The sequence below is a fragment of the Tepidimonas ignava genome, from assembly GCF_004342625.1.
In the GTDB taxonomy this organism is placed as follows: Bacteria; Pseudomonadota; Gammaproteobacteria; order Burkholderiales; family Burkholderiaceae_C; genus Tepidimonas; species Tepidimonas ignava.
In genome coordinates this window covers 57294-107070 of record NZ_SMAH01000012.1, presented here as the reverse complement: position 1 = coordinate 107070, position 49777 = coordinate 57294, and the positions used below count along the sequence as shown (strand labels likewise).

At 70.0% G+C, this 49777-nt stretch carries 50 protein-coding genes and 1 pseudogene (1 of these 51 running past the window's edge); 41 read left to right on the top strand and 10 right to left on the bottom strand.

The features are described 5' to 3' along the window. Positions 1-344: 344 nt before the first annotated feature. From EDC36_RS10090 to proB, 11 genes and pseudogenes are all read left to right on the top strand, one after another. Positions 345-4676, top strand: a pseudogene (locus EDC36_RS10090) (excinuclease ABC subunit UvrA); the annotation flags it as partial. A 40-nt stretch (positions 4677-4716) separates the two neighbouring features. Next, entirely contained in the window at positions 4717-5484 is a 768-nt protein-coding gene (gene modA / locus EDC36_RS10085) for a molybdate ABC transporter substrate-binding protein (RefSeq protein ID WP_132963131.1), read from the top strand. A 13-nt stretch (positions 5485-5497) separates the two neighbouring features. Further along, positions 5498-6166 carry a molybdate ABC transporter permease subunit gene (modB, locus tag EDC36_RS10080; RefSeq protein ID WP_132963130.1) on the top strand — a complete coding sequence of 223 codons (669 nt, stop codon included), beginning with the start codon at positions 5498-5500 and terminating at the stop codon, positions 6164-6166. A 5-nt stretch (positions 6167-6171) separates the two neighbouring features. Further along, a complete protein-coding gene (locus tag EDC36_RS10075; protein ID WP_132963129.1) occupies positions 6172-7335 on the top strand; it encodes an ABC transporter ATP-binding protein in 1164 nt (387 codons plus the stop codon). 132 nt (positions 7336-7467) lie between these two features. Then, entirely contained in the window at positions 7468-9009 is a 1542-nt protein-coding gene (locus EDC36_RS10070; RefSeq protein ID WP_132963128.1) for a methyl-accepting chemotaxis protein, read from the top strand. 15 nt (positions 9010-9024) lie between these two features. Beyond that, complete coding sequence (locus EDC36_RS10065) at positions 9025-9375, top strand: hypothetical protein (RefSeq protein ID WP_132963127.1); 351 nt, start codon at positions 9025-9027, stop codon at positions 9373-9375. 112 nt (positions 9376-9487) lie between these two features. Beyond that, positions 9488-10588 (top strand): YeeE/YedE family protein, encoded by a 1101-nt coding sequence (locus EDC36_RS10060; protein ID WP_243646556.1) that lies wholly within the window; start codon positions 9488-9490, stop codon positions 10586-10588. 123 nt (positions 10589-10711) lie between these two features. Further along, complete coding sequence (gene rplU / locus EDC36_RS10055) at positions 10712-11023, top strand: 50S ribosomal protein L21 (protein ID WP_132963125.1); 312 nt, start codon at positions 10712-10714, stop codon at positions 11021-11023. 14 nt (positions 11024-11037) lie between these two features. Next, positions 11038-11298, top strand: coding sequence for a 50S ribosomal protein L27 (rpmA, locus tag EDC36_RS10050; RefSeq protein ID WP_132963124.1), 261 nt, complete (start codon positions 11038-11040; stop codon positions 11296-11298). A gap of 105 nt (positions 11299-11403) precedes the next feature. Beyond that, complete coding sequence (gene cgtA / locus EDC36_RS10045) at positions 11404-12534, top strand: Obg family GTPase CgtA (RefSeq protein WP_132963123.1); 1131 nt, start codon at positions 11404-11406, stop codon at positions 12532-12534. A 9-nt stretch (positions 12535-12543) separates the two neighbouring features. Then, positions 12544-13743, top strand: coding sequence for a glutamate 5-kinase (proB, locus tag EDC36_RS10040; protein ID WP_132963122.1), 1200 nt, complete (start codon positions 12544-12546; stop codon positions 13741-13743). 67 nt (positions 13744-13810) lie between these two features. On the opposite strand, the gene EDC36_RS13395 is transcribed toward proB, so the two are convergent. Both EDC36_RS13395 and EDC36_RS10030 read right to left on the bottom strand, forming a co-directional pair. Next, a complete protein-coding gene (locus EDC36_RS13395; RefSeq protein ID WP_132963121.1) occupies positions 13811-14332 on the bottom strand; it encodes a CNP1-like family protein in 522 nt (173 codons plus the stop codon). Positions 14333-14334: 2 nt separating this feature from the next. Further along, positions 14335-15030: an RNA pyrophosphohydrolase gene (locus tag EDC36_RS10030; RefSeq protein WP_132963120.1), complete on the bottom strand. Its 696-nt coding sequence runs from the start codon at positions 15028-15030 to the stop codon at positions 14335-14337. Between the two features lie 61 nt (positions 15031-15091). Between EDC36_RS10030 and EDC36_RS10025 the strand changes: the two genes are divergently transcribed. Continuing rightward, on the top strand, positions 15092-16837 hold the full coding sequence (locus EDC36_RS10025) for a proline--tRNA ligase (RefSeq protein ID WP_132963119.1): 1746 nt from the start codon (positions 15092-15094) through the stop codon (positions 16835-16837). Positions 16838-16843: 6 nt separating this feature from the next. Then, entirely contained in the window at positions 16844-17488 is a 645-nt protein-coding gene (locus EDC36_RS10020; protein ID WP_165902851.1) for a lytic transglycosylase domain-containing protein, read from the top strand. 51 nt (positions 17489-17539) lie between these two features. Here the strand turns inward: EDC36_RS10020 and EDC36_RS10015 are convergent, their stop codons facing one another. The 5 genes from EDC36_RS10015 to hemA form a co-directional block, all read right to left on the bottom strand. Next, positions 17540-18547 (bottom strand): AAA family ATPase, encoded by a 1008-nt coding sequence (locus EDC36_RS10015; RefSeq protein ID WP_132963118.1) that lies wholly within the window; start codon positions 18545-18547, stop codon positions 17540-17542. 109 nt (positions 18548-18656) lie between these two features. After that, positions 18657-18983 carry a Grx4 family monothiol glutaredoxin gene (gene grxD, locus EDC36_RS10010; RefSeq protein WP_132963117.1) on the bottom strand — a complete coding sequence of 109 codons (327 nt, stop codon included), beginning with the start codon at positions 18981-18983 and terminating at the stop codon, positions 18657-18659. A 78-nt stretch (positions 18984-19061) separates the two neighbouring features. Further along, positions 19062-19940: a peptide chain release factor N(5)-glutamine methyltransferase gene (prmC, locus tag EDC36_RS10005; protein ID WP_132963116.1), complete on the bottom strand. Its 879-nt coding sequence runs from the start codon at positions 19938-19940 to the stop codon at positions 19062-19064. Then, the gene (prfA, locus tag EDC36_RS10000; protein WP_132963115.1) at positions 19937-21046 is read right to left on the bottom strand and encodes a peptide chain release factor 1; all 1110 of its coding nucleotides are present in this window, start codon (positions 21044-21046) and stop codon (positions 19937-19939) included. Before prfA ends, prmC begins: the two co-directional genes overlap by 4 nt. Beyond that, positions 21043-22344 (bottom strand): glutamyl-tRNA reductase, encoded by a 1302-nt coding sequence (gene hemA / locus EDC36_RS09995; RefSeq protein WP_132963114.1) that lies wholly within the window; start codon positions 22342-22344, stop codon positions 21043-21045. Before hemA ends, prfA begins: the two co-directional genes overlap by 4 nt. Before the next feature lie 29 nt (positions 22345-22373). On the opposite strand from hemA, the gene EDC36_RS09990 reads away from it, so the two are divergent. The 23 genes from EDC36_RS09990 to EDC36_RS09880 all read left to right on the top strand — a co-directional run bounded on the left by EDC36_RS09990 (position 22374) and on the right by EDC36_RS09880 (position 44919). Next, positions 22374-22649 (top strand): hypothetical protein, encoded by a 276-nt coding sequence (locus EDC36_RS09990; protein WP_243646554.1) that lies wholly within the window; start codon positions 22374-22376, stop codon positions 22647-22649. Between the two features lie 175 nt (positions 22650-22824). Beyond that, complete coding sequence (locus tag EDC36_RS09985; protein WP_132963113.1) at positions 22825-26724, top strand: DUF3683 domain-containing protein; 3900 nt, start codon at positions 22825-22827, stop codon at positions 26722-26724. Next, on the top strand, positions 26721-27176 hold the full coding sequence (locus tag EDC36_RS09980) for an HIT family protein (RefSeq protein WP_132963112.1): 456 nt from the start codon (positions 26721-26723) through the stop codon (positions 27174-27176). The genes EDC36_RS09985 and EDC36_RS09980 overlap by 4 nt, the downstream gene beginning before the upstream one ends. Beyond that, positions 27173-27580, top strand: coding sequence for a gamma-butyrobetaine hydroxylase family protein (locus tag EDC36_RS09975; RefSeq protein WP_132963111.1), 408 nt, complete (start codon positions 27173-27175; stop codon positions 27578-27580). Before EDC36_RS09980 ends, EDC36_RS09975 begins: the two co-directional genes overlap by 4 nt. Before the next feature lie 37 nt (positions 27581-27617). After that, positions 27618-28349 (top strand): class I SAM-dependent methyltransferase, encoded by a 732-nt coding sequence (locus EDC36_RS09970; protein ID WP_132963110.1) that lies wholly within the window; start codon positions 27618-27620, stop codon positions 28347-28349. 19 nt (positions 28350-28368) lie between these two features. Then, positions 28369-29358 (top strand): Tim44 domain-containing protein, encoded by a 990-nt coding sequence (locus tag EDC36_RS09965; protein WP_243646553.1) that lies wholly within the window; start codon positions 28369-28371, stop codon positions 29356-29358. A gap of 60 nt (positions 29359-29418) precedes the next feature. After that, on the top strand, positions 29419-30045 hold the full coding sequence (locus tag EDC36_RS09960) for an SCP2 sterol-binding domain-containing protein (protein WP_132963109.1): 627 nt from the start codon (positions 29419-29421) through the stop codon (positions 30043-30045). Further along, positions 30042-31595: a ubiquinone biosynthesis regulatory protein kinase UbiB gene (gene ubiB, locus EDC36_RS09955; RefSeq protein WP_132963108.1), complete on the top strand. Its 1554-nt coding sequence runs from the start codon at positions 30042-30044 to the stop codon at positions 31593-31595. The genes EDC36_RS09960 and ubiB overlap by 4 nt, the downstream gene beginning before the upstream one ends. A gap of 110 nt (positions 31596-31705) precedes the next feature. Beyond that, on the top strand, positions 31706-32017 hold the full coding sequence (locus EDC36_RS09950) for an FmdB family zinc ribbon protein (RefSeq protein ID WP_132963107.1): 312 nt from the start codon (positions 31706-31708) through the stop codon (positions 32015-32017). After that, positions 32004-32687, top strand: coding sequence for a DUF502 domain-containing protein (locus tag EDC36_RS09945; protein WP_243646552.1), 684 nt, complete (start codon positions 32004-32006; stop codon positions 32685-32687). Before EDC36_RS09950 ends, EDC36_RS09945 begins: the two co-directional genes overlap by 14 nt. A 28-nt stretch (positions 32688-32715) precedes the next feature. Continuing rightward, positions 32716-34509 carry an aspartate--tRNA ligase gene (gene aspS, locus EDC36_RS09940; RefSeq protein WP_132963106.1) on the top strand — a complete coding sequence of 598 codons (1794 nt, stop codon included), beginning with the start codon at positions 32716-32718 and terminating at the stop codon, positions 34507-34509. A gap of 42 nt (positions 34510-34551) precedes the next feature. Then, complete coding sequence (locus EDC36_RS09935) at positions 34552-34863, top strand: ElaB/YgaM/YqjD family protein (protein ID WP_132963105.1); 312 nt, start codon at positions 34552-34554, stop codon at positions 34861-34863. A 32-nt stretch (positions 34864-34895) separates the two neighbouring features. Continuing rightward, positions 34896-35300 (top strand): phage holin family protein, encoded by a 405-nt coding sequence (locus tag EDC36_RS09930; RefSeq protein WP_132963104.1) that lies wholly within the window; start codon positions 34896-34898, stop codon positions 35298-35300. Continuing rightward, positions 35281-35667, top strand: a complete 387-nt coding sequence (locus EDC36_RS09925; RefSeq protein ID WP_165902850.1) for a YqjK family protein — start codon at positions 35281-35283, stop codon at positions 35665-35667. Before EDC36_RS09930 ends, EDC36_RS09925 begins: the two co-directional genes overlap by 20 nt. 4 nt (positions 35668-35671) lie before the next feature. After that, entirely contained in the window at positions 35672-36529 is an 858-nt protein-coding gene (motA, locus tag EDC36_RS09920; RefSeq protein ID WP_132963102.1) for a flagellar motor stator protein MotA, read from the top strand. A gap of 41 nt (positions 36530-36570) precedes the next feature. Beyond that, positions 36571-37530, top strand: coding sequence for a flagellar motor protein MotB (motB, locus tag EDC36_RS09915; RefSeq protein WP_132963101.1), 960 nt, complete (start codon positions 36571-36573; stop codon positions 37528-37530). A 29-nt stretch (positions 37531-37559) separates the two neighbouring features. Then, positions 37560-37946 (top strand): chemotaxis response regulator CheY, encoded by a 387-nt coding sequence (gene cheY, locus EDC36_RS09910; RefSeq protein WP_132963100.1) that lies wholly within the window; start codon positions 37560-37562, stop codon positions 37944-37946. 21 nt (positions 37947-37967) lie between these two features. Then, the gene (locus EDC36_RS09905; protein WP_132963099.1) at positions 37968-38627 is read left to right on the top strand and encodes a protein phosphatase CheZ; all 660 of its coding nucleotides are present in this window, start codon (positions 37968-37970) and stop codon (positions 38625-38627) included. Between the two features lie 117 nt (positions 38628-38744). Beyond that, positions 38745-39884, top strand: coding sequence for an EscU/YscU/HrcU family type III secretion system export apparatus switch protein (locus EDC36_RS09900; RefSeq protein ID WP_132963098.1), 1140 nt, complete (start codon positions 38745-38747; stop codon positions 39882-39884). A 41-nt stretch (positions 39885-39925) separates the two neighbouring features. Further along, on the top strand, positions 39926-42019 hold the full coding sequence (gene flhA, locus EDC36_RS09895; protein WP_132963097.1) for a flagellar biosynthesis protein FlhA: 2094 nt from the start codon (positions 39926-39928) through the stop codon (positions 42017-42019). Continuing rightward, positions 42016-43530: a flagellar biosynthesis GTPase FlhF gene (gene flhF, locus EDC36_RS09890; RefSeq protein ID WP_132963096.1), complete on the top strand. Its 1515-nt coding sequence runs from the start codon at positions 42016-42018 to the stop codon at positions 43528-43530. The genes flhA and flhF overlap by 4 nt, the downstream gene beginning before the upstream one ends. Continuing rightward, positions 43523-44152, top strand: a complete 630-nt coding sequence (locus tag EDC36_RS09885) for a hypothetical protein (protein WP_132963095.1) — start codon at positions 43523-43525, stop codon at positions 44150-44152. Before flhF ends, EDC36_RS09885 begins: the two co-directional genes overlap by 8 nt. Positions 44153-44199: 47 nt before the next feature. Next, complete coding sequence (locus EDC36_RS09880; RefSeq protein ID WP_132963094.1) at positions 44200-44919, top strand: RNA polymerase sigma factor FliA; 720 nt, start codon at positions 44200-44202, stop codon at positions 44917-44919. A gap of 35 nt (positions 44920-44954) precedes the next feature. Here EDC36_RS09880 and EDC36_RS09875 read toward each other — a convergent pair whose 3' ends face one another. The 3 genes from EDC36_RS09875 to flgA all read right to left on the bottom strand — a co-directional run bounded on the left by EDC36_RS09875 (position 44955) and on the right by flgA (position 46592). After that, positions 44955-45326 (bottom strand): hypothetical protein, encoded by a 372-nt coding sequence (locus tag EDC36_RS09875; protein WP_132963093.1) that lies wholly within the window; start codon positions 45324-45326, stop codon positions 44955-44957. Between the two features lie 10 nt (positions 45327-45336). Continuing rightward, entirely contained in the window at positions 45337-45666 is a 330-nt protein-coding gene (gene flgM / locus EDC36_RS09870; RefSeq protein ID WP_132963092.1) for a flagellar biosynthesis anti-sigma factor FlgM, read from the bottom strand. Positions 45667-45755: 89 nt separating this feature from the next. Next, positions 45756-46592, bottom strand: coding sequence for a flagellar basal body P-ring formation chaperone FlgA (flgA, locus tag EDC36_RS09865; RefSeq protein ID WP_132963091.1), 837 nt, complete (start codon positions 46590-46592; stop codon positions 45756-45758). 176 nt (positions 46593-46768) lie between these two features. Between flgA and flgB the strand changes: the two genes are divergently transcribed. The 5 genes in view from flgB to flgF are tightly spaced (at most 31 nt apart) and all read left to right on the top strand, a layout consistent with a single transcriptional unit that may run on beyond the window. Further along, on the top strand, positions 46769-47212 hold the full coding sequence (gene flgB / locus EDC36_RS09860) for a flagellar basal body rod protein FlgB (protein ID WP_132963090.1): 444 nt from the start codon (positions 46769-46771) through the stop codon (positions 47210-47212). Between the two features lie 21 nt (positions 47213-47233). Then, on the top strand, positions 47234-47638 hold the full coding sequence (gene flgC / locus EDC36_RS09855) for a flagellar basal body rod protein FlgC (protein ID WP_132963089.1): 405 nt from the start codon (positions 47234-47236) through the stop codon (positions 47636-47638). A 30-nt stretch (positions 47639-47668) separates the two neighbouring features. Beyond that, positions 47669-48322, top strand: a complete 654-nt coding sequence (locus EDC36_RS09850; protein WP_132963088.1) for a flagellar hook assembly protein FlgD — start codon at positions 47669-47671, stop codon at positions 48320-48322. A 31-nt stretch (positions 48323-48353) separates the two neighbouring features. After that, positions 48354-49649, top strand: a complete 1296-nt coding sequence (gene flgE / locus EDC36_RS09845; protein WP_132963087.1) for a flagellar hook protein FlgE — start codon at positions 48354-48356, stop codon at positions 49647-49649. A 29-nt stretch (positions 49650-49678) separates the two neighbouring features. Continuing rightward, positions 49679-49777 carry the start of a flagellar basal-body rod protein FlgF gene (gene flgF, locus EDC36_RS09840; protein ID WP_132963086.1) on the top strand. The gene runs 642 nt beyond the window's last position, so only the first 99 of its 741 coding nucleotides appear in the window; the start codon lies at positions 49679-49681; the stop codon falls past the right edge of the window.

Genomic DNA, 49777 nt, shown 5'->3' with positions numbered 1-49777 from the left:
CTTGCCGGCGCTGCACGACGCCGCCGACCCCGGCCCGGAACTGCCGGGCCTGGCCCCCGAACCCCCGGAACCACCCAACACACCATGAACAACCCCCCCCCCCCCCCCCCCCCCCGCCCCCCCCCCCCCCCCCCGGGGGGGGGGGGGGCTCCTCATGCAGCGAGCTGAAATCGTCGCCCCCACCCCCCCTAGGCCCCTCGCCCGCCGCCAACGCTGCTCCTACGCCGTTGCCGTCGCACCCACCTTCTCCAGAGTCCCCGTGCGCTGCCAACGCTGCACCCACGGCGTCGCCGCGTTCACCGGATCCGTCGCCCGCCGATGACCCTGTCCAGGGCACCCCGCGCTCAGCCGACGCGCAGGCGCTCAAGCTGGTGCTGGACGAAATCCTGGCGCGGTTGCGGTACCTGGGCGACGTGGGGTTGGACTACCTGACGCTGGACCGCCAAAGCCGCACGCTGTCGGGCGGCGAGGTGCAGCGCATCAACCTGACCACGGCGCTGGGCACCTCGCTGACCCACACGCTGTTTGTGCTCGACGAGCCCTCGATCGGGCTGCACCCGCGCGACCTGGCGCGCATCGGCCAGGCGATGGCGCGGCTGCGCGACGCTGGCAACACCCTGGTGGTCGTGGAACACGACCCCGCCGTGATGCTGGCCGCGGACCGCATCCTCGACATGGGGCCGGGGCCGGGCGAGCGCGGTGGGCGCATCGTGTTCGACGGCACGCCGGCGCAGTTGATGCAGGCCGACACGCTCACCGGCCAATACCTGAGCGGGCGGCGCCAGATCGGTTTTGGGGTCAAGCGTGCCGTCACCGAAGCCACCCCCAAGCTGCTGCTGCAAGGGGCGCGCCAACACAACCTGCAGGGCCTGGACGTCGCCTTTCCGCTGCAGCGCCTGGTGGTCGTCACGGGCGTCAGCGGCTCGGGCAAGTCCACGTTGATTCAGGACGTGCTGGCGCCGGCGCTGCTGCGCCACTTTGGCCAGCCCACCGAGGCGCCGGGCGCGCACGACGCGCTGCTGGGGGCGGACTGGCTCGAAGGTGTGGTGCTGGTGGACCAATCGCCCATCGGCAAGACGGCGCGCTCCAACCCGGTCAGCTACGTCGGCGCGTGGGACGCCATCCGCGCCCTGTTCGCCGCCACCCCGCTGGCGCAGTCGCGCGGCTGGACGGCGGCCAAGTTCAGCTTCAACAGCGGTGACGGCCGCTGCCCAACCTGTGGCGGCTCGGGGTTCGAGCACGTGGAGATGCAGTTCCTGTCGGACGTCTACCTGCGCTGTCCCGACTGCCACGGGCGCCGCTACCGGCCCGAGGTGCTGGAGGTCACGCTGGAACGCGGCGGACGCACGCTCACCGTGGCCGACGTGCTGGAGCTGACGGTGGCCGACGCCGTGCAGTGGTTCGCCGACGACGCCGACGTCGTGCGTGCGCTGCAGCCGCTGCTGGACGTGGGGTTGGAGTACCTGCGCCTGGGCCAGCCGGTGCCGACGCTGTCCGGGGGGGAGGCGCAGCGCCTCAAGCTCGCCGGGCACTTGGCCGAAGCCGCCGCCCGTGCCGTGCCACGCAAAACCCGCCGACCCGACGCCGTCCCCGCGCCGTGGGCGGGCAAGGCGCGCGGGCAGCTCTTTTTGCTCGACGAGCCCACCACCGGACTGCATTTCGACGACATCGCCAAGCTGATGCGCGCGCTGCGCAAGCTGCTGGAGGTGGGGCACTCGCTGATCGTCATCGAGCACAACCTGGACGTGATCCGTGCCGCCGACTGGGTCATCGACCTGGGGCCGGAAGGTGGTGACGGCGGCGGTCGGCTGGTGTTTGCCGGCACGCCCGAAGACCTGCGCCACCACCCCAGCAGCCACACCGGCGCGGCCCTGCGCGCCTACGCCGAGGCGCTGGACGCCGCCCAGCGCGTGCGCGAAGCCGCCGGACCGTGGCGCGCCGCCCCCGCCACGCCCCCCGCGCCGGCCGCGATCCGCATCGTGCACGCGCGCGAGCACAACCTGCGCAACATCAGCGTCGACATTCCCCACGGCCGCTTCACCGTCGTCACGGGGGTGAGCGGCTCGGGCAAGTCCACGCTGGCGTTCGACATCCTGTTCCAGGAGGGGCAGCGCCGCTACCTGGAAAGCCTCAACGCCTACGCGCGCTCGATCGTGCAGCCGGCGGGTCGCCCCGACGTCGACGCCGTCTGGGGCATCCCGCCCACCGTGGCCATCGAGCAGCGCCTCAGCCGTGGCGGGCGCAAATCCACCGTCGGCACCGTGACCGAAATCTGGCACTACCTGCGGCTGCTGTACGTCAAGCTCGGTGTGCAGCACTGCGTGCACGACGGCGCCGCCGTGGAGCCGCAAAGCCCCGAGCGCATCGCGGCGCAACTGCTGCAGCGCTGGCGCGGTCAGCCCATCGCGCTGCTGGCGCCGCTGGTGGTGGCGCGCAAAGGCGTGTACACCGAATGGGCGCAGTGGGCGGCGCAGCGCGGCCACACCCACCTGCGCGTGGACGGCGCGTTCGTGCCGGTGCAGCCGTTCCCGCGGCTGGACCGCTACAAGGAGCACACCGTGGAGCTGCCGGTGGCGGTGCTGGTGCCCGACCCCGCGCGCGACGACGCGCTGCGCGCCGCGCTGCAGCACGCGCTCACCCACGGCCACGGCGTGCTCCACGTGCTGGGCGGGGTGCCCGGCCTGCAGGCGCTGACACCGGGCCAGCCCGGCCCCCGTGGCGGCGAAGTCGAGGTGTACTCCGTGCGCCGCGCTTGCCCGGTGTGCGGCACCAGCTACCCGGAGCTGGACCCGCGCATGTTCTCGTACAACAGCGCGCACGGCTGGTGCCCCGACTGCGTCGGCACCGGCCTGAAGCTGACGCGCGCCCAGCGCGCCTTGTTGGATGACCAACCGGCCGACGACGAGCGGGGCCGCCAACGGACGCTGACCGAGCCCGACCTGGACGACCTCACCGACGAGCCGTGCCCCAGCTGCAGCGGCACCCGTCTGGGGCCGCTGGCGCGCGCGGTGCGCTTCCGTGGTCAGCCCATCACCGAGGTGGCGCGCCTGACCGTGGACGGCCTGGCCGACTGGGTGGCGGCGCTGCGTGCGCCCGACGCGCTGCCGCCGCGCGACGCCGCCGTGGCGCGTGACCTGCTGGCCGAAATCGAAGCGCGCGCGCGATTCTTGCGCCGCGTCGGGCTGGGCTACCTGACGCTGGACCGCGGCGCCCCCACCCTGTCCGGCGGTGAGGCGCAACGTATCCGCCTGGCCGCGCAACTCGGCTCGAACTTGCAGGGCGTGTGCTACGTGCTGGACGAGCCCACCATCGGCCTGCACCCGCGCGACAACCGCATCCTGCTCGATGCGCTGCACGAGCTGCGCGCGCACGGCAACACGCTGGTCGTCGTCGAGCACGATGAAGACACCATCCGCCGTGCCGACCACCTGATCGACATCGGCCCCGGGGCAGGCCGCCTGGGTGGGCGCATCGTGGCCAGCGGCACGCTGGCCGAGGTGTGCGCCGCGCCCGAATCGCAGACCGGGCGCTACTTGGCGCACGCCATGCGCCACCCGCTGCAACCGCGCCGGCCGGTGGACGATGCGACGGCGGCGCTGTGGGTGCGCGGGGCGCGGCGGCACAACCTGCAAAGCATCGACGTGCGCGTGCCGCTGGGGCGGCTGGTCGTCGTCACGGGGGTGAGCGGCTCGGGCAAGTCCACGCTGGCGCGCGATGTGCTGTTGACCAACCTGACCCAGGCGCTCAGCCGCGCGCGCCAAGGGGGCGCCGAGGCGGGCGCCCGCAAGGGTCGCGGGCGCGCGGGTCAACCCCTCGGGGGGGGCTGGAGCGGTTGCGCCGCGCTCGAAGGCTGGGGCGCGGTGCAGCGCGTGCTGGAAGTGGACCAAACCCCGATCGGTAAAACGCCACGGTCCTGCCCCGCCACCTACATCGGCTTTTGGGACGCGATCCGCAAGCTGTTTGCCGACACGCTGGAGGCCCGCGCGCGCGGCTGGGGGCCGGGGCGCTTCAGCTTCAACAGCGGCGACGGCCGCTGCCCCGTGTGCGACGGGCAGGGCCTGCGCACCATCGAAATGGCGTTTTTGCCCGACGTCAAGGTGCCGTGCGACGCCTGCGGCGGCGCGCGCTTCAGCCCCGACACGCTGACCGTGCGCTGGCGCCAGCGCAGCATCGGCGATGTGCTGGCGATGACGGTGGACGAGGCGGTGACCTTTTTCGCGGCCATGCCCGCCATCGCGCACCCGCTGCGGCTGCTGCAGGACGTTGGCCTGGGCTACCTGACGCTGGGCCAGCCCAGCCCCACGCTGTCGGGCGGCGAAGCGCAGCGCATCAAGCTGGTGACCGAGCTGACCAAGGTGCGCGACGACGTTGGCCGCCGGGGCCAGCAAGCCCCGCACACGCTGTACGTGCTGGACGAACCTACCGTCGGTCTGCACATGGCCGACGTGGACAAGCTCATTCGCGTGTTGCACCGCTTGGTGGACGCGGGCCACAGCGTCGTCGTCATCGAGCACGACCTGGACCTGATCGCCGAGGCCGACTGGATCATCGATCTGGGGCCCGAGGGTGGCGCGCAGGGCGGCCGCGTGGTGGGGCAGGGCACGCCCGAGGACTTGGTGCGGCTGGGCACCCACACCGGCCAGGCGCTGGCGCCGGTGCTGGCGCGCGGTGTATAACCGGCACCATGGTGCAAACCTTGGAAGGACCACGGCCACGATGTTGACCCGTCGCCACCTGCTGTGGACCGCGGGCGCCGCCGCGGTGTGGCCGCTGCATGCCCAGCCCGCACCGCCCACGGTGGCGGCGGCTTCGGACCTCAAATTTGCCCTGGAGAACGTGGCGGCGCTGTTCGAGCGCGAAACCGGCCAGCGCGTGCGCCTGGTGTTTGGCTCGTCGGGCAACTTTTACGCCCAGATCCTGCAAGGGGCGCCGTTTCACCTGTTCATGTCGGCCGACGAAACCTTCGTGTTCAAACTCGCCGACGCAGGCAAAACCCTGGACCGCGGTCGGCTGTACGCCCACGGCCGCATCGGCATCTTTGTGCCCAAGGGCTCGCCGCTGCGGGCCGACGGCCAACTGCGCGACCTGGCGGCGGCGCTGCGCGACGGCCGCCTGAGCAAATTCGCCATCGCCAACCCCGAGCACGCTCCCTACGGCACGCGCGCGCGCGAGGCGCTGCACCACGCCGGCCTGTGGGAGGCGATCCAGCCTCACCTGGTGTTGGGCGAAAACATCGCCCAGACGGCGCAATTCGCCACCTCCGGCAGCACGCAAGGCGGCATCATCGCGTTGTCGTTGGCCCGGGCGCCGCAGGTGGCGGCGCTGGGGTCGTTCGACCTCATTCCCGCCACGTGGCACCAGCCGCTGGCGCAGCGCATGGTCCTGCTCAAACACGCCCCCGAGGCGGCCCGGCGCTTCTACGATTTCATCGCCACGCCCGGTGCGCAGGCCATCATGACACGCTTCGGTTTTACCATGCCGTGAAAGGTTGGCTTGCATGGACTGGCCCGCCCTGATGCTGTCGCTGGAGCTGGCCGCAGCCACCTTGGCTGTGCTGCTGCCGCTGGGGCTGGCGCTGGGGCGTTGGCTGGCGCGCACCGCCTGGGCTGGCAAGGCGTGGGTCGAGGCGCTGGTGGTGCTGCCGTTGGTGTTGCCGCCCACCGTGTTGGGCTACTACCTGCTGGTGACGCTGGGGGCCGGCTCGCCGCTGGGGGCGTGGCTGGCCGAACACCTGGGTGTGCGGCTGACGTTCAACTTCGCCGGGCTGCTGCTGGCGTCGGTGGTGTTCAACCTGCCCTTCATGGTGCAGCCCATCCAGCGCGCCTTCGAAGCCATTCCGCGCGAGCTGCGCGAAGCCGCCGCCGTGCACGGCCTGGGCGCTTGGCAAACGCTGTGGCGTGTCGAGCTGCCGCTGGCCTGGCCCGGCATCTTGTCGGCGCTGGTGTTGACCTTTGTGCACACGCTGGGGGAGTTCGGTGTCGTCCTGATGGTGGGGGGCAACATCCCGGGTGAGACGCGCACCATCGCCATCGCCATCTACGACCGCGTGCAGGCGTTCGACCTGGCCAGCGCCGACCGCATGGCGTTGCTGCTGACCCTGCTGTCGCTGCTGGCGGTGGCTGCGTCGTTTGGCGCCACGGCGCGCTTGCGCCGCCGCGGGGGGTGATCGGCATGGCCGACCCCACCGCCTTGCTGCACCTGCACGTCGAGCAACATCGGCCCATGCCGCTGCGGGGCACGCTGCAGGCCGAGGCCGGCGAGCTGGTGGCGTTGTTGGGGCCCTCGGGGGCCGGCAAAACCTCGCTGCTGCGCTGCTTGGCCGGCCTGATGCGGCCCGAGCGTGGCACGTTGCGGGTGGGCGACGAGCTGTGGCTGGACACCGACGCCGGGGTGTGCTGGCCGCCGCAACGCCGCCGCGTGGGCATGGTGTTCCAGCACTACGGCCTGATGCCGCACCTGAGCGCGCTGCACAACGTGGCGCTGGCCCTGCTGCACCTGCCGCCAGCGCAGCGCCAGCAGCAGGCGCGCCGGTGGCTGGACCAGATGCGCCTGACGCCGGCGCAAATGCAGCGCCGTCCGGCGGAGCTGTCGGGCGGGCAGCAGCAGCGCGTGGCGCTGGCCCGCGCACTGGCCCGCCAGCCGCGGCTGCTGCTGCTGGACGAGCCGTTTTCGGCGGTGGATGCCATGCACCGCCAGGGCTTGTACGACTTGCTGGCCGACCTGCGGCGTGAGCTTGTCATCCCCATCGTGCTGGTCACGCACGACTTGCACGAAGCGCGTCAGTTGGCCGACCGGCTCGTCATCATGGACCAAGGCGCGATTTTGCAAAGCGGCACCCCGGCGCACATTCACCGCAGCCCCCGCAACGCGCGTGTGGCCGACCTGACCGGCGTGCGCAACCGCTTCCACGGCGTGTGGCTGGGGCCGCAGGACGACGCCGACCGCGCGCAGCGCATGGGTTGGTTGCAGTGGACCCTGCCCGAAGGCCAACCGACGCCGATGCGTCTGCGCGTGCGCGACAAGGGCAAACTGCCCACAGGACAGCGCGTCACCTGGGTGGTGCAGGGCGACGGACTCAAGCTCGACGCCGAGCTGGGGCTGGCCGCGGGCGCGCCGGCCCCGGACGGCCATACCCCGCTGATGGCCACCGTCCACACCGCACGTCACCTGGGCGACACGACGATGGCGGTGGCGGCGCTGCACGCCCTGCCGGGTGTGGAGCTGCACCTGGCCCGCAGCGGCCCCCTGCGCCAACACCTGCAACCCGGGCAGCCGCTGCGCGTGTGGCTGGACTGCGCCTGGGTGCACGTGATGCCGACAAGGCAGCCCGGGTGACGTCGGGGCGGCGGCTCCGCCGATACCCCCGGGGCCTGGGACGGTTCAAATTTGCTATAAACGTCACCGGTTCTGCCACGCCAAAAATCGGCGCAGGCGGTGCATGTCCACGCCCTAAGAAGAAAAGCAAAGATGAACACCTCTGTCCAAGCCGCTCTGCCCGCCCCCAGCGCCATCCCCAGATCCAAGCCAGGCGCCGCCGTTGGATTGGCCACCGGCTGCGCCGTGGCTGTGGGGGTCGCGGCGCTGCCGTTGGCCGCCGACGTAGCCACCGTGTTCACGTCCGGCGGCACCGTGGCGCTGTGGCGCTGGGCCGTGGACGTGCTGGCCGCAGGCGGCGCTGCGGCGGGGGTGGCCCTCACGATGCGCACCGTCCGGCAGCGGGTGCGCCGCATCCGGCGTGACATGCTGACGCTGTCGATGGGGGACTTGCGCCAGACCATTGCCCCGGACGCCGACGACGCGCTGGGCAGCCTGCAGCGCGAACTGGCCATGCTGCAAGCGGCGCTGACCGACATCATCCGCGCCGTGCGCCACGCCAGCAACGAGGTGGTGCACACCGCCATCGAGGTGGCCCATGGCGCGCGCGACGTGGCCGCACGGGCCGAATCGTCGGCGGCGGCGCTGGAAGAATCCTCGGCGGCGCTGGAGCAGACCTCCTCCACCTCGGCCAACACCGCCGACCTCGTGGCGCAGGCGGCGCAGCTGGCGCAAACCAACGCCGGCTCCGCCGCGCGCGGCGGCGAAATCGTGGGCCGCGTGGTCGAAACGATGCGCCGGCTCGAGGAATCCTCGGCGCGCATCCGCGACATCACCGGCGTCATCGACAGCATCGCATTCCAGACCAACATCCTGGCGCTCAACGCCGCGGTGGAGGCCGCCCGTGCGGGCGAAGCGGGCCGGGGCTTTGCCGTCGTGGCCGGCGAGGTGCGCCAGCTCGCGCAGCGCTCCAGTCAGGCCGCGCGCGAAATCAAGGATCTGATCGAGCGCACCGTGCATGATGTGGCCGCCGGTGTGGAGGTCGTGCAGGGCGTGGGCGGTGTCATGCAGGACATCGTTGCCTCGGCCCAGCGCACGCGCGAGCTGATGGACGAAGTCGCCAACGCCGCGCGTGAGCAGCAACTGGGCGTCAAGCAGATTGGCGAGGCGGTGCAGGAGCTCGACCGCAACACCCAGCAAAACGCGGCGCTAGCCGAAGAAACGGCCACCGCGAGCGCCGCCCAGCGCGATGCCGCGCTGCGCATGGCGGCGCTGGTCGATGAGTTTCGCCTCTCGGGCAGCCATGCGCAGTACGCCAGCGCCGTGCAGGGGCTGGACATCGACGCCATCATCGACGCGCACCGGCAGTGGAAGGTCAAGCTGCGCGACGCCATCGAGAACCAGGCCACGGTGGACGTGGACACGCTGCGGCGCGACGACTGCTGCGCGCTGGGCAAGTGGATTTACGGCGAAGGGCGCAACCGCTTTGGCCATGCGCCGCGCTTTGCCGAGCTGATCGAGCGCCACAAGCACTTCCACCAGGTGGCCGCAGGCGTGGGCGAGATGGTCAACCAAAAGCGCTACCGCGAGGCCGAAGACGCCATCGCCCCGGGCACCCCGTTTGCGCAGGCCACGCGCGGCGTGGTGCAGGTGCTCTCTGCGGCCAAGCGCATCGGGTTTGGCGAGCAGGACTGATCCCGGCGAGGGGCGATGGCCGATCCACAACCCGGGGCGGTGCGTTGGATCCACCCCGACGCCCCTGCCAAGCCCGCGCCCGGCGCGCCGTGCAACGGCTGTGGGGTGTGTTGCGTGTGGCAGCCGTGCCCGCTGGGGGTGGTGCTGAGCCGTCGCCGGCGTGGTGCCTGTCGGGCGCTGCGCTGGCTGCACGCCGAGGGGCGCTACGTGTGCGGTGCGCTGCACGATCCTGCGGCGGTGTTTGGCTGGGGGCACCGCCCGTGGGCGCGCATGCTCAGCCGCGCGCTGCGGCCGGCGATCGCGCGCTGGATCGCCGCCGGTCGCGGCTGCGATTGTGACGTCGAAGTCGACCGCCTTGACGCCTGACGAGCGGCGCGCTCTTGGTGCTGGGTGACGTGGCGTTGACGCGCGTCAACCTTTGAGGCTGGCAGGCGTCCACAATATCGCCCATTGACGATATGTCAATGAAAGGATGCGTATGGATTGGGCGGCATGGATCGAGCGCTGGGGCGAGGCCAACGTGCTGGCCGTCGGTGGGCTGGTGTTGGGCCTTGCGTTCGGGTTTTTTGCGCAGCGCTCCAAGTTTTGCCTGCGCGCCGCGGTCATCGAGTTTTGGCACCGTCGTTTCGGCGACAAGCTGGCCGTGTGGCTGCTGGCGTTTGCCACCGCCGTCGTCGCGGTGCAGGGCCTCATCCTGGCCGGCGCGCTGGAAGTGTCCACCGCGCGGCAACTCAGCGCGCGCGGCAGCCTGTCGGGCGCGCTGGTGGGCGGGTTGCTGTTCGGGCTGGGCATGGTCATGACGCGCGGCTGCGCCAGCCGGTTGCTGGTGCTTTCGGCCAACGGCAACCTGCGTGCGCTGTTGTCCGGGCTGATCTTTGCGGTGACGGCCCAGGCGTCGTTGGGGGGGATACTGGCCCCGTGGCGCGAGGCCATCAGCGCCTGGTGGGTGGTGGAGGGTGGCCCTTCACGCGACCTGCTGGCGTTGTTGGGTGTGGGCCATGGCATGGGGCTGGCGTTTGGCCTGGTGTGGATGGCCGCGGCGCTGCACTTCGCCGTGCGCAGCGGCTGGGGGTTTTGGAAGTGGGCCGGCGGCGCCGCCACCGGGTTGACGGTGGCGCTGGCGTGGTGGTTCAGCTACCAGGTCATGGCGCACTCGTTCGAGCCGGTGCAGATCCAGGGTTTGACGTTCAGCGGCCCCTCGGCCGAATGGCTGATGCGCGTGCTGGCCGAGCCCGGCAAGCCTTGGTCATTCGGGCTCGGGCTGATGCCGGGTGTCTTTTTGGGCTCGTTGGCGGGGGCGCTGCTGGGGCGCGAGTGGAAGCTCGAAGGGTTTGGCGGCGCGTACACGATGCCGCGCTACATCGTGGGGGCGGTGTTGATGGGCTTTGGCTCGATGCTGGCTGGGGGGTGTGCCGTGGGGGCCGGGGTCACCGGTGGCGCCATCTTTGCGCTGACGGCGTGGGTGACGTTGGTCGGCATGTGGGTGGGGGGCGGCTTGGCTGACTGGCTGGTCGACCGCCCCCGCGCGGCGCCGAGCGCCGGTACGCTGGCGGCCAGCGCATCGTCGCACGCGCCGTGAGGCGGCGGACGGCGCAAAGCTCAATCGGGCTATAATAGTAGGTTCGTCGGCCACGCGGCTGGCGAGCATCACGCCAATGTCGGGCTGCACGCCAGCCCTTGCAAGCATGCAAAGAGGAACCCTATGTACGCGGTCATAAAAACCGGTGGCAAGCAGTATCGCGTCGCTGCCGGCGAAAAAATCAAGGTAGAACAGATCGCTGCGGACGTAGGCCAAGAGATCGTGATCGACCAGGTGTTGGCCGTTGGCAACGGCGCCGACATCCGGGTGGGCACCCCCTTGGTCAGCGGCGCGACGGTCACGGCCAAGGTGGTGGCGCACGGGCGCGGCCCCAAGGTCCGCATCTTCAAGCTGCGCCGGCGCAAGCACTACCAAAAGCGCCAAGGCCATCGGCAAAACTACACCGAGCTGGAAGTCAGCTCGATCAACGTCTGACGAGGTGACCCACCATGGCACAGAAAAAAGGCGGCGGCTCCACGCGCAACGGGCGTGATTCCAAGCCCAAGATGCTGGGCGTCAAGGTGTTTGGCGGCCAGGAAGTGAGCGCGGGCGCGATCATCGTGCGCCAGCGTGGCACCAAGTTCCATCCCGGCGTGGGCACGGGCATCGGCCGTGACCACACCATCTACGCCACGGTGGCGGGCAAAGTCGAGTTCGACGTCAAGGGTCCGCTCAACCGCAAGGTGGTCAACGTCGTCGCGGCGGCCTGACGCGCCCCCTCGACACCCTGGTGCAAGGGCCCGCCGCGTGCGGGCCTTTGTCGTTGCGCGACAGCGCGTTGGGCGCGCGGCCATACCCCGCGCCAAGGAGCCGCCATGAAGTTTGTCGATGAGGCCTGGATCGACGTCGCCGCGGGCGACGGTGGCAACGGCTGTGCGTCGTTCCGCCACGAGAAATTCAAAGAGTTCGGCGGCCCTGACGGCGGCGACGGCGGCCGCGGCGGCCACGTGTGGGCCGAAGCCGACCCCAACCTGAACACGCTGGTGGACTTCCGCTACGCGCGTCGCCACGAAGCGCAACGCGGCGAGCACGGCCGCGGCAGCGACCAGTACGGGGCCAAGGGCGCCGACGTGGTGCTGCGCATGCCGGTGGGCACCATCATCCGCGATGCCGACACCGGCGAGCTGGTGGGCGAGCTGCTGGCGCCCGGGCAACGCCTGCTGCTGGCCAAGGGGGGCGACGGGGGGCTGGGCAACCTGCACTTCAAAAGCTCCACCAACCGCGCCCCGCGCCAGCGCACGATGGGCAAGCCCGGCGAGCGCCGCCGCCTGCACCTGGAGCTCAAAGTGCTGGCCGACGTGGGGCTGCTGGGCATGCCCAACGCGGGCAAATCGACCCTGATCGCCGCGGTGTCCAACGCGCGGCCCAAGATCGCCGATTACCCGTTTACGACCTTGCACCCCAACCTGGGCGTGGTGCGCGTGGGCCCGCAGCAAAGTTTTGTCATCGCCGACGTGCCGGGCCTGATCGAGGGCGCGGCCGAAGGCGCCGGGCTGGGGCATCATTTTTTGCGCCATCTGCAGCGCACGCGCCTGTTGCTGCACCTGGTGGACATGGCGCCGTTCGACGACAGCGTGGACCCGGTGGCGCAGGTGCGCGCGATCGTGGCCGAGCTGAAAAAATACGACCCGGCGCTGGCGGCCAAGCCGCGCTGGCTGGTGCTCAACAAGCTCGACATGGTGCCGCCTGAGCAGCGCGAGGCGCGCGTGCGCGACGTGGTGCGCCGCCTGCGTTTCAAGGGACCGGTGTACGCGGTGTCGGCGCTGACGCGCGAAGGGCTGGAGCCCCTGATGCGCGACGTGATGCAGTGGCTGGCGGCCCAGCGCGCCGCCGAGCAGCCGGCCGCGCCCGACCCGCGGTTCGCCCAGGCTTCGGCGCCGGACGTGGACCCCGACGCGGCGCCGGCCACCACGGCGGCGCGCGGGCCGGGACGCCGTGACCGATAATCCAGCGCCATGACGACCGCCACGCGCACCGCCAGCGACGCCACGCACGACACCGCCACCGGGTTGAGCCTGCCCCACCGTACCCCGGCGCAGGTGCTGACGGCCGCGCGGCGCATCGTTGTCAAGGTCGGCTCCAGCCTGGTCACCAACGAGGGCCGTGGGCTCGACGAAAGCGCCATCGGCCAATGGGCACGGCAGCTGGGCGTGCTGGCGCGCAGCGGCCGCGAGGTGGTGATGGTGTCCAGCGGCGCCATCGCCGAGGGCATGAAGCGCCTGGGCTGGCCCAGCCGACCCAAAGAGCTGCACGAGCTGCAGGCCGCCGCCGCCGTCGGGCAGATGGGCCTGGCGCAGATGTGGGAAACCAAGCTGCGCCAGCAGGGCCTGGGCAGCGCCCAGGTGCTGCTGACGCACGCCGACCTGGCCGACCGCGAGCGCTACCTCAACGCGCGCTCGACGCTGCTGACGCTGCTGGCGCACGGTGTGGTGCCGGTCATCAACGAAAACGACACCGTCGTCAACGACGAAATCAAGTTCGGTGACAACGACACGTTGGGCGCGCTGGTGGCCAACCTGATCGAAGCCGACCTGCTGGTGATCCTGACCGACCAGCGCGGGCTGTACACGGCCGACCCGCGCAAGCAGCCGGATGCCGCCTTCGTGCACGTGGCGCGCGCGGGCGACCCGGCGCTGGAGTCGATGGCCGGTGGCGCGGGCAGCCGCGTGGGCACCGGCGGCATGATCACCAAAATCCTGGCCGCCAAGCGCGCGGCCGGCTCGGGCGCGTCCACCGTCATCGCGTGGGGCCGTGAGCCCGACGTGCTGCCGCGTTTGGTGGCGGGCGAAGCGATCGGCACCTGCCTGGTGGCCGACAACACCAAGCAGCAGGCGCGCAAACAGTGGATGGCCGACCACCTGCAGCTGCGCGGCGCCGTCACGGTGGACGCGGGCGCCGTGGCCAAGCTGCTGCACGAGGGCAAGAGCCTGTTGCCGATCGGCATGACGGCGGTGGACGGCGACTTCCAGCGCGGTGACGTGATCGCGGTGCGCGCGCCCGATGGGCGCGAGATCGCGCGCGGGCTGGCCAACTACGCCGCGGCCGAGGCGCGGCTGTTGTGTCGCCGGCCGTCGGCGGAGATCGAGCGGCTGCTGGGTTACGCCGCCGAGCCCGAAATGATCCACCGCGACAACCTGGTCGTCACCGCGCGCTGAGCGCGGGTGCGCCGGCCGCGCCGGGCGGCCCGCGGTGCGGCGGCCTTGGCCGCGCGCCCGCGCGCGCTCAGCGGTCCAGCGTGCGGTGTTGGCGCAGCGCGCGCACCATGTCGGCCGGCCGCCCGTTGGGGGTGGCGCCGTCGCAAAAGCCACCACGCGCCAGCGCCACCGCCGGGCGCGAGGCGAACTCGCCGCCCAGGTTGCGCCACGTCGGGTTGGGGTGCGGTTGCCACTGCCCGGGCGGCCCCGGGTTCCAGTGCGCGTAGGTTTTGACTTGGCCGGTGGCGCAGCGCAGGCCCTCGTACCAGGCGTTGACGGCGCCGCTGGCGCTGTGCGCCACGATGACGTAGCGGATCACGCCGTCAGGTCCCAGCGTGACGCTGTCGGCGTCAACGCCAAAGCGCAGCTCGCTGTGCACCGACGGCACAAACGGCACCAGGCGCTCGGCGCGCCACCCGGGCGGCGGCGGGGCCTCGGCTTCGCGCCAGTCGCGGTTGGGGTCGGTCAGCCATTGCGCATGGACCGCCGGGGTGCTCAGCAGCCCCGCGGCCAGCAGCGCCACGTTCAGCGTACGTCGAAGGCGTTGCATCGTCAGTCGGTGGTGGGTCCGGGTTTGGCCCCGGGCCGCAGCACCGCACCCGGGGGGGCCGCGCGGCTGGCGCCGGGGGGCAGCTCCGCGTGGGTGGGCAAGCCCAGCTGCGGCGGCAGCGGGCGGGTGGGGCGTGGCGCCTCGCGCCCGCCGCCGGCTGGCGGACGCGTGCGACGCAAAAAGCGGTTGCCGCCACGACCGTTGCGCTCGTCGGGCCGCCCGGGCAGCGGTGGGAGGTAGGCCGCCAGCTCCTGCAGCGCACGCAGGTACACGTCGCGCTTGAACTCGATGACCATGTCCAGCGGCACCCAGTAGTCGTGCCAGCGCCAGGCGTCGAACTCAGGGTGGTCGGTGGCGCGCAGGTTCAGGTTCCAGTCCCCGCCCACCAGGCGCAACAAAAACCAAATCTGCTTTTGCCCCTTGTAGTGCCCGCGGGCGTCGCGCCGGATGTAGCGGTCGGGCACCTCGTAGCGCAGCCAGTCGCGCGTGCGTGCCAGCACCTCCACGTGTTCGGGCTTGAGGCCGATCTCCTCGTGCAGCTCGCGGTACATGGCCTGCTCGGGCGTCTCACCGCGGTCGATGCCCCCTTGCGGAAACTGCCACGAGTGGGTGCGGATGCGCTTGCCCCAGAACACCTGGTTGCGGTGGTTGAGCAGGATGATGCCGACATTCGGCCGGTAGCCGTCTCTGTCAAGCATAATCAACCCCAATCTTGAAAAACTGACCCGATTATGCAACGCGGGTCGCATCCCTGTCGATATGAAAGCCTCCCAGTTCCACATCGCCACCCTCAAGGAAGCCCCGGCCGACGCCGAAGTGGTCAGCCACAAGCTGATGATGCGCGCCGGCATGATCAAAAAGCTGTCGGCCGGCATCTACACCTACATGCCGATGGGCCTGCGCGTCATCCGCAAGGTCGAGCGCATCGTGCGCGAGGAGATGGACCGCGCCGGCGCCATCGAGCTGACGATGCCGATCGTGCAGCCGGCCGAGCTGTGGCAGGAGACCGGGCGCTTTGCCAAGATGGGCCCGGAGCTGCTGCGCATCAAGGACCGGCACGAGCGCGACTTTGTCATCCAGCCCACCAGCGAGGAGGTGGTCACCGACATCGCCCGCCAGGAGCTGCGCAGCTACAAGCAGCTACCGAAGAACTTTTACCAAATCCAGACCAAGTTCCGCGACGAGCGCCGCCCGCGCTTCGGGCTGATGCGCGGGCGCGAATTCATCATGAAGGACGCCTACAGCTTCGACCGCGACGCCGAAGGCGCGCAGCGCAGCTACGCCATCATGGCGCAGGCGTACCGGCGCATCTTCGACCGCTTTGGGCTGCGCTACCGTGCGGTGGCGGCCGACAGCGGCGCCATCGGCGGCGACCTCAGCGAGGAGTTCCAGGTCATCGCCGCCACCGGCGAGGACGCCATCGTCTACTGCCCCACGAGCGACTACGCTGCCAACCTCGAAAAGGCCGAAGCGCTGGCGCCACAGGGGCCGCGTCCGGCCCCCACGCAGTCCCTGACGCGCACGCCAACGCCGGGGCGCAGCACCTGCGCCCAGGTGGCCGAGTGGCTGGGCGTGCCGCTGCAGCGCACGGTCAAGTCGATCGTGCTGGCCACCGACGAGGTCAACGAACGCGACGAGGTTGTGGCCACCCGCCTTTGGCTGCTGCTGCTGCGCGGCGACCACGACATGAACGAGGTCAAGGTGGGCAAGCTGCCCGGCCTGGCGCTGGGCTGGCGCTTCGCCACCGAGGCCGAAATCATCGAGCACTTTGGCTGCAAGCCAGGCTACCTGGGGCCGGTGGGCACGCGCAAGCCGGTGACGGTGGTGGCCGACCGCGACGTGGCCGTGATGGCCGACTGGATTTGCGGCGCCAACGAAGTGGACCACCACCTGACCGGCGTCAACTGGGGGCGCGACCTGCCCGAGCCCGACCTGGTGGCCGATATCCGCAACGTCGTTGCGGGCGATCTGTCGCCCGACGGCAAGGGGGTGCTGGCGATCGAGCGCGGCATCGAGGTGGGCCACGTGTTTTACCTCGGCACCAAATACAGCCGCGCGATGAACGCCACCTTCCTGGACGAGGACGGCAAACCCAAGCCGTTCGAGATGGGCTGCTACGGCATCGGCATCACGCGGCTGCCCGCCGCGGCGATTGAGCAGAACCACGACGAGCGCGGCATCATCTGGCCCGACGCCATCGCCCCCTTCACGGTGGTCATCTGTCCCATTGGCATGGACCGCAGCGCCGCCGTGCGCGAAGCGGCGCATGGGTTGTACCAGCAGCTGCTGCAGGCCGGCGTCGACGTGATCCTGGACGACCGCGGCGAGCGCCCGGGCGCGATGTTCGCCGACTGGGAGCTGATCGGGGTGCCGCACCGCCTGACGCTGGGCGAGCGTGGCCTCAAGGACGGCGTGGTGGAGTACCAGCACCGGCGCGACACCGCGCCCACGCCGGTGCCCTTGGCGCAGGCGGCGGACTGGGTGCGGGCCCGCATCCAGGCCTGATGCGCCATGGGCGTGCCAGCCACGCCGGGGTGCACACGCCGCGCCGCGCTGATGCGCGTGGGGGCGCTGGCCGTCGCTGGCGGCTGGGGCTGCGGGCCTGCGCCTGCGTGGGCCGGCGCCCAGGTCGAGGAGCCGCTGGCCGACGCCGTGCGCCACGCGCTGCGGGCCGCGGTCGAGCAGCTCGACCCGCCGGAGCCCAGCTTTGCCAGCGCGGAGGAGCGCGCGCGCTACGTGCGCTGGTTGACCGAGGCAAGCTGGCGCTTGCGGCGGCGCAAGCCCGAGCTGCGCGCGCGCCTGGACTTTTTGCAGACCGTGTGGTACGAGAGCCGCCGCGCCGGGCTGGACACGGCCCTGGTGTTGGGGCTGATCGAGGTGGAAAGCGGCTTTCGGCGCTGGGCGATGTCGCGCGCGGGCGCGCGCGGCTACATGCAGGTGATGCCGTTTTGGACCCGGCTGATCGGCGACGGCGACCCGGACAAGCTGTTTCACCTGCAGACCAACCTGCGCTACGGTTGCGTCATCCTGCGCCACTACCTGGACCGTGAGGGCGGCGACCTGTTCCTGGCGCTGGGCCGCTACAACGGCAGCCGCGGCCAGGCCGCTTACCCCAACGCCGTGCTGGCGGCGCGGCGGCGCTGGCTGTTGGGCTGAGCGGTGGCCGTCGCCGCGTGTCGCGCCACGCCCGCGGCGGGGCCGTGCGCGTCAGGCCAAAAAGCCGAGGCGGGGCTTGCTTGACCCCGTGGTGGGCAGGTCGGCGGGCAGCAGGTGGTCGCGGCCATCCAAGCGGGCGTTGCCAAAGGCCGTCATCAGCGCACGCCGCATCTCCCGCGGCGCCAGCGTGGCCAGCACGTCGAGCACATCGTCGCCCGGTTCGTCGACGAACAACCGCCCCCAGTCGTGCGCGGCGCGCAGCCGCAGGTACAACAAGCGCGCGATGGTGCGCGCTTCGTCGCGCGTGGGCGGGGCGATCTCGAACACGTTCATGCGGTTGAGGATCGGCTCCGGGATCGCACGCTCGTCGTTGGCGGTGGTGATCCAGATCACCTGGCTGGCGTCGATCGGCACCTCGGCGAATTCGTCCACGAAGCGCTGCGCGGTCTGCGGCTCCAGCAGGCTGTACAGCGCGCCCAGCGGATCGTACTGGGCGGCGTCGCTGGCCTTGTCGATTTCATCGACAACGATGACGGGGTTGGCAAAGTCACCCTCGACCAGCGCTTCGAACACCTTGCCGGGCTTGGCGCCTTTCCACTGCGACGACGAGCCCGACAGCAACCAGCCTGCGGTCATCGAGCTCATCGGCACCAGCGTCATCGTCGTGGCCAGCAGCTCGGCCAGTTGTTGCGCGAAGTGCGTTTTGCCCACCCCGGGCGGCCCCAGCAGCAGGATCGGGGTAACTTCCAGGCTGTCGGCGCTGGCCTGCGCCAGCGCCACGTGGCGCTTGATGTCGTCCAGCACCGCGCGGAAGTTGGGCAGTTGTTCGTACAGGGCGGCCATGTCCGGCACGCCCGAGGGTTTGACCGCGAAGCGCTGCGGGCCGCGTTCCAGCATGCGCTCGTAGGTCTGGCACAGGGTGGCCTGCTCGCGCTCGTGGCCCTGGGCCCGCAGCCGCTGCAGGCGCTGTTGCACGTCGTCGGGGTTGAAGATGTCGCGCACGCGCGCGATCGGCAGTCCGCGCGCAGGCGCGACGGTGGGCACGCTGGCGTTGGACATGATGCTCTCCTCACGAAAACCACACGCTGTGGTGTCCATTGAAGCAAGCACCGTGCCGGACGATCCATCGGGTCCAACCCGCGGTGTGGCGTCGGCCGCAGCGCCCGCCTCAGGCGGTTTGACCGCTGAGCAGCTTTTGCAGTTCGCCGCTTTCGTACATCTCCATCATGATGTCGGAGCCGCCGATGAACTCGCCGCGGATGTACAGCTGCGGGATCGTGGGCCAGTTGCTGTACTCCTTGATGCCCTGGCGGATGTCGGGGTCGTCCAACACGTTGACGGTGACGATGGTTTTGGGGTCCACACCGCAGGCTTTGAGGATTTGCACCGCGCGGCCCGAAAAGCCGCACATCGGGAAGCTGGCGGTGCCTTTCATGAACAGCACGATGTCGTGCCCTTTGACGAGTTGGTCGATGCGTTGTTGAACGTCGCTCATGGTGTGCGCTCCAGGGTCGCGTACGGTTGTCGATGATGCCATTATCCCGCCGCCGCGCGCGCCGTGGCGGTGGTGGGGTCAGCCCGGCCAGGGCGCGCCCGTGCAGCGCACGTGGCCGGCCAGGTCATGGCGGTGCTGCACGGCACCAAAACGGTGCATGCGCAGCAGCGCGGCCACCGCAGGGGCCTGGTCCCAGCCGTGTTCGAGCAGCAACCAGCCGCCCGGGGCCAGACGCGCCGGGGCCCCCGCCACGATGGTGCGCAGCGCCGCCAGCCCGTCGGGGCCGGCCGCCAGCGCCTGCCGCGGCTCGTGGCGCAGCGCGTCCAGGTGCGGGTCGTCGTCACGCAGGTAGGGCGGGTTGCTGACCACCAGGTCAAAGCGCGCGGGCGGCGCCGGCGCCGTCGCCTCGGCCGGGTAAGGCCGCCAGCCGTGCCACCAGTCGCCGTGCAGCCAGTGCACCGGCAGGCCCAGGCGCGCGCCGTTGGCGGCCGCCACCGCCAGCGCGTCCGCGCTGGCGTCCACGGCCCACACCTGCGCGCGCGGCCGCTGGGCTTGAATGGCCAGCGCGACGGCGCCGCTGCCGGTGCCCAGGTCCAGCACCTGCGCGGGCGCGTCCGTGGGCAGCAGCGCCAGCGCCCAATCGACCAGGGTTTCGGTGTCCGGGCGGGGGTCGAGCACGCGCGCGTCCACCTGCAGCGTCAGGCCGTAAAAACCGCGTTCGCCCACCAGGTAGGCCAGCGGCAGCCCGGCGCGGTGCTGCTGGCACAGGTGCGCGAACCGCGCCGCCTGCTCAGGCGCCAAGGGCGCGTCGGGGTGCGCCAGCAGCCAGGCGCGTTCGTGCAGGCCGCGCCCCAGCGCGTGCAGCAGCAGCCATTGCGCCGCCAGGTGGTCGAGCCCTTGCTGCTGCGCCCACCGCAGGGCGGCGTCGACCTGATCGGGCGCCGCGTCGGTGCTCATGCCAGCGTGGCCTGCGCTTCCAGCTCGGCCATCTGCTCGGCGCCGCGCGCCAGTTGCAGGCCGTGGATCAGCTCGTCAAGTTCGCCATCGAGCACCGCGGCCAGCTTGTGCAGCGTCAGGTTGATGCGGTGGTCGGTGACGCGGCTTTGCGGAAAGTTGTAGGTGCGGATGCGGTCGCTGCGGTCGCCGCTGCCGATGAGGCTTTTGCGCGTGGCCGCTTCGCGCGCTTCGCGCTCGCGCCGCTGGCGCTCCTGCAGCCGCGCCTGCAGCACCTGCATGGCCTTGGCGCGGTTGCGGTGCTGGCTGCGGTCGTCTTGGCACTCGGCCACCAGGCCCGTGGGCAGGTGGGTGATGCGCACGGCCGAATCGGTGCGGTTGACGTGCTGGCCACCCGCGCCGCTGGCGCGGAAGGTGTCGATGCGCAGCTCCGACGGATCCAGCGCGATGGCCTGCTCCTCGTCGGGCTCGGGCAGCACCGCCACGGTGCAGGCGCTGGTGTGGATGCGCCCCTGCGCTTCGGTGACCGGCACGCGCTGCACACGGTGGCCGCCGGATTCGAAACGCAGCCGCCCGTAGGCGCCATCGCCCACGATGCGCAGCACCAGCTCCTTGTAGCCGCCCAGGTCGCTGGGCGAGGCGCTGATGACCTCGACGCGCCAACCCTGTCGTTCGGCGTAGCGGGTGTACATGCGCGCCAGGTCGGCGGCGAACAGCGCCGCTTCTTCGCCGCCGGTGCCGGCGCGGATTTCGACGAACGCGGGCCGCGCGTCGTCGGGGTCGCGCGGCAGCAGCAGGGTGGTCAACTCGGCTTCCAGGCGCTGCAAATCGGCCTGGGCGGCTTGCGCTTCGTCATGCGCCAGCGCCGCCATCGCGGCGTCGCCGCTGGCGATGGCTTCGTCGTGCAGTTGCAGCGCGGCGCGCCAGTCGGCCTCGCGCTGCAGGTAGCGCTGGTACGGCTGAACCAGCGCGTCGAGCTCGGCGTGCTCGCGCGACAGTTGCCGAAACCGCGCCATGTCGGCCACGACGTCGGGTGCGGCCAGTTGCGCGTCGAGCTCGTGCAGCCGCAGACGGCGCTGCTCCAGGGTGTGGCGCACGAAGGCCTTCATGGCGCGCCGTCGACCCCGCTGCCGTGCGGGCGGCGGCCGCGCAGGAACAGCCGCGCCACCATCTCGGCGGTGTGCTGGCGCGCGGCCTCGTCGCCGCTGTGCAGCTCGGCCAGCGCGCCGTGCAGCAGTTTGTGCGTCAGCCCCCGCGCCAGCGCTTGCAAGGCTTCGTCGGGGCTGGCGCCTTTGGCCAGCAGGCGGCGCGCACGGGCCAGCTCGGCCTCCTGCCACGCCTGGGCCTGCGCGTGCAGGTCACGGATCAGCGGCACCACCCCGTGCGCCGGGTCGCGCTGGCGCAGCCAGTGCATGAAGCTTTGCACCCCGGCGTCGATGATCGCTTCGGCCTGCGCCACCGCGGCCTGGCGCTGGTCTTTGCCGGCCTGGACGACGGCGGCCAGGTCGTCCACGGTGTAGAGGTAGACGTCGTCCAGCGCCTTGACCTCGGCTTCGATGTCACGCGGCACGGCCAGGTCGACCATGAACATCGGGCGGTGGCGGCGGCGCTTGAGCGCGCTTTCCACCAGCCCTAACCCGATGATGGGCAAGGTGCTGGCGGTGCAACTGACCACGGCGTCGAATTCGTGCAGGCGCGCGGGCAGGTCGGCCAGGCGCAGCGCCTCGGCGCCGAAGCGCGCCGCAAGTTTTTCGCCGCGCTCCAGCGTGCGGTTGGCGATCGCCATCGCGCGCGGCTGGCGGGCGGCGAAGTGCGTCGCGGTCAGCTCGATCATTTCACCCGCGCCGACGAACAGCACACGGATGTCGCGCAGGTCCTCGAACAGCTGCCCGCACAGACGCACGGCCGCGGCGGCCATGCTGATGGAGTGCGCACCGATGTCGGTGCTGGTGCGCACCTGCTTGGCCACGGCAAACGAACGCTGGAACATCTGGTGCAGCGTGGCGCCCAGGGCGCCGACTTGGTCGGCCACGCGCACCGCGTCCTTGAGCTGGCCCAGGATCTGGGGCTCACCCAGCACCATGCTGTCCAGCCCCGCCGCCACACGAAACGCGTGGCGCGCCGCCGCATCGTCTTGCAGCACGTAGGCGTGGCGCAGCAGCCCGTCGGGGCTGAGGCCGCCGACGTCGGCCAGCCATCGGGCGGCGGGCTCGACCAAAGGCTCGTCGGCGGCGCAGTACAACTCGGTGCGGTTGCAGGTGGACAGCAGCGTGGCTTCGGCCGGGCGGCGCAGCGCCGCGCGCACCTGCCGCAGCGCTTCGGGTAGCTGGTCCAGCGCAAAGGCAAAGCGCCCGCGCACATCGAGCGGGGCTGTTTGGTGGTTGATGCCGAGCGCCCAGACTGCCATAAGGCGCAAATTATAAAATCCGCCCCCTCGTGGACGCTTGGACGCTTGCTGCACACCTCGTCGCCCTGGTGGCCCCCGCGTGGGGCATGGCGGCGTTGCTGGCCACCGCGCTGACGCTGCGCGGACACGGGGGCAGCGCCCCAGGGTGGCGGCGCTGGGGGCGGCACGTCCTGTGGCTGGCGCTGCCGGGCAGCGCGGTGCTGGTGGCCGGACTCGTGCTTACTGGGGCCGACGGACGCATCGTCACCTACGCGGCGCTGGTGGGGGTGCTGGGGTCGGTGGCGGCCTGGCGCGCGGGGCGTTGACCGCGCGGGCCGCGGCCCCGGGCCGGTTCGCGCGCGACGGGCGCGCAATGGACGCTACGTTGGCAGGGGTACCGGGTGGGGTGGCGCGGCGTCTGTGCTGCGCTGCGGTAACATCGTCGTCCCCCGGCGGTGTCCGTCGCCCACCGCGACGCCGTCCGCGCCCTTCGCTGACGCCATGAACGCTCCGACGCCCCTGCACGCCTTGCTCGACGCCGAACCCCACGCCCCGCGCCTGCGCGAGATCCCGTACAACTACACGTCGTTTTCCGACCGGGAAATCGTCATCCGCCTGTTGGGCGAGCGGGCCTGGGACGTGCTGCAGCAGTTGCGCAGCGAGCGCGCCACCGGCCGCTCGGCACGCATGCTGTACGAGGTGCTGGGCGACATCTGGGTGGTGCAGCGCAACCCCTACCTGCAGGATGACCTGCTGGCCAACCCCAAGCGCCGCGCGGCGCTGATCGACGCGCTGCACCACCGCCTGCGCGAGATCGAGCGCCGCCGCCGTCCGCACGAGGACCCCCAGCGCGACGTGCTGGTGGGCGAGCTGCTGGCGCTGGCGCAGCAGGCGGTGCGCAGCTTCGCCGCGCACTTTGACGAAGTGGCGGCGCTGCGGCGGCGTGCGCTGCGCGTGCTCAAGCGCCACACGCACAAGGACAACATCCGCTTCGACGGCCTCAGCCGCGTCAGCCACGTCACCGACGCCACCGACTGGCGCGTCGAGTACCCGTTTGTGGTGCTCACGCCCGACAGCGAGGCCGAAATCCTGGGCCTGGTGCAGGGTTGCATCGAGCTGGGCCTGACGATCATCCCGCGCGGCGGCGGCACCGGCTACACGGGCGGCGCCGTGCCGCTGACGTGGAAAAGCGCCGTCATCAACACCGAAAAGCTCGAGGCCATGTCGGAGGTGACGCTGGCGCCTATCCCGGGGCACACCCAGCCGGTGCCCACGGTCTGGACCGAAGCCGGCGTGGTGACGCAGCGTGTGGCCGACGCCGCCGAGCGCGCGGGGTACGTGTTCGCCGTCGACCCCACCAGCGCCGAGGCGTCGTGTGTGGGCGGCAACATCGCGATGAACGCCGGCGGCAAAAAGGCCGTGCTGTGGGGCACGGCGTTGGACAACCTGCTGAGTTGGCGCATGGTCACCCCGGCGGCCGAATGGCTGGAGGTCACGCGCCTGAACCACAACCTGGGCAAGATCCACGACGCCGAGGTGGCCAGCTTCGAGCTGGCGTATTACGCCGCCGACGGCAAAACGCTGCTGCGCACCGAGCGGCTCGACATCCCCGGCGCGGCGTTTCGCAAGGCCGGGTTGGGCAAGGATGTCACCGACAAATTTCTCAGCGGCCTGCCCGGCGTGCAAAAAGAGGGTTGCGACGGCATCATCACCAGCGCGCGCTGGGTCGTGCACCGCATGCCGGCGCACACGCGCACGGTGTGCCTGGAGTTTTTTGGCAACCCCAAGGACGCGGTGCCGGCGATCGTCGAAATCAAAAACCACATGTTCGACGAGGCCCGCCGGGGTGGGGCGATTTTGGCCGGGCTGGAGCACCTGGACGACCGCTACCTCAAGGCGGTGGGCTACACCACCAAGAGCAAGCGCGGCACCCTGCCCAAGATGGTGCTGATCGGCGACATCGTCGGCGATGACCCCGACGCGGTGGCGCGCGCCGCCAGCGAGGTGGTGCGCCTGGCCAACGCCCGCGCCGGCGAAGGGTTTGTCGCGGTCAGCCCTGAAGCGCGCAAAAAATTCTGGGCCGACCGCAAGCGCACCGCCGCCATCAGCCGCCACACCAACGCCTTCAAGATCAACGAAGACGTGGTGATCCCGCTGGAGCGCATGGGCGAGTACACGCTGGGCATCGAGCGCATCAACATCGAGCTGAGCCTGCGCAACAAAATCCGCCTGTGCGACGAGCTCGAAGCTTTGCTGGCGCGCCCCGCGTTGCCGCTGGGCAAGGTGGAAGACCGCACCGAGGCGCCGCCGCCCGAGCTGGTCGAGCAGCGCCGCCAGCAGGCGCTGGCGCTGGTGCGCGAGGTGCGCGCGCAGTGGCAGGCGTGGCTCGACGGGCTGGACGCGCCCGCGCCGGGCGAGACCCGCACCGTGTTCGAGTTGCTGCAGGACCACACCTGGCGCGCCAGTTGGAAGATGCAACTGCGGCGGCCGCTGCGCGACCTGTTCACCGGCGCGGCGTTCGCGCCGCTGCTGGCCGAGTGCGACGCCGTCCACCAGCGCGTGCTCAAAGGGCGTGTGTGGATCGCGCTGCACATGCACGCCGGCGACGGCAACGTGCACACCAACATCCCCGTCAACAGCGACGACTACGACATGCTGCGCACCGCGCACGAGGCGGTGGACCGCGTGATGGCGCTGGCGCGCAGCCTGGGCGGCGTGATTTCGGGCGAGCACGGCATCGGCATCACCAAGCTGCAGTACCTCACCGACGAGGAGCTGACCCCGTTTGCCGCCTACAAGGCCAAGGTCGACCCGCACGGGCACTTCAACCGCGGCAAGCTGCTGCGCCAGCCGGTGGGCGAGGCACGCGCAGCCGACCTCAGCCAAGCCTACACCCCGAGCTTTGGCCTGATGGGCTACGAGTCGCTCATCATGCAGCAAAGCGACATCGGCTCCATCGCCGACAGCGTCAAGGATTGCCTGCGCTGCGGCAAGTGCAAGCCGGTGTGCTCTACGCACGTGCCGCGCGCCAACCTGCTGTACAGCCCGCGCAACAAGATCCTGGCCACCAGCCTGCTGATCGAAGCCTTTTTGTACGAGGAGCAAACGCGCCGCGGCATCAGCGTGCAGCACTGGCGCGAGTTCGAGGACGTGGCCGACCACTGCACCGTGTGCCACAAGTGCCTCAACCCCTGCCCGGTCAACATCGACTTTGGCGACGTGTCGATGAACATGCGCAACTTGCTGCGCAAGATGGGGCAAAAATCGTGGCGCCCGGGCAATGCGCTGGCGATGGCGTTCCTCAACGCCACGCAGCCGCAGACCATCAAGGCCATGCGCACGCTGATGGTGGACGTGGGCTACCGTGCCCAGCGCGCGGCGCACGACCTGCTCAAGGGCCTGGCGCGGCGCCAGACCAGCGCCCCGCCGGCCACCGTGGGGGCCGCCCCGATCAAGGAGCAGGTGATCCACTTCGTCAACAAAAAAATGCCGGGCAACCTGCCCACCAAGACCGCGCGCGCGCTGCTGGACATCGAGGACAAGGCCTACGTGCCCATCATCCGCGACCCGCAGCGCACCAGCGCCGACGCCGAAGCGGTGTTTTACTTCCCCGGCTGCGGCTCGGAGCGCCTGTTCAGCCAGGTGGGGCTCGCCACCCAGGCCATGCTGTGGCACGTCGGCGTGCAAACGGTGCTGCCGCCGGGCTACCTGTGCTGTGGCTACCCGCAGCGCGGCTCGGGCCAGTACGACAAGGCCGACAAAATCATCACCGACAACCGCGTGCTGTTCCACCGCGTGGCCAACACGCTCAACTACCTCGACATCAAAACCGTGGTGGTCAGCTGCGGCACCTGCTACGACCAGTTGCAGCACTACGAATTCGACAAAATCTTCCCCGGCTGCCGCATCATCGACATCCACGAGTACCTGCTGGAAAAGGGCGTCAAACTCGAAGGCAAGGGGGCGTACCTGTACCACGACCCGTGCCACACGCCGATGAAACAGCAAGACCCGCTCAAGACCGTGCGCGCGCTGGTGGGCGACACCGTCGTGGCCAGCGACCGCTGCTGCGGCGAGTCGGGTACACTGGCCGTCACCCGACCGGACGTCTCGACGCAGGTGCGCTTCCGCAAAGAGCAAGAGCTGCGCAAGAACGAGCAGCAGTTGGCCGAGCTGGCGCAGCGCAACGGTACGCCGCTCACCCCCGGGCGCACCAAGATCCTGACGTCATGCCCGAGCTGCCTGCAGGGCCTGTCCCGCTACGGTGAGGACCTCAACAACGGCCTGCTGGAGGCCGACTACATCGTGGTCGAGATCGCGCGCCAGATCCTGGGCGACCACTGGCTGCCCGAGTACGTGGCGCGCGCCAACGCCGGCGGCATCGAACGGGTGCTGGTGTGAGCACGTGCCCGCTGTGCCACGACGACGGCGGCCTGCTGCTGTGGCGCGGCGCGCACTGGCGCGTGGTGCGCGCGCTGGGGCCGGAGGTGGGCGACACGCCCGCGTGGTACCGCGTCATCGCGCAGGGACACGTGGTGGAGTGGTCCGACCTCGACGCCGCCGCCCAGGCGCACGCGATGGCCCTGGTCAGCACCGTGGAGCGGTGCTTGCGCCAGGCGCTGGCGCCGACCAAAATCAACCTGGCCGCGCTGGGCAACGTGGTGCCGCACCTGCACTGGCACGTGATCGCGCGCTTCGACTGGGACAGCCGCTTCCCTGCGCCGGTGTGGGCCGCGCCACAGCGCGCCGTCGACACCCCGCGCTTGGCCGCGCTGCATGCCCAGCTCGCCGCGTGCGACGCCGCCATCGTGCAGGCGTTGCACGCGCTGGCCCCCCAAGGAGGTTTTGCATGACCACCCCCACACCCCAGCCCACCGCCGTCACCGTGCACGGCGCCTCGCGCGTGCTCGAAGTCGCGTTCGACGACGGCGCCTGCTTTCGCATCCCCTTTGAGTTGCTGCGCGTGTACTCGCCCTCGGCCGAAGTGCAAGGCCACGGCCCGGGTCAGGAGGTGCTGCAAACCGGCAAGCGCGACGTCGACATCGTGGCGCTGGCCCCGGTGGGCAACTACGCCGTGCAGCCGACCTTTTCCGACGGGCACGACAGCGGCATCTACACGTGGGCATACCTGTACTTCCTGGGCAGCCGGCAAGACGAGCTGTGGGCCGACTACGAGCGGCGCTTGCGCGAAGCCGGCCTGGACCGCGACGCCCCCATGCCCGCCGCCCCCAGCGGCGGCTGTGGCCACCACGCTTGACCATCACCCTACGCACCACCCGGCCAGGAGCCACGTCATGAGCCAAACCCACTTCGGCTTTGAAACCGTGGACGAGCGCGACAAAGCGCGCCGTGTGCGCGCCGTGTTCGACTCGGTGGCGCCGCGCTACGACCTGATGAACGACCTGATGTCGGCCGGCCTGCACCGGTGGTGGAAGGCCTACACCGTGATGGTGGCCAACCCGCAGCCCGGGCAGCGCGTGCTGGACATCGCTGGCGGCACCGGCGACCTCGACCTGGCCATCGCCCCCAACGTGCAGCCCGGCGGCCTGGTGGTGCACACCGACATCAACGAAACCATGTTGCGCGAAGGGCGTGATCGGCTGCTGGACCGTGGCTGGGCGCTGCCCACGGTGGTGTGCGACGCCGAGCGGCTGCCGTTTGTGGACGGCGCGTTCGACCTGGTCACGGTGGCTTTTGGGCTGCGCAACATGACGCACAAGGAACTTGCGCTGCGGGAAATGTATCGAGTGCTTAGGGTCGGCGGCAAGCTGCTGGTGCTCGAGTTTTCCAAGGTCGCGCCCCCGCTGCAAAAAGCCTACGACTGGTACAGCTTTCACGTGCTGCCGCGCCTGGGCCGCTGGGTGGCGGGGGACGAAGCCAGCTACCGTTACCTGGCCGAGTCGATCCGCATGCACCCCGACCAGGAGACGCTGCGCCGCATGATGCACGACGCGGGTTTTGGCCACGTCGACGTGCACAACCTGACGGCGGGTGTGGTGGCGCTGCACGTGGGCATCAAAACGTGACATCGATGGAGCACACGCAATGAACGCGCGCATGGGGACTTGGTTGCTGGTGGCGGCGCTGGCGCTGTCGTCGGGGGAATCGTGGGCCAAACGCCTGGGAGGCGGGGGGTCGGTTGGCAAACAGTCCAGCAACGTGGTGCAGCGTCAGTCGGCCCCCGCGCCGGCGTCGCCCACCCCCGCGCCGGGCACGGCGCAGCCCCAGGGCGCGGCGGCCAGCGCGCCGGCTGCGGGCGCCGCCGGGGCCGCTGCGGCCACCAAGCCGCGCAGCCCCTGGGGCGCGATGCTGGGCGGGTTGGCCGCGGGCTTGGGGCTGGCGTGGCTGGCGTCGGCGCTGGGGCTGGGCGAGGCGTTTGCGCAGGTGCTGCTGGTGGGCCTGCTGGTGGTGGCGGTGCTGGCCGTGGTGGCGCTGCTGCGCCGCCCGCGTGCCGCGGCGCGCCCGGCGTGGGCCACGGCGGGTGCTGCCCCGGGGCAGCCGGCCACGCTGCGCGTCGTGCAGCCGCATCACGTCGGCAACGACGCGGCCGCCCGCCCGTGGGAGCAAAGCCAGTTTGACACCGCCGCGCAGCCGGCCGCGGCGGGCGTGCGCATTGGCGCCGCGCTGGGCGCCGGCGCGGCCACGTGGAGCATTCCGCCCGGGTTTGACGTCGAAGGCTTTGTGCGGGCCTCGAAGGACAACTTCGTGCGCCTGCAGGCGGCCTGGGACCGCGGTGACGTGGCCACGCTGCGTGCGTTGATGACCGACGAGATGCTGGCCGAAATCCAGGCCCAGCTCGCCCAGCGCGAACGCGACGGCGGTGGCCCCAACGTCACCGAAGTGGTGGCGCTGGACGCGCAGTTGCTGGGCATTGAAGACCGCGGCGACGAGTACATGGCCAGCGTCGAGTTCTCGGGCCTGATTCGCGAAAACCCCGCCGAGGGCCCGGCGCCGTTTCGCGAGGTCTGGAACATCACCAAGCCCAAGGACGGGCGTGCCGGCTGGCTGGTGGCCGGGGTGCAGGCGCTGCAGTAACACGCTGGTGGCGACGGCGGCCCGCCCGTCGCGGCCGCGTTCCGGCACAATCCAGGGGGCATGGAACGGCCCTCTTTTTTTTCATCCGGCGCGCTGCGCTGGCGTGTGCCCCTCCCTCCCGCGCCGCCGGCGTGGTTGCAGGCCGAGCTGGCCAACCGGCTGGTGTTGCTGCTCAACCACGTGCTGCAGCAGGAGCCTGAGGCCATGCAGCGGCTGCGCCGGCACAGCGGTCAGCGCATCCACGTCGCGCTGGGGGCGCTGGCGGGGTGGCTGCCGCTGGGGCCCACCGTGCGCTGGCGCGTGACGCCGGCGGGGCTGCTGGCCCTGGACGACCGCGACGACGCGCCTGACCTAACGCTGACGCTGCAAGAGCCTGGCCCCAAGGCGCTGGTCGAGCGCGCGCTGCAGGGGGACAAACCGGCCGTGGCCATCGCGGGTGACGTGCAACTGGCGGCCGAGGTGGCGTGGCTGATCGACCACGTGCGCTGGGACCTGGAGGACGACCTGGCGCGCTTGGTGGGGGATGCGGCGGCGCACACGTTGGTGACGTGGGGGCGCCGGTTGGCGCAGGCGCTGCGCACCCAACTGCTGCCGCGTGCCCGGGCGTTGGCCGAGCGTGCGGCGCCGCGCGGCGGGGCCGATCCGCGCGCGACCACCACCACGCCGGACGGTGGAGCCGCAGCATGAGGCGCTGGTTGCGCGGCTGGTTCATTGTCTGGGTGCTGCTGCGCTACGGCCTGGACGAGCTGGTGCTGTCGCACTTCGAACACCCGGCGCTGGCGTTGCTGCGCCGCGTGCTCACGCTGGGCCGCGATCTGTCCGCGCCGCGTGGCCAGCGGCTGCGCCAGGCGCTGGAGCGGCTGGGGCCCATTTTCGTCAAATTCGGCCAGGTGCTGTCCACGCGGCGCGACCTGTTGCCACCCGACATCGCCGACGAGCTGGCCAAGCTGCAAGACCGCGTGCCGCCGTTTCCGACCGAGGTGGCCATCGCCACCATCGAACGCGCTTTCGGCCAGCCGCTGGCGGCGGTGTTCAGCCACTTCGAGCGCCAGCCGGTGGCCAGCGCCTCGATCGCGCAGGTCCACTTTGCCACGCTGCGCGACGGACGGGAGGTTGCCGTCAAGGTGCTGCGCCCCGGCATGCTGCCGGTGATTGAAAAAGACCTGGCGCTGATGCGCACGATGGCCGGTTGGGTCGAGCGGCTGTCGCGCGACGGCCGCCGGCTCAAGCCGCGCGAGGTCGTGGCCGAGTTCGACAAATACCTGCACGACGAGCTGGACCTGATGCGCGAGGCGGCCAACGCCGCGCAGCTGCGCCGCAACATGGAGGGGCTGGACCTCGTGCTGATCCCCGAAATGTACTGGGACTGGTGCCGCAGCGACGTGCTGGTGATGCAGCGCATGCACGGGGTGCCGATCAGCCAGGTCGAGCGGCTGCGCGCCGCGGGCGTGGACATCAAGCGGCTGGCCCGCGACGGCGTGACGATTTTTTTCACCCAGGTGTTTCGCGACGGCTTTTTCCACGCCGACATGCACCCGGGCAACATCCAGGTGTCGCTCGCGCCCGAGACGTTTGGGCGCTACATCTCGCTGGACTTTGGCATCGTCGGCACGCTGACCGAATACGACAAAGAGTACCTGGCGCAAAACTTCACCGCGTTTTTCCGCCGTGACTACAAGCGCGTGGCCGAGCTGCACATCGAGTCCGGCTGGGTGCCGCCCGAGACCCGCGTGGACGAGCTGGAAGCCGCCGTGCGCGCGGTGTGCGAGCCGTACTTCGACCGGCCGCTGAAGGACATTTCGCTGGGCATGGTGCTGATGCGGCTGTTCCAGACCTCGCGCCGCTTCAACGTCGAAATCCAGCCGCAACTGGTGCTGCTGCAAAAAACGCTGCTCAACATCGAAGGCTTGGGCCGACAGCTCGACCCCGAGCTGGACCTGTGGAGCACGGCCAAGCCGTTTTTGGAGCGCTGGATGGTCGAGCAGGTGGGGCCGCGGCGGCTGTGGCGCGAGCTCAAGGCCGAGGCCCCGCACTACGCCAAGCTGCTGCCGCACCTGCCGCGCCTGGTGCACGCTTACCTGCAGCAGCGCCCAACCGACCTGCGTGCCCAGCTGCAGGAGTTGGTGCGCGAGCAACGCCGCACCCAACGCCTGCTGCTGATGGTGATTTACGTTTTGTTTGGCTTTGTGGCCGGGCTGATGGCGATGCAGTGGTGGCTGCGCGTGCGCTTGTGGTAGCCCCTGGCCGACAGCGCCCTTGAAGCGGTGTGATCAGGCCCCCACCTATAATGGCGGGTTTTGCAAACCGTTGTGCAGCGTTTCCACCTCCACACACTGTAGGGACAGCCATGCCTATTTACGCGTACAAGTGCGAGTCCTGTGGCCACGCCAAGGACGTTTTGCAAAAAGTCAGCGATGCGCCCTTGACCACCTGCCCAGCCTGTGGCGCCGAGGCGTTTCGCAAGCAGCTCACCGCCGCCGGCTTCCAGCTCAAGGGCACCGGGTGGTACGTGACCGATTTCCGCAACAACGGCACCGGCGCGGCCAAAGCCGGTGCGGCCGCGGGCGCGGCTGCGGCCACCGAGTCGTCGGCCAGCGCCAGCGCCGCCGACAGCGGGGCGGCGTCCACCCCGTGCGGAGCGTCTTGTGCCTGCCACTGAGCGCGGTCGCCTGGGAGCGGCGCTGCGCCGCTGGCTGCTGTCCGGCCTGCTGGTGCTGGTGCCCCTGATCGTCACCCTGTGGGTGCTCGATTGGGTGGTGTCCACGCTGGACCAAACGCTCAACATCCTGCCCGAAGCGTGGCAGCCAGAGCGTTGGCTGGGCGTGCGCGTGCCCGGCATGGGGGTCGCGTTTGCGTTGGCCGTCGTGCTGGGCATCGGGGCGCTGGCGTCCAACTACGTCGGCAACCAGCTGGTGGCGTGGTGGCACGCGCTGCTGCAGCGCATCCCGGTGGTGCGCTCGATCTATTCCGGCGTCAAGCAGGTGTCGGACACGCTGTTGTCCGAAAAGGGCAACGCGTTTCGCCAAGCGCTGCTGGTGCAGTGGCCGCGCGAGGGCATGTGGACGATTGCCTTTCTGACCGGCGCGCCCGGCGGCGACGTCGCGCGCCACCTGCCGCCGCAGGACTACCTGAGCGTGTACGTGCCCACCACACCCAACCCGACCGGCGGCTACTTCGTGATGGTGCACCGGCGCGACGTCGTGCCACTGACCATGAGCGTCGATGAGGCGCTGACCTACGTGATTTCGATGGGCGTCATCGTGCCCGGGGGGCGCAAGCCTGGCCTCGGCGTGGACGATGCCCATGCCCCAGGACCCGCCCAGGGTTGAAGCTTCCACCGTTCGAAGGCCCGTTTCCATGCCCATGCGTTCCCACTACTGCGGCGCCGTCACCGAGGCGCTGATCGGCCAGCCCGTCACCCTGTGTGGCTGGGTCAACCGCCGGCGCGACCACGGCGGCGTGATCTTCATCGACCTGCGTGACCGCGAGGGCACGGTGCAGGTGGTGTGCGACCCCGACCGGCCGCAAATGTTCGCCACCGCCGAGCACCTGCGCAACGAATACTGCATCCAGGTGCGCGGCGTGGTGCGCGCGCGCCCCGAGGGCACCGTCAACGACGCCATCCGCAGCGGCAAAGTGGAGGTGTTGTGCCACGAGATCGAAGTGCTCAACCCCTCGGTGACGCCGCCGTTCCAGCTCGACGACGACAACCTGTCCGAAACCACGCGCCTGACGCACCGCGTGCTGGACCTGCGCCGCCCGTACATGCAGCGCAACCTGATGCTGCGCTACCGTGTGGCGATGGAGACGCGCCGCTTCCTGGACGCCCACGGCTTCATCGACATCGAGACACCGATGTTGACGCGCAGCACGCCCGAAGGCGCGCGCGACTACCTGGTGCCCAGCCGCGTGCACGACGGCATGTTTTACGCCCTGCCGCAGTCGCCGCAGCTGTTCAAGCAGTTGCTGATGGTGGCGGGCTTTGACCGCTACTACCAGATCACCAAGTGTTTCCGTGACGAGGACCTGCGTGCCGACCGCCAGCCCGAGTTCACGCAGATCGACATCGAAACCTCGTTCATGACGGAGCAGGAAATCCGCGACCTGTTCCAGGGCATGATCAAGACGGTGTTTGCCAACACCATCGGCGTCGATCTGGGCGAATTTCCGGTCATGACCTACGCCGAGGCGATGGCGCGCTTCGGCTCGGACAAGCCCGACCTGCGTGTCAAGCTCGAATTCACCGAGCTGACCGACGTCATGAAGGACGTCGAGTTCAAGGTCTTCTCGGGGCCGGCCAACATGCCTGGCGGCCGCGTGGTGGCGCTGCGTGTGCCGGGCGGCGCGCAGATGAGCCGCAGCGAAATCGACGCCTACACCGAGTTTGTCAAGATTTACGGTGCCAAGGGCCTGGCCTGGATCAAGGTCAACGACCTGGCGGCCGGCCGCGACGGGCTGCAGTCCCCGATCGTCAAAAACCTGCACGACGCTGCCTTGCAGGCGGTGCTGCAGCGCAGCGGCGCGCGCGACGGCGACCTGCTGTTTTTCGGCGCCGACAAGGCCAAGGTCGTCAACGACGCCATCGGCGCGCTGCGCGTCAAGATCGGCCACAGCGCCTTTGGCAAGGCCAACGGCTTGTTCGAAGACCGCTGGGCGCCGTTGTGGGTGGTGGACTTCCCGATGTTCGAATACGACGAGGAGGAGCGCCGCTGGGTGGCGGTGCACCACCCGTTCACCGCGCCCAAGGACGGCCACGAAGACCTGATGGCCACCGACCCCGGCGCCTGCCTGGCCAAAGCCTACGACATGGTGCTCAACGGCTGGGAGCTGGGCGGCGGCTCGGTGCGTATCCACCGCGCCGATGTGCAGCGCAAGGTGTTTGCGGCGCTCAACATCGGCGAAGACGAAGCGCGCGCCAAGTTTGGTTTTCTGCTGGACGCGCTGCAGTACGGCGCGCCGCCGCACGGCGGCTTGGCGTTCGGGTTGGACCGCTTGGTCACGCTGATGACCGGCGCCGAGTCGATCCGCGATGTCATTGCGTTCCCCAAGACGCAGCGCGCGCAGTGCTTGCTGACGCACGCGCCCAGCCCCGTCGACGAGAAACAGTTGCGCGAACTGCACATCCGGCTGCGCAATCCGCAACCGGCGTGATACAGTGAGCCTAAAACCCACTCAACCGTGAAGGAGGTCGCCATGACGGACAACACCCTGCAACCCAAAGACAAACTCGTTGCCGACTTGAAGGTGGTGGTGGCCGACGCCGAGGAGCTGCTGGCGGCCACCGCCCAAAGCACCGGTGAAAAGGTGGCCGAGCTGCGCGAGCGCTTGCAAGAGAACCTGCGCAACGCGCGTCATCGCCTGGCCGACGCCGAGGCCGCGATTCGGGAGCGCACGCGCGAAGTGGCGCGTGCCACCGACCACTACGTGCACGAGCACCCCTGGAAGGCGATCGGTGTGGCCGCCGGCATCGGCTTGCTGGTGGGCATGCTGATCGGTCGCCGCTGAGGCGGCGTCGTCCGTTGCCGTGACGGCGTACGATGGCGATGCCCGGCGACGACGCGGGCAGCCGTGCTGAGCCGCTGCTGGCGGCCGCACGGGGCTGGCTGCGCGATGCGCTCGAACTGGCGCGCGTGCGCCTGGCGCTGTTGGGCGTCGAGGCCAGCGAACACGCGCTGGCGCTGGGCACGTCGCTGGCGTTGCTGTTGGCCGCCGCGGTGTTGCTGTCGGCGGCCCTGGTCAGCCTGCTGGTGCTGGTGACCGTGCTGCTGTGGGAATCGCAGCGCGTGTTGGCGCTGGCGCTGTCGTGCGGCACGCTGCTGGGTGCGGGCGCTGCGGCAGCCTGGGTGGGGCTGCGGCGCCTGCGCGCGGTGTCGTGGTTCGAGGCCAGCCGTGCCGAGCTGGCGCGCGACGTGGAGCGGTTGCGTGGCGGCCCGCGAGCCTGACGGCGGCGCCAGTGTGCGCCTGGCGCGCCGGCGCGCCGCGCTGGTGCAGCGCTCGGGCGAGTTGCGCGAGCGCCTGGCGTGGCACGCGCAGGGCCTGCAGCCGGCCTTCGAGGCCGCCGACCACCTGCGGCGCGGCTGGCGCTGGTTGCGGGCCCACCCGGGGTGGGTGCTGCTGGGCGCCACGGTGCTGTTGTGGCGCCGGCCGCGCCGGGCGCTGAGCTTGGCGTGGCTGGGTTGGCGGCTGTGGCGCCGGGCGCAGCGCTGGCCCTGGCTCGCCGCCCTGTGGCGTGCCCAGGCAGCGCCCCGGCGGGGTCAACCGGGCGCTGCGGTGGCCGATAATACCCTGGGTAGCTTCAACACAAGGTAGCGACATGTTCGTCATTGTCGGCTGGCTGGTGGCCATCGGCTGCATCTTCGGGGTCTTCATCGTTCACGGCGGCAACATCGGCGTGATCCTGAAGGCGTTGCCGTTCGAGATGATCACGATCTTCGGCGCGGCCATCGGCGCTTTCATCGCCGGCAACCTGATGAAAGTGCTCAAGGGCGTGGGCCGCGGCCTGGGGGCGTGCTTCAAGGGCTCCAAGTACACCAAAGAGCGCTTCATGGACCTGCTGGCGCTGCTGTACGACATCTTGCAAAAAGCGCGCAAAGAGGGGCTGATGGCCATCGAAGGTGACGTCGAAAACCCCGATGCCTCGCCGCTGTTCCAAAAGTACCCGTCGATCGCCAGCGACCACCACACGGTCGAGTTCATCACCGACTACCTGCGCCTGATGGTGTCGGGCAACCTCAACGCGCACGAGATCGAGTCGATCATGGACGCCGAGCTCGAAACCCACCACGCCGAGGAGCATGCTGCGGTGGCGGCGCTGCAGCGTCTGGCCGGCGCCTTGCCGGCCTTTGGTATCGTGGCGGCGGTGCTGGGCGTGGTCAACACGATGGGCTCGGTCGGGCAACCGCCGGCGGTGCTGGGCGGCATGATCGGCTCGGCGCTGGTGGGCACCTTCCTGGGCATTTTGCTGGCCTACGGTTTCGCCGAGCCGCTGGCCAGCCTGCTCGAGCAAAAGGTCGAAGAAGCCAGCAAGGAGTTTCAGTGCATCAAGACCACGCTGCTGGCCAGCATGCAAGGTTATGCGCCGATGACGGCCGTCGAATTCGGCCGCAAGGTGCTCTTTTCGACCGAGCGCCCGACCTTCAGCGAGCTGGAGCAACACGTCAAGAAGAAGTGATGCTGCGCCCCGTCGTCCTCTAAGACCGCATCCTCACCGCCATGGCCGCGTCCGGCAAGCCGTTGCAACCGATCATCATCAAGCGCGTCAAAAAAGGCGGGCATGGTGCGCACGGCGGTGCGTGGAAGATCGCCTACGCCGACTTTGTGACGGCGATGATGGCGTTCTTTCTGTTGATGTGGCTGCTGGGTTCGACCACCGAGGGCGACCGCAAAGGCATCGCGGACTACTTCAACCAGCCGCTCAAGGTGATGCTGTTCGGTGGCCCCGGCTCCGGCGGCGCCACCAGCATCCTGCAAGGCGGCGGCGAGGACCTGACCAAGAGCGTGGGCGAAGTGGCCAGCGGTGACGTGGAAGAAAAGGTGCGCGAGCTGGGCGCGCAACTGGCCCGCGCCGAGGCCATCCGCCTGGACAAGCAGCGCATCGCCACGCTGCGCGACAAGCTCGAAAACATCATCAACGTCAACCCCAAGCTGGCCGAGTTCAAAAACCAGATCCGCATGGAAATGGTGCAAGACGGCCTGAACATCCAGATCGTCGACGAACAGAACCGCCCGATGTTCGACACCGGCAGCGCCTTGCTCAAGCCGTACACGCGCGACATCCTGCGCGCCATCGCGCAGGCGCTGGCCGAGGTGGACAACCGCATTTCGCTGACCGGCCACACCGACGCCACCCCGTACGGCAGCGGCGAGCGCGCCTACAGCAACTGGGAGCTGTCGGCCGACCGCGCCAACGCCACGCGGCGCGAGCTCGTCGCCGCCGGCCTGCCGGAGGGCAAGCTGGCGCGCGTGGTGGGCATGGCCGACAAGCAGCTGCTGTTTCCCGACAACCCCTACGACCCGCGCAACCGCCGCATCAGCATCCTGGTGCTGACGCGCGAAGCCGAGGAGCGCATGACCAAGTCGCTCGAAGCGGCCGACACCGTGTCCGACCCGCAGCAGGCGCCGCAGGCCATCGAGGGGGCGGCGGCGGGCGGCAAACCGGCTGCGGCACGCTAAACTAGGCGCCCATCCGGACGGAGTCTTCCATGCCTCAAGTGCGCTTTTTGATCGTCGACGACTTCTCCACGATGCGGCGCATCGTGCGCAATTTGCTCAAGGAGCTTGGCCACACCGACGCCGACGAGGCCGAGGACGGCTCGGTGGCCTTGCACAAGTTGCGCAACGGCAAGTTCGACATGGTGATCACCGACATCAACATGCCGAACATGAACGGCTTTGAGCTGTTGACCAGCATCAAGTCCGACGACAAGCTCAAACACATCCCGGTGTTGATGGTAACCGCCGAGGCACGCAAGGAAGACATCATCGCCGCGGCCCAGGGGGGCGCGGCGGGCTACATCGTCAAGCCGTTCACCAAGGCGACGTTGGAAGAAAAGCTCACCAACATCTTCCGCAAAATGGGCTGGGCCTGACGCGGCCGGGGAGGGCGGACCATGACCGAGCACGAGCAAACCGCAGGCGCCACCCCGCCGGCGGCCGACGGCAAAGGCGACATCTACCAGCGCTTGGGCGAAATCACCCGCCAGCTGCACGAGGCGCTCAAAGAGCTCGGCTACATGCCCGCGCTCAAAGATGCCGTGGGCGAGCTGCCCGACGCGCGCAGCCGCCTGGAGTACATCGCACGCCTGACCGGCGAGGCTGCCGAGAAGGTGCTCAACCGCGTCGACGAGGCCAAGGCCGAGCAGCAGACCGTCATCGAAGCCAGCCGCCAGTTGGTCGACACCATCGGCAACGTGCCCGGCCTCAAATGGGCCATGCCCGAGTTGCTGGAGTGGTCGCACACAATCCAAGCGGCGGCCGAGCGCACCGACCAGCACCTGACCGAGATCATGCTGGCGCAGGATTTCCACGACCTGACCGGCCAGGTGATCAAAAAGGTCGTGGCGTTGGCCGGCACGCTGGAGCAGCAGCTGGTGCAGTTGTTGGTGGAAACGGCCGCCCATGCAGGCGAGGGGGCCGGTGCGACCGCCCCGGCGCCCGAGGCGTCGGCGCGGCGCGAGCTCAGCGGCCCGGTGGTCAACCCCGAAGGTCGCAGCGACGTGGTGACCAGCCAGCAGCAGGTGGACGACCTGTTGGCCAGTCTGGGGTTCTGACCAGCCACCCGGCGCGCGGGTCATCGGTGGCAAAAGGCCGGCAAACCCGGCCTTTTGTCGCTTTAGAAGCGGCGGGCGCCGGCCCACAATGCGGACAAGCCGCCCGGTTTGTCCGCCATGGAATCGACCCAAGACAAAAGCCAACCCGCCACGCCACGGCGCTTGCAAAAAGCGCGTGAGCAAGGTCAGGTGCCACGCGCGCGCGACCTGACCCACCTGGTGGTGTTGGGTGGCGGCCTGGGCCTGGTGTGGGTGACCTTGCCGTGGGGCTACGAGCGTGCCCGCGCGGCGCTGCGCGCCGGCCTGCGCTTCGACGCCGCCACGGTGCGCGAGCCGCAGCGCATGTTGCAGCACTTGGCCGACGGCGCCCAGTTGGCGCTGGGTTACGTGCTGCCGTTGGGGCTGGCGCTGATCGCGCTGGTGGTGCTGGCGCTGGTGGCGGCGCGCTCGGTGGCGTTCAGCACGCATCCGCTGGCGCTGGATTGGTCCAAGCTAGGTCTCATCAGTGGGCTCAAGCGGCTGTTTTCGCGCCAGCAGTTGTTCGAGGTGCTCAAGCTGCTGGTCATCACCGCGTGCCTGGCCGCCATCGGGGCCTGGTACGTCGGCACCCATGTGGAAGCGTTTGCCAGCCTGTTGCTGCGCCCGCTGGACGCGGCCTTGGCGCAGGCCGGGCAATGGGTCATGCTCGGGGTGAGCGCGCTGCTGGCGGTGGTGCTGCTGGTGGCGGCGGTGGACGTGCCGCTGCAGCAGTACCTGTACCGCCACAACCTGCGCATGTCGCTGCAGGAAGTCAAGGACGAGTTCAAAGAAACCGAGGGCAACCCGCAGATCAAGAGCAAGCGCCGTCAGCGCGCGCGCGAGATCGCCCACAGCCGCAGCGTGCAGCGCGTGCCGGCCGCCGACGTCGTCGTGATGAACCCCACGCACTACGCGGTGGCGCTGCGCTACGACGAAGCGACGATGAGCGCGCCGCACGTCATCGCCAAGGGGGCGGATTTGCTGGCGCTGCGCATCCGCGACATGGCGCGTGAGCACCGTGTGCCGGTGCTGCAAGCGCCGATGCTGGCACGCGCGCTGTACGCCCACACCGAGCTGGACGAACCGGTGCCCGCCGCCCTGTTTGCCGCGGTGGCGCAGGTGCTGGCCTACGTGTACCGCCTGCGCGCCGCGCTGCGGGGGCAGGGGCCCATGCCCAAGCCGCCGCGCCCCGAGGTGCCGCCCGAACTGGATCCGCTGCACGGCCGCGGTCCGCGCTGACCGGGTGTCCCTGACCACGCCGATCGAACCCACGACGAACCATGAACGCTGCCCTGCAATCGCTGCAACAGACGCTGGCGCCGCTGCGCGGCCACGGCCAGGCGCTGGCCGCCCCGCTGTTGGTGATGTTGGTGCTGGCCATGCTGGTGCTGCCGCTGCCGCCGTGGCTGTTGGACACCTTTTTCACGCTCAACATCGGCATCGCGCTGACCGTGATGATGGTGGCGGCGTACATGAAGCGTGCGCTGGACTTCACGGCCTTTCCGACGGTGTTGCTGTTGACGACGCTGCTGCGCCTGTCGCTCAACGTGGCCTCCACCCGCGTGGTGTTGATGGACGGCCACACCGGCCCGGGGGCGGCGGGCGCGGTCATCGAGGCGTTTGGCACTTTTTTGATCGGCGGCAACTTCGCGGTCGGCCTGATCGTCTTTTTGATTCTGGTGGTGATCAACTTCGTCGTCATCACCAAGGGCGCCGAGCGCATCGCCGAGGTGGGCGCGCGCTTCACGCTGGATGCGATGCCCGGCAAGCAAATGGCCATCGACGCCGACCTCAACGCCGGGCTGATCGACCAGGCCGAGGCCAAGCGGCGCCGCGCCGAGGTGGCGGTGGAGGCGGACTTTTTCGGCAACATGGACGGCGCGTCCAAGTTTGTGCGCGGCGACGCCATCGCGGGCATCCTGATCCTGCTGATCAACATGATCGGCGGCTTTGCCATAGGCATGCTGCAGCATGGCCTGAGCCTGGAGCAGGCCGCGCACAGCTACATCACGCTGTCGGTTGGCGACGCGCTGGTGGCGCAGGTGCCGGCGCTGCTGATCTCGGTGGCGGCGGCGATGGTGGTGTCGCGCGTCGGCAAGGACCAGGACCTGGGCCAGCAAATCGTCAGCCAGATGCTGGACTCGCCCAAGGTGTTGGCGGTGACCGCCGGGGTGCTGGCGCTGCTGGGGGTCATCCCGGGCATGCCCAACGGCGTGTTCCTGCTGTTTGCCGCCGCGGCCGGGGGCTCGGCGTGGTGGTTGGTGCAGCAGCGCCGCCGTGCCGAAGCGAACCGTGCGCGTGCGGCGCAGCAGGCCACCCCTGCCGCGCAAGAGGCGGAGGCGACCTGGGACGACCTGCAGCCGGTCGACCTGCTCGGGCTGGAGCTGGGCTACCGGCTCATCACGCTGGTGGATCGCAGCCGCCGTGGCGACCTGCTGACGCGCATCAAGGGCGTGCGCAAAAAGTTCGCGCAGGACGTCGGCTTTTTGCCGCCGCCGGTGCACGTGCGCGACAACCTGGAGCTCAAACCCACCGGCTACCGCATCACGCTGCGGGGCGTGGTGGTGGGCGAGGGCGAGGTGCTGCCGGGGCACTACCTGGCCATCAACCCAGGCCACATCCGCACGCCGCTGCTGGGGCAGCCCACCACCGACCCCGCGTTCGGCCTGCCGGCCACGTGGATCGAAGAAGGGCACAAAGAAAGCGCGCAAATGGCCGGCTACACCGTGGTTGATGCCGAGACCGTGCTGGCCACCCACCTGTCACACTTGATGCAGGTGCACGCGGCGCGGTTGCTGTCGCGCACCGAGGTGCAGGACCTGGTGGAGCACGTGCGCAAGCTGGCGCCGAAGCTGATTGACGAAGTCATCCCGACCATGGTGCCCATTGGCGTGTTCCACAAGGTGCTGCAGTTGCTGCTGGAGGAAGGCGTGCACATCCGCGACATCCGCACCATCGTCGAGACGCTGGCCGAGCACGCCGGCGCCACGCAAGACCCGCAGGAGCTGGCGCGGCGCGTGCGCGTGGCGCTTTCGCCCGCCATCGTGCAGCAGATTTACGGTCCGGTGCAAGAGCTCGAGGTCATCGCCATCGAGCCGCAGCTGGAGCGCATCCTGGTGCAGGCGCTCACGCCCGGTGGCAACGGCGTGCTGGACCCCGGCGTGGCCGACATGCTGACGCAGTCGGCCGCCCGCGTGGCCACCCAGCAGGAAGAAAAAGGCGTGCCGGCGGTGCTGCTCGTGCCTGACGCCATCCGCCAGGCCATGGCCCGCCTGCTGCGCCGCGCCGCGCCACGCCTGCAGGTGCTGGCGCACAGCGAAATCCCTGACACCCACACCATCCGCATCGGCCCGATGCTGGGAGAACCCGCATGAACGCGCAACGCTTCGTCGCCGCCAACTCGCGCGAGGCCATGGCCCTGGCCCGCGCCCACTTCGGGGAACAGGCCGTGATCCTGTCCAGCCGCTCCACCCCTGAGGGGTTCGAGGTCGTGGCCACGTCGGAAGATCAACTGTCGGCCATCGCCGCGCAGGTGGCGGCGCCGTCGCTGCAACCCGCCACGGCGCTGCCCGAGCAGCGTCACGCCCGCGCGGCACGCGCGCCGTTGCAGCAGCGTGCGGCCGCCCAGCTTCCGCCGGTCAGCCCCGACAGCAGCGTGGCGCAGGACACCGAGACGCTGGCCATGAGCACGCTGTCGTTCCAGGAGTACGTGCGCGAGCGCATGCTGCGCAAGCGCCGCGAGGCGATGGAAGGCAAGCTGGCGGCGCCGGCGGCCACGCCTGCCGCACGGCCGAGCGCACCCGAAGCCACGCCGGTGCGAGCAACCAGGGCCGACGCCGCCGTGACGCTGGCCTTTGGGGCGACGGCCGCTGGGCCGGCGCCGGCGGCGCCAGCGCCGGCCGCTGCGGCCAAGCCCGCCACCCCTGGTGGGGCGGCGGCGCAGTTGACCGCGCAGCTCGAAGCGCTCAAGCAACTGGTCGATGAGCGCTTCCAGACGCTGGCTTGGCTTGGGCAGTCGCGCCTGCATCCCATCCAGTCCAGCCTGATGCACAAGTTTGTCCGCGCGGGCTACTCGCCGACGGTGGCGCGCGCGGTGCTGCAGCGCCTGCCCGAGCAGTTGGACGCGGCGGCGGCGTGGCGCTGGACGCTGGACGTGCTGGCGCACAACCTGCGCGTGGCCAGCGAGCCAGGCTTGTTGTGCGACGAAGGCGGCGTGTTCGCGCTGCTGGGGCCCACCGGCGTGGGCAAGACCACCACCGTGGCCAAGCTCGCCGCGCAGTGCGTTAAGGCTTACGGCGCGGGCAGCGTCGGGCTGATCACGCTGGACACGGTGCGCGTGGCGGGGTTCGAACAACTGCGTGCCTACGGCCGCATGCTGGGCGTGGTGGCGCACCAGGCGCACGACCAGGCCGCGTTGCAGGACCTGCTGCAATTGCTGGCCGGCAAGCGCATGGTCATCATCGACACGCCGGGCCTGGGCCAGCGCGACGCGCGGCTGCACGACATGCTGGCGCTGCTGCAGGCGCCGGCGATCAAAAAATTGCTGGTGCTCAACGCCGGCAGCCACGGCGATACGTTGGACGAGGTGATCCAGACGTACAAGCCGCTGGGCTTGCACGGCACCATCCTGACCAAGGTGGACGAAGCGGTCAAGCTCGCTCCCGCGGTGGACGCGCTGCTGCGTCACCAACTGACGCTGCGCGGCTTGAGCACCGGCCAGCGCGTGCCGGAGGATTGGCAGCGGCCGGATGCGGCGGCGCTGGTGCGCCTGTCGATGGCGGGCAGCGGCAAGTCGGCCTTCGAGCCCAGCCGTGAGGAATTGCCGTTTTTCTTTGCCGACGTCGGCCAAGGCGGCTGGCAGCCGCAGGGGGTGGGCCATGCTTGACCCGCGCCCCTGGGCCCCCGAGCAGGCCGCTGGGCTGGCCGCGTGGGCCGTGCAGCCGCCCCTGCGCATCGTGGCGGTGGCGCTTCCCCAGCCGCAGGCGCAGGATGACCCGGGCGCTGCGTTGCTGGTGCAGCACCTGCGTGCGGGCTGCGCGGTGCTGGGCCTGCAGTGCGCCGACGTCGTTGGCGCGCCCAGCGTGTGGGACGACGTGCCCGCGGGTGATGTGTGGCTGTGGTGCGCGCCCACCGACTTGCTGCTGCGCTGGTGGCCCCTGGACGAAGGCCACCCCCTGGTGCCGCTGCTGGCGCAACCCAGCGCCATTGTGGCGGCGTACCGCGCGGTCAAGCAACTGCACGCCGCGCAGCTGCAGCCGGTGGTGGTGGCCGTGGCCGCCCGGGTCGGCGAAGAAGCGCCGCTGCACGCCGCGTGCCAGGCGCTGCAGCGCACCTGCGAGCGGCACCTGGGCTGGGTGCCTGGGGTGTGGGTGCTCGGGTATCATGACGGCAGCGCCCCGCTGCAGGGGCTGCCGGGCAACCTGGACGTGGTGACGCGCGCGCTGGAAGCCGCCTGGACCTTGGACATGCGGCGCTCGCCGCAGGGGGAGGCCAAGCGCCCATGTTGACCGCTGCAGCACCGGCCCGCGGCGTGCGCCCGACCCCGGAGCTATGCATGTACACGCCCAAGGGCACGTTGGATCGCGACGCGCAACTGCGCCAGTACGCACCGCTGGTGCACCGGCTGGCGCACCTGATGATCGCCCGCTTGCCCGCCAGCGTCGAGCTGGACGACCTGATCCAGGTCGGCATGATGGGCCTGGCCGAGGCGCTGACGCGCTACGAGCCGTCGATGGGGGTGCAGTTCGAGACGTTCGCCAGCCAGCGCATCCGCGGCGCGATGCTGGACGAGCTGCGCGACGCCGACTGGATGTCGCGTGGCGCACGCAAGCTTCAAAAAGACATCGAAGGGGCCATCCACCGGTTGGAGCAGCGCCTGGGCCGCGCTCCCCGGGAGTCGGAAATCGCCGCGGAGTTGGGCATGAGCCTGGCGCAGTACCACGAAACGCTGGCGCGCATGCGCGGCACCCAACTCGTGTACCTCGAAGACCTGGGCGGCCGCGGCGAGGACGACGACAGCTTTCTCGACCGCTACCTGCCCGCCGACGGCGACGCCGATCCCGAACGGGTGCTGGCCGACCAACGCATGCGCGCCGCGCTGGTCGACGCGATCCACAAGCTGCCCGAGCGCGAGCAGCAGGTGATGAGCATGTACTACGAGCACGACATGAACCTGAAAGAGATCGCGGCCGTGCTCGGGGTGACGGAGTCGCGCGTGAGCCAGTTGCACTCGCAAGCGGTGGCGCGTCTGCGCGCGCGGCTGCGCGAGCATTGACGGCCCGCCGCCCTGGGGGAGGCGGGCAGCTTGCGTCAGGCGTAGGGGGGGCGACGGCCCGGCCGCGCGCTGCGCCCGAGCCGCGCGTACTCTTGCAGCGTGTCGTTGGGCAGCAGGCTGGCCAGCGCCGCGCGCGCCTGGGCCTGCAGCCGGGCTTGCAACTCGTGCAGGGTTTGCAGCCGTTGCCGCAACGCCTCCCACTGGGCGGGGGGGGCATCCGCCGCGCTTTGCCGCAGCTGTGGCTGCGCCGCCGCAAACGCCTGCGCCAAATCCGCGCACGCCCGGGCAAAGCCGTCGGCGTCCAGCTCGCCCGCCGCATGGCGCAACGCCGCCTGCACGGTGGCCTCGGCGGCGTCGATCAGGGGCTGCAACGGATCGTCGTGCGCGGGCAGGGCAGCGTCGGCCATGGGTCAGGTGTCAGCCGCGCGAGCGCGGCCCGGCGCCGGCCACCCCGAGCAGCTCGCGTGCGCTGCTGAGCAACCGGTCGGCGATGGCTTCGGCGTTGATCGAGAAGCTGCCATTTTGGATCGCGGTGCGCATGGCCTCGACCTTGGCTGCGTCGAACACGTCGGTGCCCGAGCGCGCCACCCCCGCCGTCATCACCTGCGTCACCGGCGACCATGTGACCGTGCTGGCCTCGGCCGCAGCCGCCGGCGCAGACGCGCCCGACCCTGCGCCCGCTTCGGGGCGCTTGGGTGTGGCGACTGGCGTACCAAACTTGGCGTCAGGCGACTGTTGGATCTTCATGGCGACTCTCCGGCGGCCCGATACCAGGCCTTGTTGAGAGCCATATCGGCGGGATGAGCCTGAACTTTAGCGTTTTTTGCGCGACCGTGCTACAGCGCCACATCCACCGTGGTGGCGTCGACCACGGTGCCCAGCACCACCCGTTTGCTGGGCAGGCGCACGCGCACCGACTCGCCCACGTGGCCGTCGCCCAGCGCCTCGCCTGTGGCCACGATGGTAAAGCCTTCGCCCTGCACCCGCAGCCGAACCTGGGCGCCGCTGGCAAACACCTGCGGCGCGCGCACGCTGCCGGCGTACAGCACCTGGCCGGCGGCCAGACCGCGCACCAGTTGCTGGCCCACCCAATCCTGCTGGCGCACCAGCACCGGCTGGCGCTGCAGGGTCCAGTCCACCTCGGCGGCTTCGGCGTGGTGGGGTTGAAGCGTTTCGCCACCGGCCAGCGGCTGGCGCAGCACCCAGCCTGGCCCCCACACCCGCACGTAAATGGGCAAAAAGACGTTCCACGCCACCGGCCCCTGCGTGCAGCGCAGGCCGATGCGCGCGCGGCCCCACAGCCGGGTGCCGCTGGGCAGGTAGGGTTCGACCCGCTGGCAGGGCGCCAAGCGCAGCCGGCTGTCCAGGCTGCCCACTTCGACGTCCACGCGCAGCGGCGATGGCTGCTGCGCCCCTTGCACTTGGGTCTGTGCCTGCTGGCGCAGCCAGAGCGACATTTGCTCGCGCCACGCGTCCGAGCCGACGGCGGCCGAAGGCTCGGTCGAGGAGGCGGGTTGGGCATGGGCGGCCGCCACCAGCCCCGTGGCGACCAGCCCCGCAGCGAGCCACGCCAGCACGCCGCGGCCCGCCACGCCCAGGCGCGCCACCGCCGCCTGCGGGGCGGGCCGCAGCGCCGTGCGGTGGGATGGGCGGTGTGCGGCCGTGGGGAGCATGCCCGCCACTGTAGATCCGCCCGCCGTGCTGCCAAAGCCCGAAATGCACCGGTGCGTGGCCGCTTATCGGCGCTTTGTCGGCCCTCAAGTTTTTGACAATGCCATCCAACGCGTTGCCACCTGTGGGCAGCGCCCCCCGGGCCGCGGGGCCCGCTTGATGCCCAACGGAGGCTGCCATGTTGAACCGCATGACCGAGCGCATGGACTTTCTGGGTCAGGCGCTGCAGCTGCGCGCCTGGCGCCAGCAGGTCATCGCCAGCAACATCGCCAACGCCGAGACGCCCGGCTACATCGCGCGGGAGGTGGATTTTCGGGCCGCGCTGCAACAGGCCCAGCGCGGCGCATCGGTCACCCCCACGTTGCAGGCCGGCAGCGCGCCGAACGTGCCGCTGGCGGGCGACGACGCGCGCCACCTGCGCACCGTGCACAGCGCCGCGGGCGTGGTGGACCGCACGCGCGTGGCGTACCAGGTGCGCACGCAGCCGTCGCTGGACCAAAACACCGTCGATATGGACCAGCAGCGCGCCAACTTCGTGGACAACGCCGTGCAGTACGAATCGACGCTGCGTTTTATCAACGGCCACGTCAAGACGATGCTGGCCGCCATCCAGGGGCAGTGACGCCGCTGCAGGAGAGCCGCCATGTCGATGTTGCGCATTTTCGATGTCTCGGGCAGCGCGATGGCCGCGCACGCCCAACGCCTCAACACCGTGGCGTCGAACCTGGCCAACGCCGACGCCGTGGCCGGCCCCGATGGGCAGGCGTACAAGGCACGCCAGGTGGTGTTCGAGACGGTGCCGATGGGCGAGCCGGCCTCGGCGGGCGTCAAGGTGCGCACCGTGGTGGAAAGCGACGCGCCCAACCGCCGCGTGTACAACCCGCACCACCCCAGCGCCGACGCGCAGGGCTACGTGACCTACTCCAACGTCAACCCGGTGGAGGAGATGGTCAACATGATCGCCACCGCGCGCTCGTACCAAAACAACGTCGAGGTGATGAACACCGCCAAGACGCTGCTGCTGAAAACCCTGCAAATGGGCCAGTGAGCCTTGGCGACCACGTAAGGAGCCGCTGCCATGTTCATGACCCCGCTGAGCAACACCGAGATCGAGGCCTACAACGCCAAGGGCGGCGCCCAGGCCGAATCGACCGATCCAAAGGCCGCGCAGGAGCGCTTCCTGAAGCTCTTTGTGGCGCAGCTCAACAACCAGGACCCGCTCAACCCGCTGGACAACGCGCAGATGACCACCCAGATGGCGCAAATCAACCAGGTGGTGGGGCTGCAGCAGGTCAACGAAACGCTCAAGAGCCTGGCCAGCCAGTTCAACATGGTCAGCTCCATCCAGGGCGCGCAGCTGGTGGGGCGCGACGTGGTGAGCGACGGCAACGGTGTTGTGATCGACGACGGTGTGGCGCGCGGCGCGTTCAACCTGCCCGCGGCGGCCGACACGGTCACGGTTGAGTTGCTCGACGCCGCCGGCACGGTGGTGGGCACGACCGCGCTGGGCGCGCGCGGCGCCGGGCTGCAAACGTTTGAGTGGCCGCTGGGCAGCGTTGACCCCGCGCGGGTGGCCACCATCCGCGTGACCGCCAGCGCCAACGGACAGGCGGTCAACGCCACCCCGCTGGCGCTGCACCGCGTGCAGTCGGTGGGCCTGGTCGACGGCAGCCTGCGCCTGCGCACCGACGGCGGCACCCTGGCCTACGACCAGGTGCTGGCCTTTTTGTGAACCCCTTTGCTTGAACCCCTAGGAGCGCACCATGAGCTTCGGAACCGGACTCTCGGGCCTGAACGCCGCCAGCAAAAACCTGGACGTGATCGGCCACAACATCGCCAACGCCAACACCACTGGCTTCAAAATGCAGCGCGCCGAATTTGCGGAAATGTACGCGATGGCGCTGGGAGCGGCGGGTGGCAGCAACGGGGGCATCGGCGTCAGTGTGGCCACGGTGGCGCAGTTGTTCACGCAAGGCAACATCAAAATCACCGGCAACAACCTGGACCTGGCCATCAACGGCGAAGGGATGTTCAAGGTCCGCATGACCGACGGGTCGGTGGCCTACACCCGCAACGGCGAGTTCAAGCTCGACAAAGACGGCTTTATCGTCACCAACAACGGGGCTCGGTTGCAGGGTTACCTGCCGCCCGCGCCCGGCGCGCCAATCCCCGTGGGCGCCACGGCCGATCTGGTGTTGCCCACCGGGGCGGCGATCGCACCACGGGCCACCGGCAGCTCGACGGTGAACCCGGGGATTTCGATCACCGCCAACCTGCCGGCTGAGGCGGATGCGATTCCCGGCGCCCCTTCAACTCCGCTGACGGTTGACGAAAAGAAATACGGTACGGCGGTCAATATCTACGACGAACAAGGCAATGCCATTCCGTTGCAGATTTATTTTATCAAAACGGCCGCCAACCAATGGCGTGTCGTCGGGCGCACCGAAGGTGCTAACCCGCAGCAATTCGATTTGGATGGTGGAACTGCTTTGCAGTTTGATGCGGCTGGTCAAATTGTTGGTACGCCTACGCTTGCCATCCCAGCCAACGCGATCAACGCTGACGACTATGCGCCCGGGGTTCCTTCGGCCAATTTCCCGGCAGCGGCGGTTCCCATCAACATCGGTACGACGGGCGCTTGGACACTCTCGCAATGGGGCAGCCCGTTTGCGGTGTACGACATCAAGCAAGATGGCTACGCGCCGGGCGAGCTGTCGTCCATCGTCATCAGCGAGCAAGGCATCATCACCGCCCGCTACTCCAACGGTGTGTCGCAAGACGCCGGCCAGGTGACGCTGGTGCGTTTTCGCAACCTGCAAGGGCTGGAGCCGGTCAACGGCGGCTACTGGCGTGAAACGTTCACGTCGGGGCAGCCGATCGAGGGGCAGCCGCTCAGTGGGCGCTTTGGCTCGGTGCGCCAAAACGCCCTGGAGGAATCCAACGTCGACCTGACGCAGGAGCTGGTCAACATGATCGTGGCGCAGCGCCACTACCAGGCCAACGCGCAGACGATCAAGACGCAGGACCAGGTGCAGCAAACGCTGGTCAACCTGCGCTGACGGCCACACGCTGACACAGGAGCCGGGGCATGGATCGGGTCATTTTCACCGCGGCGTCGGGCGCGACGGCGGCGCTGCACCGCCACCAGGTCATCGCGCACAACCTGGCCAACGTCACGACCACGGGG

What these genes read in the sequence shown, in the direction of transcription:
- EDC36_RS09970 (WP_132963110.1), top strand. Translation starts at nt 27,618, where the DNA reads ATGAGCCAAACCCACTTCGGCTTTGAAACCGTGGACGAGCGCGACAAA.
- EDC36_RS09975 (WP_132963111.1), top strand. Translation starts at nt 27,173, where the DNA reads ATGACCACCCCCACACCCCAGCCCACCGCCGTCACCGTGCACGGCGCC.
- EDC36_RS10015 (WP_132963118.1), bottom strand. Translation starts at nt 18,547, where the DNA reads ATGTCCAACGCCAGCGTGCCCACCGTCGCGCCTGCGCGCGGACTGCCG.
- prfA (WP_132963115.1), bottom strand. Translation starts at nt 21,046, where the DNA reads ATGAAGGCCTTCGTGCGCCACACCCTGGAGCAGCGCCGTCTGCGGCTG.
- proB (WP_132963122.1), top strand. Translation starts at nt 12,544, where the DNA reads ATGACGACCGCCACGCGCACCGCCAGCGACGCCACGCACGACACCGCC.
- rpmA (WP_132963124.1), top strand. Translation starts at nt 11,038, where the DNA reads ATGGCACAGAAAAAAGGCGGCGGCTCCACGCGCAACGGGCGTGATTCC.
- EDC36_RS10020 (WP_165902851.1), top strand. Translation starts at nt 16,844, where the DNA reads ATGGGCGTGCCAGCCACGCCGGGGTGCACACGCCGCGCCGCGCTGATG.
- motB (WP_132963101.1), top strand. Translation starts at nt 36,571, where the DNA reads ATGGCCGCGTCCGGCAAGCCGTTGCAACCGATCATCATCAAGCGCGTC.
- EDC36_RS09900 (WP_132963098.1), top strand. Translation starts at nt 38,745, where the DNA reads ATGGAATCGACCCAAGACAAAAGCCAACCCGCCACGCCACGGCGCTTG.
- aspS (WP_132963106.1), top strand. Translation starts at nt 32,716, where the DNA reads ATGCCCATGCGTTCCCACTACTGCGGCGCCGTCACCGAGGCGCTGATC.
- EDC36_RS09880 (WP_132963094.1), top strand. Translation starts at nt 44,200, where the DNA reads ATGTACACGCCCAAGGGCACGTTGGATCGCGACGCGCAACTGCGCCAG.
- EDC36_RS10065 (WP_132963127.1), top strand. Translation starts at nt 9,025, where the DNA reads ATGGCCGATCCACAACCCGGGGCGGTGCGTTGGATCCACCCCGACGCC.
- modB (WP_132963130.1), top strand. Translation starts at nt 5,498, where the DNA reads ATGGACTGGCCCGCCCTGATGCTGTCGCTGGAGCTGGCCGCAGCCACC.
- rplU (WP_132963125.1), top strand. Translation starts at nt 10,712, where the DNA reads ATGTACGCGGTCATAAAAACCGGTGGCAAGCAGTATCGCGTCGCTGCC.
- EDC36_RS09950 (WP_132963107.1), top strand. Translation starts at nt 31,706, where the DNA reads ATGCCTATTTACGCGTACAAGTGCGAGTCCTGTGGCCACGCCAAGGAC.
- cheY (WP_132963100.1), top strand. Translation starts at nt 37,560, where the DNA reads ATGCCTCAAGTGCGCTTTTTGATCGTCGACGACTTCTCCACGATGCGG.
- EDC36_RS09850 (WP_132963088.1), top strand. Translation starts at nt 47,669, where the DNA reads ATGTTCATGACCCCGCTGAGCAACACCGAGATCGAGGCCTACAACGCC.
- flgM (WP_132963092.1), bottom strand. Translation starts at nt 45,666, where the DNA reads ATGAAGATCCAACAGTCGCCTGACGCCAAGTTTGGTACGCCAGTCGCC.
- EDC36_RS09875 (WP_132963093.1), bottom strand. Translation starts at nt 45,326, where the DNA reads ATGGCCGACGCTGCCCTGCCCGCGCACGACGATCCGTTGCAGCCCCTG.
- flgC (WP_132963089.1), top strand. Translation starts at nt 47,234, where the DNA reads ATGTCGATGTTGCGCATTTTCGATGTCTCGGGCAGCGCGATGGCCGCG.
- EDC36_RS09930 (WP_132963104.1), top strand. Translation starts at nt 34,896, where the DNA reads ATGGCGATGCCCGGCGACGACGCGGGCAGCCGTGCTGAGCCGCTGCTG.
- flhF (WP_132963096.1), top strand. Translation starts at nt 42,016, where the DNA reads ATGAACGCGCAACGCTTCGTCGCCGCCAACTCGCGCGAGGCCATGGCC.
- grxD (WP_132963117.1), bottom strand. Translation starts at nt 18,983, where the DNA reads ATGAGCGACGTTCAACAACGCATCGACCAACTCGTCAAAGGGCACGAC.
- hemA (WP_132963114.1), bottom strand. Translation starts at nt 22,344, where the DNA reads ATGGCAGTCTGGGCGCTCGGCATCAACCACCAAACAGCCCCGCTCGAT.
- motA (WP_132963102.1), top strand. Translation starts at nt 35,672, where the DNA reads ATGTTCGTCATTGTCGGCTGGCTGGTGGCCATCGGCTGCATCTTCGGG.
- flgB (WP_132963090.1), top strand. Translation starts at nt 46,769, where the DNA reads ATGTTGAACCGCATGACCGAGCGCATGGACTTTCTGGGTCAGGCGCTG.
- EDC36_RS13395 (WP_132963121.1), bottom strand. Translation starts at nt 14,332, where the DNA reads ATGCAACGCCTTCGACGTACGCTGAACGTGGCGCTGCTGGCCGCGGGG.
- flhA (WP_132963097.1), top strand. Translation starts at nt 39,926, where the DNA reads ATGAACGCTGCCCTGCAATCGCTGCAACAGACGCTGGCGCCGCTGCGC.
- flgA (WP_132963091.1), bottom strand. Translation starts at nt 46,592, where the DNA reads ATGCTCCCCACGGCCGCACACCGCCCATCCCACCGCACGGCGCTGCGG.
- EDC36_RS09885 (WP_132963095.1), top strand. Translation starts at nt 43,523, where the DNA reads ATGCTTGACCCGCGCCCCTGGGCCCCCGAGCAGGCCGCTGGGCTGGCC.
- EDC36_RS09960 (WP_132963109.1), top strand. Translation starts at nt 29,419, where the DNA reads ATGGAACGGCCCTCTTTTTTTTCATCCGGCGCGCTGCGCTGGCGTGTG.
- ubiB (WP_132963108.1), top strand. Translation starts at nt 30,042, where the DNA reads ATGAGGCGCTGGTTGCGCGGCTGGTTCATTGTCTGGGTGCTGCTGCGC.
- cgtA (WP_132963123.1), top strand. Translation starts at nt 11,404, where the DNA reads ATGAAGTTTGTCGATGAGGCCTGGATCGACGTCGCCGCGGGCGACGGT.
- modA (WP_132963131.1), top strand. Translation starts at nt 4,717, where the DNA reads ATGTTGACCCGTCGCCACCTGCTGTGGACCGCGGGCGCCGCCGCGGTG.
- EDC36_RS10070 (WP_132963128.1), top strand. Translation starts at nt 7,468, where the DNA reads ATGAACACCTCTGTCCAAGCCGCTCTGCCCGCCCCCAGCGCCATCCCC.
- prmC (WP_132963116.1), bottom strand. Translation starts at nt 19,940, where the DNA reads ATGAGCACCGACGCGGCGCCCGATCAGGTCGACGCCGCCCTGCGGTGG.
- EDC36_RS10075 (WP_132963129.1), top strand. Translation starts at nt 6,172, where the DNA reads ATGGCCGACCCCACCGCCTTGCTGCACCTGCACGTCGAGCAACATCGG.
- EDC36_RS09905 (WP_132963099.1), top strand. Translation starts at nt 37,968, where the DNA reads ATGACCGAGCACGAGCAAACCGCAGGCGCCACCCCGCCGGCGGCCGAC.
- EDC36_RS10060 (WP_243646556.1), top strand. Translation starts at nt 9,488, where the DNA reads ATGGATTGGGCGGCATGGATCGAGCGCTGGGGCGAGGCCAACGTGCTG.
- EDC36_RS09985 (WP_132963113.1), top strand. Translation starts at nt 22,825, where the DNA reads ATGAACGCTCCGACGCCCCTGCACGCCTTGCTCGACGCCGAACCCCAC.
- flgE (WP_132963087.1), top strand. Translation starts at nt 48,354, where the DNA reads ATGAGCTTCGGAACCGGACTCTCGGGCCTGAACGCCGCCAGCAAAAAC.
- EDC36_RS10030 (WP_132963120.1), bottom strand. Translation starts at nt 15,030, where the DNA reads ATGCTTGACAGAGACGGCTACCGGCCGAATGTCGGCATCATCCTGCTC.
- EDC36_RS10025 (WP_132963119.1), top strand. Translation starts at nt 15,092, where the DNA reads ATGAAAGCCTCCCAGTTCCACATCGCCACCCTCAAGGAAGCCCCGGCC.
- EDC36_RS09965 (WP_243646553.1), top strand. Translation starts at nt 28,369, where the DNA reads ATGAACGCGCGCATGGGGACTTGGTTGCTGGTGGCGGCGCTGGCGCTG.
- EDC36_RS09935 (WP_132963105.1), top strand. Translation starts at nt 34,552, where the DNA reads ATGACGGACAACACCCTGCAACCCAAAGACAAACTCGTTGCCGACTTG.